This is a genomic window from Rhodocista pekingensis (genome assembly GCF_042665545.1).
Lineage (GTDB): Bacteria > Pseudomonadota > Alphaproteobacteria > Azospirillales > Azospirillaceae > Rhodocista > Rhodocista pekingensis.
In genome coordinates this window covers 1-56057 of record NZ_JBHTCM010000028.1, presented here as the reverse complement: position 1 = coordinate 56057, position 56057 = coordinate 1, and the positions used below count along the sequence as shown (strand labels likewise).

Genomic DNA, 56057 nt, shown 5'->3' with positions numbered 1-56057 from the left:
GGTCGGCCCTGTGGGAGATCGGGGAGAAGGACGCCGACGGCAATGTCGTCCAGGGCGACGTCATGCTGGTGGACGCCCACGACAACTACATCCGCAGCGACGGCATGCTGACGGCCGTCCTGGGCATCGACGATGCCGTGCTGGTGGTGACCGGGGATGCCATCCTGCTGGCGCGACGCGACCGCGTGCAGGACGTCAAGGGCATCGTCGAGCGGCTGAAACAGTCCGGCCGGACGGAGCCCCTGGAGCACCGCAAGGTCCACCGGCCCTGGGGGTCCTACGAGAGCATCACCTCCGGCGAGCGGTTCCAGGTCAAGTGCCTGACCGTCAAGCCGGGTCGCAAGCTGTCCTTGCAGAAGCACTTCCACCGGGCAGAGCATTGGGTCGTCGTCAACGGCACGGCGCTGGTCACCCGTGACGGCGAGGAGATGCTGGTGCGCGAGAACGAGTCCGTCTACCTGCCGCTGGGCTGCGTCCACCGGCTGGAGAACCCCGGCAAGGTGCCGCTCAACCTGATCGAGGTGCAGTCGGGCGCCTATCTGGGCGAGGACGACATCGTGCGTTTCGAGGATACCTACGGGCGGGTGTGACCGCCCGGCGGCGGCGACGGGAGGCGCTTGCCGGGCCGGGCCGATCATGGCAGACGGGGCGGCATGCGCATTCTCTTCGTCCATCAGAACTTCCCCGCCCAGTATCTGCACCTTGCCCCGGCGCTGGCCGCGCGCGGGCACCAGTGCGTCGCGCTCGGGATGCGCGATCCGGTGAAGCTGCCGGGGGTGCAGGCCTTCAGGTACGCGGTCGGGCGCGGCTCCAGCACCGCCATCCATCCCTGGGTCTCCGAGTTCGAGACCAAGGTGATCCGTGGCGAGGGGGTGCTGCGGGCCTGCGAGGCGCTGAAGAAGAACGGCTTCGTGCCGGATGTGATCTGCGTCCATCCGGGATGGGGCGAGGCGCTGTTCCTGCGCGAGGTGTTCCCCACGGCGCGGATCCTGGCCTATCACGAGTTCTATTACGCGGCGGAGGGCCAGGACGTCGGCTTCGACCCGGAATTCCCGATGGTGGGGGGGGACGCGCTGGCACGCCTGCACCTGAAGAACACTCACCTGCTGCTGTCGCTGCACCTTGCCGACGCGATCCTGACCCCGACGGAGTGGCAGGGCAGCACCCTGCCGGCGGAGTTCCGACCGAAGCTGCGCGTCGTCCATGACGGCGTGAACACGGACACCATCCGGCCGGACCCCGGCGTGAGCGTCCGGCTGTCGGACGGGACGGTGCTGACGACGGCCGACCCGGTGGTGACCTTCGTCGCCCGCAATCTGGAGCCGATGCGCGGCTTCCACAGCTTCGCCCGCTGCCTGCCGGCCTTGCAGAAGGCGCGGCCGGACGCGCAGATTCTGGTGATCGGCGGCGACGAGGTCAGCTACGGCGCGAAGCCCCAGGATGGCGTCTCCTACAAGGAGCGCTTCATGCGCGAGGTGGAGGGGCGGATCGATCCGTCCCGCATCCACTTCCTGGGCCGGGTGCCCTACGGCCAGTTCATCGGCCTGCTCCAGCTTTCCTCGGCGCATGTCTATCTGACCTACCCCTTCGTGCTGTCCTGGTCGCTGCTGGAATCCATGGCGGCGGGGGCGCTGGTCGTGGGGTCCGCCACGCCGCCGGTGCAGGAGGTGGTGGAACACGGCCGTAACGGCCTGCTGGTGGACTTCTTCGATCCCGAGGCGATCGCCGCCACCGTGGCCGAGGCGCTCGACCGTCGGGAGGAGCTGCGGCCCCTGCGGGCCGCGGCGCGTGACACGGTGGTCCGCCGCTTCGATCTGAACCGCGTCTGCCTGCCCCGCCACATCGCGCTGGTCGAGGCGCTGGGATCGGGCCAGCCCCTGCCGATCTGGGCGGGGTGAGGGGCGGCCCCCGACACGACGGTGGCGGGCACGGAATCGCTCCGTGCCGTGTTGGGGATGCGGGAGCCATTGCTGACGGAACCGGACCGATGATGCACCGCCTTGCCGCCGCCCTGGCCGTTGCCCTGCTCGCCGGCTCCGTCCTGACCACGGTGCCCGCCCTGGCGCAGACGGAGAAGGAGAAGGCCACCGGGTTCGAAGGCACCTACCGGATCAGCGGCGGCACCGGGAACGGCCGCGACTACCGCGGCGAGGTCAAGGTCGTCCGCACCGGCGCCACCTACACCATCGCCTGGCGCATCGGGGCGGAGCAGCACTTCGGCACCGGCATCGTCAGCGGCGGTCAGCTCAGCGCCGTCTTCGCCTCCGGACCGCACGCGCCGCCGGGGGTGGCGGTCTACCGGCAGACCCCGGACGGCCGCGTCATCGGCGTCTACACGGTCCTGGGGGGCACCAGCACGGCGGTGGAGACCTGGGAGCGCGCGGCCGCAGCGCCCGCGCCCTGACCTTCAGCCGGGCGGTGCGTCCGCGGCCGCCCGCAGGGTTTCCGCGAGCCGGGGGGCGAGCACGGCGAGATCGAACCGGGCCGCCGCCTCCGCCCGGCCGGCCCGGCCCAGGCGCAGGCACTGGGCCGGATCCTTCCGCAGCCGGCGCAGCGCCTCCAGCCATTCCGTCTCCGTTCCCGGCAGCAGCCCGGTTTCCTCCGGGCGGACGATCAGCGCGTTCTCCCCCACGGGGGAGCCGATGGCGGCGCGGCCGGCGGCCATGTACTGGATCAGCTTGTAGCCGGACTTGCCGCGGGTGAAGGGGGTGTCCGCCAGCGGCATGATGCCGGCATGGAGCGTGGCCAGCAACGCCCCCTCGGCCTCGCTGCTCCAGGGATGGAACTCCTCCGGCACGCCGGGCAGCGCGACCGGGGCCGCCCCGATGGTGACCAGGGTCAGTGGCCCTTCCGCCGCCAGCCGGCGCAGCGGCTCCGCCAGCAGGGCCAGATGGGCGGCGGAGGAGGGGGTGCCGATCCAGCCCAGGCGGAACCCGTCCGCCGGCGGCGGACGGTCGGGATAGCGCGCGAGATCGACCGGCGTCGGCAGCCTGACGACACGCCGGGCACCGGCGCGCCGGGCCCAGTCCTCCAGGTTTCCGTTGCCCACCAGCACGGCCGCCGCCGCCCCGGCCAACCGCGCCAGCTTGTCGGCCAGCAGGCGGCGCACGGCCGGGTTCGGGTGGGCCTCGTAGCGTTCGTGCCAGGCATCGTCGAAGTCCAGCACATAGGGCACACCGGACAGGGCCGCGCGCTCCACGGCCAGCGGCAGGAAGGGCAGCGCCTCCTTCTCGATCCACAGCAGGTCGTGCCGGCGCCGTCCCGCCAGCACCGCAAGGCGTCGGGCGTACCGGCCCGCCACCGCCCGCCGGTCCGGACCCAGACCGGCATACTGGCGCTGGAGATAGGCGTCGTCGAAGAAGGGGGCGACCCGGACCGCGATCCCCGCCGCGGCCAGACCGGGCAGGAAGTCGAAGAAGCGCAGGCGGCTGCTGGCGCCGAGCCGGTCGTAGCGGGGAAGGGCGAGGATGCGCATCGGCGGGAGCGGCCGGCGTTGCGGGACGGGATCGGCTGGCCGGCCGGGACCATCCCGGCGGGCGGAGGGAGCATAGGCCGGCCGGCGGCCCCTGGATAGGTCAGGCTTTCAGGCTTGCGGCCACCGGCGGCAGGCCGTACATCTGATGCAGGACTGGCGGCAGGGTGGCATGAAGCCATGCTGGCATGGTGGCCTTCCGGGGCACCCGGCGCCATGCCGCGACGCTGCCGCGACGGCCGGAGGGGAACCATGACGAAGGTGCTTTCGCTCATCAGCACCAAGGGCGGCACGGGCAAGACGACGATCGCCCTCAATCTGGCGGTGGCCTTCCGGGCGGCGCGCAAGGCCGTGGTCGTCCTCGACCTTGATCCGCAGGCGACTGCCACCGCCTGGAGCGACCAGCGCGAGGACGAGGACGAGCTGTCCGTGCTGTCCTGCCAGCATGGCAGGTTGCAGGCGGTGTTGCAGGCGGCGCGCGACAACCGGGCCGACATCGTCATCATCGACACGGCCCCGCATTCCGAGGCGGCGGCTCTGGCCGCGGCCAAGGCGGCGGACCTCATCCTGATGCCGCTGCGGCCGGAGATCTTCGACCTGCGCGCCATGGCGAACACGGTGGAGATGATCGGCGTCGCGAAGAAGCAGCCGATCGCCGTGCTGAACGCCGTACCCGTGCGCGGCCCCAAAGTGCAGGAGGCCCGCTCCGCCCTGGAGGAACTGGGGCTGGAGACGGCGCCGGTCACCATCGGCAACCGCGCCGCCTTCGGCTATGCCGCCATCGCCAGCCAGGGCGTCACGGAGTTCGAGCCGGAGGGCACGGCCGCGACCGAGGTGAAGGCCCTGCGTAAATGGGTGGCGAAGCGGCTGGGCGGTCCGGGCGGGGCCGTCTGACGCCGGCCTGTCAGGAACCGGCGGGGCGGGTCCGGTCGGCGGGATCGCCCGATGGCAGGCTGCCATGCTGGCACGCCGCCATGCGGGCTGCTAGGATCGTCCGGATGAAATCAGGAGGGAGACGGACAGGATGGCGAAGCGTCCAGCACTCGGGGCAGCCCTGAAGGCGGCGGCGGGGTCCAAGGCGGCGACCAAGGCCGTGGAAGCGAAACGGCCCGACCCGGCCGCCCTGGCAACCGCCGCCAATCCGCCGGAGGAGCGGCGGTATGTGCCCCCACCCAGCCGCAACGGCACCGCCCCGGTCACGGTCCATCTCTCGCCGGAGGGACGCAAGCTGCTGCGCCAGCTGGCGCTGGACGAGGACACCTCCGTCCAGGCGCTGATGGTGGAGGCGGTGAACATGCTGCTGGCGCAGCGCGGCAAGCCGGAAATCGCCGCTCCCTGATCTCAGCCCAGCGTGCTCATGATGCTGAAGCAGAGCTGCTCGCCCTGGGCGTGCAGGGTCTTCAGCGCGTCCCTGGGCAGCGGGATGCGTTTGTCGCGGCAGTAGCTGACGATCAGCCGGGCAAGCTGGTAGGCCTCCACGTCCAGTTCGGACGGGGGGCTGCCCGGCGCCTCGCTGCGGATCCGGACCGATGGCGGCGGGCCTTCCATCACCTCGATCCGGGTGATCCTGCGGGCCGGGTCGAAGCCATCGAGCGGCACCGTCTGAAAGACGAGCTTCAGCTCGTCGTTGGAGAAGATGATGTGCCGGATCTCGGTGATCATCGCCAATCCTTCGTCCTGGCCTAGAGGGCGGCCCGTTTGCGCTGCCGGCGCCGGTAGATGGTGCAGGGGTTGATCTCCAGCAGGGCGGCGGCGCGGGTGATGTTGCCGCCGCACAGGCGGATCGCCTCGTCGATGGCGTCCTGTTCCACCTGCCAGAGGGGCCGGATGCGCCGCTCCGGCGCGTCCGGCGGGAAGCTCGCCCCCAGCGACTGCGGCGCGGGAGCCGGAACCGGCGCAGGTTGCGACGGGAGGGGCGCCACCGGCGCCACGGCCGGCCGGCCGGCCTCTGGCGCCGGTGAGGGGGGGACCGGAGCGGGCGGGAAGCCGGGCAGGCCCGGCATGGTCGGCAGCCCTGCCGGCTTCGGTCCACCGCCGAACTGGAAGGCCAGCGGACCGGCCACCGCCGCCCAGCGCGGGTCCGACAGCATGGGCGGCACGATCATGGTCGGCTTGTTCAAGGGCGGGGGCAGCATGAAGGGCTGGATCTCCTCCCCCTCGTTCAGCACCACGACATTGCGCACCACGTTGTGGAGCTGGCGCACATTCCCCGGCCAGGCATAGTCGCGCAGGATGCGTTCGGCCTCCAGGCTGAAACCGCGGAAGCGCTTGCGCTCCTCCTGGTTGAAGCGGATCAGGAACTGGCGGGCGATCAGCAGCACGTCGTCGCCGCGGTCGCGCAACGGCGGCAGCTCGATGGAGATGACCTGGAGACGGTAGAACAGGTCCTCGCGGAAGCGACCGGCCTGCACCTCGGCATAGGGGTCGCGGTTGGTGGCGCAGACGATGCGGACATCGACCGGCTCCAGCTTCTCGCTGCCCACCTTCTTGACCATGCCCGTCTGGAGAAAGCGCAGCAGCTTCGCCTGCAACGCCAGATCCATCTCGCAGATCTCGTCCAGGAACAGGGTGCCGCCGTTGGCCTGAAGCGCGGCGCCGGCATGGTCGGTCGTCGCCCCGGTGAAGGCCCCCTTCACATGGCCGAATATCTCGCTCTCCATCAGGTCCTTCGGAATGGCCGCGCAGTTGATGGCCACGAAGGGACCGCCGGTGCGGGGGCTCCGGCGGTGGATGGATTCGGCGCAGACCTCCTTGCCGGTGCCGCTTTCCCCGGTGATGAAGACGGTCGCCTTGCTGGGCGCCGCGGCGTCGATCATGCGGTAGACGGCCTGCATCTGCGGCGACAGGCCGATGAAGCCGAGATAGCCGAGCGGTTCCCCCGCCGGCACCGCGGTCGGCGTTGCCGCGCCGGGCGGTGGGGGAGGGGGGGCGGGCTGGACGGTCCCGGCCGCACCCTGGATGCGCGGCGGCCCGGCTTCCAGCGCGGCCGTGACGGCGCCACGCAGCTTCTCCGTCCCCACCGGCAGCAGCAGCACGTCCACCGCCCCGGCGCGCATGATCTCCACCGCCGCCTGGACGGAGCCCTGCGCCGTCAGCGCGATGATGCGCGCCGCCCGGTCGCACAGGGCCTTCAGCCCGTCCAGGCCGGGCCGGTCGGTCACCTGAAGGTTCAGCAGCACCAGATCGGCCGGCGCCGCCGCCAGCCGGTCAAGGGCGGCGGCGATGCTGTCGGCCTGATCGAGCGCATGTCCGTCGCGGCGCAGCGCCGTGACGAAGGCCTGGGCCAGCGTCGCGGACGGTTCGACGATCAGGATGCGATAGGGTTCTCGTGCCATCGAAAGGAGTATGGCCGAGGGCATTGCGGAGTGCAATAGCCCTTCAACTTCGCGCATAAAGCAACGCATAAAACAAGACGGCATGCCGTGCGATCATGGCGTTCTGCAACGGCAGCATTCCAGGAGGTTTCCGGGTCTTATTTAAAAACAATGACTTATTTGATATCGGCACGGCAACGCGCGGCTGGCCCCTGGTTTGCAAAGTATCCAGCAAGCAAACGAGGGCCGAACGGCCCAGAACCGATGGAGATGATCATGCAGACCCTCACCCGCGTTGCCTTCGCCGCCATGGTCGCCACCGCCGTCACCGCGTCGGCCGCCGCGGCCGCCCAGTCCGGCAGCACGATCCAGCTCCGCGGCACCGTCGCCGTGAACTGCTCGGTCGCCGTCACGGACCTGAACCAGACGCTGAACATCAGCGGGGGTGAGACGAACAAGCAGGTCGGCACCGTCACCGAGAACTGCAACCGCGGCAACGGCTACAAGATCACCGTGGGCTCTGCCAACGCCGGCAAGCTGGTCTCCGGCGCCGCGGGCACCAGCCCCATCATGTACACGACGATCTATGACGGTCAGTCCGGCAATGCCGGCTCGCTGGAGGTCCTGCGCAGCCAGGCGCAGTTCAACAAGGTCTCGTCGGTCAACGTGACGATCCCGGCCTCGGCCCAGTACATCGCCGGCGACTACGCCGACACGCTGACCATCACCATCGCCGCCCGCTGACGGGCGCACGGTTCGGCCTCCGGGAAAAGCCCGGAGGCGCAGGGCTCCAGGCGGGGCTCATCCGGAGCGAACCCGCCAGGACTGCCGGCCCAGCGCGGCCGGGCCCTTTCATCGGTTCGGGGCAAACGCGCCAACTCGATCGGCGCGGGGGACCACCCTCCCCCGCGCCGTTTTTCGTTCGCCGGCGCGCGATCAAAGACCGCCCGCCCGGATGACGGATGTCGAGGTCAGGCGGCGGTCCGGTCCGGCAGAGGCCGTTGTTCCCTGTGCCGCACCTGGGCGCGCGGGCGTCCTACTTGGCAGAAATGCTGACGGTCAGGACGTCCACATAGTCACCGGCCGGGGCTTCCGGACTGGCCGGAACCTCCACCGCCAGCGTGCCGACCCGTGCCGACCCCGTCGGGGCGCGCACGGCAACGAGGGCGCCGCTGTTGCTGCTCACCTGATCGTAGGACACGGCGTAACTGACGCCGGACGCCGCCCCCTCCTGCCGGAGCTGGCCGCCATTGCGCGAGGTGACGCTGACCGTGTAGCCGGCGGCGGCGTTGCAGCGCTCCTCCACCGTGGCGACGGGTGTCGCCGACTGGCCGCGCACCACCTCCAGCGTAGCGCTGGAGGCGCTCAGCGCGACCGTGCAGACGGCGGGCACCGTGCCGCGCAGGGTGATCTGCCCGCGTTCCGCGGCCCCGGCCGCCGTCGTCAGGAGGGTTGAAGCGACGATCCCCGCCGCGATCAGGCCCGGACCCGGAAGGATGGTTGCGCCCGATCCGGACGGAGCCCTGGAAACGGCCCAGGCCGCTTCCGGCGCCGGTCCGATGCGCTTTGCGAATCGCCCCCGCATCATAACCCTCCGCCACCATCCCGATACCGCCACCCCGGCGGGCTGGCGCGGCCCCTAGCGGGCCGACACCGTCAGGACGAGGTTGTCTCGATAGGTGCCCGCCAGCGCGTTTGACGCCGCCGGCACCGTGACTGTCAGACCGTGCTGCGCGGCATTGCTTCCCCCGAATCCGAGGGTCACCGAGCGTTGCAGCGAAACCGAACGGCCGTCCAGCGTCAGCCCGTAGGGGATCGATCCCCCCCCGTCATGCGACACCAGATAGCCCCGGTTCTCGGACTCCAGCGACACATCGTATCCGGCATTGCCCGACACTTCCAGATCGAAGGTGGTAGCCGCACCATTGGATAGTTCCCCCAGATCCAGCGTGCCGGCGACCCCGGCCAGGGGGCGGGTGATTCCGCCGACGCGGACCGACGCCTGGAACACCTCGCGCACCTTGGCCCGGACCTGCACGGTGCGCGAATCGAGGATGCGCCCGGGCGTGCCATCCTCCCACTCGTAAAGGGTGAAGCGCACCACGTCGCGGTAGGTGTCGGCCGGAACCATCTGTCCGGCGGGAATGATGCTGAAGAACTGGAGTTCGACCGCGTCACGGCCCTTGGTATCCTCGACATAGCCTGACAGCAGGCCGCTGGGCGAACCGTAGGCATCGGCCAGCGGCTGCGACAGGGCGCCGTCGATGTAGAGTCCGTAACTCAGCCGATAACCGTCATCTTCCATCTGGCGGCTGCCGTTCGAGCCGCCATCCACCCCGACGACGAAGGCACAGCCGGGACCGTTCAGGTGCTGCACCTCGAAACGGTGATACTGCGGCAACGGCGTGCCGGCGAAGGGATCGTAGCTGCCGCTCTGCGGCTCGATGCGCGTCAGATCGCGCAGCTTCAGCTTGCAACTGCTGCTCGTCGCTCCGGCCGGGAGGGCCGGCGTCAGGGCGGCGATCAGCAGGGCGGCCAGGGCGGCGTGGATGGGGCGGGGGCGTACCATGATGTCCGATAGAGTAGCGGAGGCGGCGGTGGATTGCACGACCCCGCCGGCATCCCGGGCGGGGAACATCCCCCGGCACGCAACGGCCGTGCCGACCGCTGTGATCGCTGCCACGGTTGCCGGCGGTGGGGCCGGAAACGGGGGTTTGCTGCGCTTGCCAGCGTCGTCCGCCCTGGCCATGGTGGGACCCGCTCGACGGCAAGGATCGACAGCGGGAAGCGACGGCGGGCGGTGAGGACGGGACGGAACATGACAGCGCATCCGGAAGAGAGGGACGGGGCCCGGCGGCCCGGTGAGCGGGTCGAGGCGCAGCTTGCCCGGATCGTGCGCCTGGACGGAAAGCTGAAGGCGTTCGCCCTGACCCTGCCGGAGACGGCGCGCGAGGCGGCATGGCGCCAGGAGCGGGAGCCGGGGACGGGACCGCTGGCCGGCCGCACCCTGGCGGTGAAGGACCTGATCGACCTGCGCGGCGTGCCCACATCCGCCGGCGCCCGGACGCCCGTGGTGGAAGAGGCGACCGCCACGGCCGGGGCGCTGGACCGCCTTCTGCGCGCCGGCATGATCCCCCTCGGCAAGGCGGCCACGGTGGAACTGGCGTTCGGCACCTGGGGCATCAACCGCGCCACCGGGACGCCCCGCAACCCCTGGGACATGACGGTCGCGCGGGTGCCGGGCGGCTCCAGCAGCGGCTCGGCCGTGGCGGTCGCGGCCGGGCTGGCGGACACGGCCCTGGGCAGCGACACCGGCGGCTCCATCCGTATCCCCTGCGCGCTGAACGGGATCAGCGGCATCAAGACGACGGTCGGCCGTGTGAGCCGCGCCGGCGTCGTCCCCCTCAGCCCGACGCTCGACACGGTCGGCCCCATGGCCTGGACCGTGGCGGAGGCGGCCGCCATGCTGGAGGCGATGACGGGCGCCGATCCGGCGGACCCGGCGACACTCGACCGGCCGGGCTTCGGGGCGGCAGGAGCGCTGGCCCAGCCGGTGCGGGGCTGCCGGCTGGCGGTGCTGGGCGATGCCGACCTCGCCAGCGTCGCGGACCCGGTGGGCTCGGCCTATCTGGAGGCGCTGTCCGTGCTGGAGAAGCAGGGCGCGCGGCTGCACGAGGTGCGCCCGGCCGTCGCGCCCGGCGCCTGCGTCGAGCCGACCGGCCGCCTGATCGGGGCGGAGGGCTGGCGGCGCTGGGCGGACCGGGTGGAGCGGTTCGCGCCGGAGATGGACCCGGGCACCCTGGCCCGGTTGCAGGCGGCGGCCTCCTCGACCGATGCGGAGCATGCCCGCCTGCTGGCGGCCCGCGCCGCCGACCAGGGGCGCTTCCATGCCTGGATGCAGGATTTCGACGCGCTGCTGACGCCGACCGTGCCGATCCCGGCGCCGGCCCTGGACACGGCCGACGAGACAACGCTGCCCTTCAGCACCTTCACCCGCATGGCGAACTGGCTGGACCTGCCGGCCGTGGCGCTGCCCTGCGGGCAGAGCGGGGAGGGGCTGCCCGTCTCGCTCCAGGTGCTGGCGCTGCCGTGGGGCGAGGCAGCAGCCGTCGCCGTGGCGCACGCCTTCCAGCAGGCGACGGACTGGCACCGGCGCCGCCCGCCCGGGCTCCCGGAGTAGGGCGTGCCTCAGACGGCCGGGGGGGACCGCGGCCGCAGGCGGCGGCGCACCTCGTCGGCCCGGTCGCTGCCGGCGGCCAGCTCCAGCAGGTGCAGGTGGTAGACCATGTCGCGCCCGCCGGCCGCGGCGGTGCGCTCCAGCCGCGCGATCAGGTCGGCCTCGATCCGGGCAAGCGCGCCGGACAGGCTGTCCAAACCGTCCAGCCGCGACAGGGCCGCCAGCTCCCGCAGCGACCGCTCGATCTCCCCGGCGGCGACGGAGGGCGTGCCGGACTCCAGCAGCGCTGCCAGTTCCGCCTGGAGCGCGCCGGTCGCGGTCCGGCCCAGCAGATGCTCCAGCCGGGCGGCCACGGCAGCGCGGCTGCCGGACAGCTCCGCGCAGGTCAGCAGGTGCCGCACCCGGAAGAAATCGATCCCGGCCAGTGCCTCCGGCGCCGTCGGGCGGTCCAGGAAGGCCAGCGCGTCCGCCGCCAGGACCGGAGCGATCTCCCCCACCACCGTGCCGCTGGCCGCGACCAGGGCGGCGGAGGCTCGGACCTGGGCGGCGAACGCCTTCGGCAGCAGGGACGGGTCCTGCATGCGCCGGGCCACGAGCAGGAGCAGCAGGGTGCCGAGCCCGGTCTCCGCCCGTTCCGCCAGTGTGAACTGCGCCGCCAGCAGGTCCGCCAGCGGGTCGTCGATCCAGAGGATCGGCCCGGCCGGCACGTCCGCGCACCAGCCGGCGATGCGGTCGGCGTGGCGCAGGCAGGTGGACAACGCCGTCACCGCCCGCCGGGCCCCCGCCATGTCCCCGCCCAGCCCGGCGGCGGCCACGGCGCCCAGCGCATCGCGCTCGCGGGCGACATGCGCGGCCAGCACCCGCCGCGCGGCAGGCTCTTCCGCCGCGGACAGGGGCTGCGACCAGTCCAGCGGCCGCCCCCCGTCCAGCCGGAGCCCGGCGCCGGCGAACCGCCGGATCAGGGGTGCCAGCACGGCCCGGGGGATCAGGGGCAGCCGCCCCGATGCCGGCGCGTCCACGAGGAACGGCTCCGCCGGCAGCAGCAGGACCCGCGCCGGCTGGCGCTGCCGCTCCGGGCGGAGCCGGCGCAGCCCGGGCCGCAGATGCTGCCGGATCAGCAGATTCTCCACCGGCACCAGACCGTCGGGGCCGGCCTTCTCCAGCCGGCGCAGCAGGCGCTGGCGGGCCGCCGGGTCCAGATCCTCGAAGAAGCGGATCGGTTCCGACATCGGCCGCCCCTCAGCCGGCCCGCCGCCGGCGCATCAGGTCCAGCGAGACCGTGTCCACTTCTCCGGCCGCGACCGTCCGGGTCAGCCCGGTCAGGCTGGCGCGGCCGCGCTCCAGTGCTGTCCCGCGGTCGCGGGAGCCTGTGGCGAAAACCTGCAACGGCAGGAACGGCACGTTGGGCGCGATCTGGTCGAGCGTGGCGGCGGCGAGCTGGGTGCGCTCGTCCACCGTCTGCCAGTGGTCGATCAGGGAGGTCCAGCCGTCCAGACTCCATTCCACCGTCTGTACCAGCTCGGAGAGGGCGCCTTCCATGTCGTCGGGGCGTTGCAGGAAGGCGTCCACCGCCTGGAGCATCCCCTGGCCCTGGCGCAGCAGCGGGGTCACCAGCCGGTCCGTCTCCCGCCCGGCCATGCGGACGAAGCTCAGCACCTCCTGGCCTTCCGCGGAACCGCCCAGCCGCATCCGGGCGAGGTCGGAGACGAAGGACCGGACGGCATAGAGCGCCGAGGCCAGATGGCCCTGGCTGACCTGGAAGTCCATCAGCGGCGACAGCACCCTGGCCATCCGCTCCAGCAGGGCGACCACCATCCGCTTGTCCTGGCCGAAACGGTGCGCCGCCGCCTCCACCAGCGTGTTCACCCGCAGGTTCGTCTCGCGCTCGCGCAGGTCGTAGGTCTCCACCTCCCAGGGCGGCAGGCTGGGGACCAGCAGGTCGCGCAGCCGCTCCAGGGCGGCGAAGTAGGCGCTGATCTCCTGCGTGCGGTCCATCGCCAGCCGGGCCTGCGCCTCCTGCCGGGCGACGGCCCCGCGCGCGCCCTCCGCATCCAGCGCCAGGGCGGCCCGCCGCAGGGCGGAGGGGCTGAGCGCCCCCTCCGCCACGATCTCCTCCAGCAGCATGCGGTCATACAGTGGCAGGGGGAACAGGCGCGGCAGGTCGATGAGCTGGACGACATAGGTCTCGCGCCCGCCGACGAGACTCGGCAGCAGGGCCTCCAGCCCGTCCTGGCCCCGCCGGACGCGGGTGAATTTCAGCTTGGTGTCCGCGAAGGGAATGACCGCACCGACCTGATGCGCCAACTCCGCCAGGGTCTGAAGGGGCACGCGCTGGCTCTCCCGAGGGGCTGCCACCAGATCGTCCAGTCTAGCGCGACCATACTCCCGCGTTACGGGAAATCGCTGCGACCTCTCCGTCCGGTCAGGGCTGGAGCCGCACCTCGCCAAGGGGAAGGACGCCTTCCGCGTCGGCCGGCACCTCCACCGGCACCGGGCGGGCCTCCACCCCGACCAGCACCAGCTCCCAGCGGCCCGGCTGCACCGACTCCACGCGGAAGCGGCCGCGACGGTTGGCGAAGAACTGGATTTCCCGCCGCTCCGGCCCGCCCACCGGCCGCAGCACGCCCGACACCAGCGAAACCGGCTGCCCGTCCGGCCCCGTCAGGGTGCCGTCCAGCGAGACGGTGGCGTCCGTGCCGACGGGCACGACGGTCCCGGTCCGGTAGCCGGGCTGTACGGCCGGGCGGTCCTCGCCGATGTCGTAGCCCAGCGGCACCTCCGGCACGTCCAGCAGCAGGGGGCGGACCAGATAGGCGGAGATGTTGGGCACCACCGGCGGCCCCAGCCCGTCGGTCCGCGCGAGATAGCTGCCGTTGACGGGATCGACCCCGACCGTCCGCCCGGCCAGCCGCGGGTGCGGCACGACCAGGGCGAAGCTGTTGGAGATCGGCCGGGACAGCGCGACATGCCCGTCCGCATAGGCGAGCGCCGTGGCGAAGTTCATCTGGGTGCGGTTCTCGGTCCCGCCCGTCGTCCGTTCCACCACGTCGTGCCGGACCCCGGCGCTGAAGCGCTGGTGGACATAGCCGGCGCTGCCCTGGAGGCGGTCGCTGCCGGGGGCATCGGTGGCGTCCAGCGCCAGACTGAGCTGGTCCACCGGCTCCAGCGACTGGTAGCGCCAGTCCAGCCGCTTCTCCCGCCGGACCGTGTCGAAGGAGGCGCCGGCCGTGTGCCGCCCCTCGTCCAGGCTGAAGCGCAGGCTGAGATAGGCGCCCGTCTCCCGTTCCCCGTCGGTGTCGCGGTCGTGCGAGAAGGTCAGATCCCAGCTCGCGGTCCGGCCCAGCCGGCGCCGGAGGGTCAGATCCATTGCATAGCCGTCCACCCGCTCCGGCTCCCGGTTCTCCCGCCAGCGGCCGCCCAGCGTCGCCGTCAGGTCGGGCGCCAGCGGCTGGCTGAAACGGAAGGCGGCGTCCAGGGCGATGTCGTTGTCCGGGTCCAGGGTTCCGAAGCTGCCATAGGCGCTGTCGCGCCAGGAGATCTGGGCCGTCGTCGTCCGCTGCTGCCAGAAGCTCTCGCCCGTGCGGTAGTCGCGGTACCCCAGCGTCGCGGCATAGCCGGTCGCGGTCCCGAAGCTGACCGAGGGTTCCACCCCCAGGGTGCCGACCGGGGTGGCGAGCAGCATCTCGGCGCCTGCGACCTGCTGGTGCCGGTCCGCCTGCACCCCCGCCCCCAGGGTAAGGCGGTCCGACAGGCCGACCCGGTGGAAGCCGGAGAAGGTGGGGCGGTCGCGGTCATAGGCGAGGTTGTCGCCCTCGGTGGTGTAGGGATAGCCCACCGTATAACCGAATTCGTGGATCCCGCCGGCCAGGAGCTGGTTGTCGAAGAAGAACGGAAACTCGATCGTCTGCTCCCGGCCGAACTGGTCGGTGATGCGGATCTGGATGTCGTTCGTGCCGGAGGCGCCGGGGAAGTTCGCCAGGTTGTAGGGGCCGGGGGAGAGCCGCAGGGTGCGGGTGGGCCGGCCGTTGACGAAGACCTCCACGAGGGATGGAGTCTCCAGGATGAAATCGCGCTGGCCCGCCGGCTGCACCGAGCGGTAGGGCTGGAGCGAGAAGTTGCGCGCGACCGAGAGGCCGCTGAGCGGCCGTCCGACCTGCTGGCCTGTGACGGGGTAGGTCAGATCGCCGGCCTGTACCCTGACGCCGGAGTCGGGGAAGTCCCGGATCAGCCGGGTCGGCCCGCGCGACCAGCGCCGCTCGCCGTCCTCCCGGTAGTAGGAGTCGGTCTCGACGACCCAGCCCTTCAGGTTCACCGCCCCTTCCAGGGAGACGGTCAGAGGACCGCGGCCCTCGTCCTGGACGCCACCGCCCGGCAGCGACAGGTATCCGACGGCAGCACGCGCGTTGACATAGGCGCTGAGGTCCGCCGGAGGCCGCACGAGATAGCCGCGGGCCGCGTCACTGCGGCCCTGCACGTCGATCCGGACCAGCCGACGGACTTCCGGCGGCACGGTGACCTGCACGGACAGGTCGGCGGCATTGATGGCGACCTCGATCCGCCCCGGCGCGGGCGGGGCGGGAACAGCGAAACCGTCGGGGCCGGCCAGACCGCGCAGTTCGTCCAGCGCCGTGTCCTGGGCCACATCCCGCAGCAGTTCGGCCAGCCGGACAATATCCACCTGCGCCGCTCCGGGATCGCCGGAGAGCCGGGCCGGGACGACGCCCAGCTCCTGCCCGTCGAAACGGACCGGCAGGTCGAGCTGGCGTGGCTTCGCCGCCCGCGCGCGCTGGCCGAAGACCTTGTCGAACAGGACGTCCTTGCCGGTGGCGGCGGGCGGCGGCGACTCCTCCGCTGCCAGGGCGGCGAGGGGCAGCAGCGCGGCGGCGAGGATGGTGGCAGCCCGGAGCCGGTGTCCGGCGGGGCGCCCCGGCCGTCGATGCATCACGGCAGGCTGAGGCTCGCCGTGACGGCGCCGACCGGGAGTTTCTCCGGCCAGGGCAGAAGGAAGCGCCGGGTCGTCCCGGCCAGCATGTTCTCTCCGTTGAGCCCGCCGAGCTGGTCCGGCGTCAGGGTGACGGACGTTCCGCCGCCTTTCAGCGTCAGGGTCGGCTCGTGCAACGGCTTGCGGGTGGTGCCGTCATTGCGCAGCACCAGTTCCAGACGGCGGCCATCCGGGGCTGTGACCGCCTGGGCGGAGACGACCCCGACATCCGCCTTGACCCCCGCCGGCATCACGTAGAGCGAGGCGATGTAGTTGACCAGCAGCCGCACCTGGCCGCCGCGCGGGGGCGGCCGCCCGATGTCGATGGGAAGCTGCTCGGCGATCAGCCGGAAGGCCAGCTCCCTGTCCGGCGTGGCGGGGCCGATCCACTGCACCCGCACCGATTGCGATTCGCCCGGCTGGAGGATGATCTGCTCGGGGAAGATCACCCAGTCGTCTCCGGCATCCGTCAGCACGTCCTGCCCGTCCCTGTCCATGGCGCGGGCCTTGATCGTGATCTCCACCGCGACGGGATCGGCATTGTCGTTCTGGAGCTGGAAGATCTGCGTCGCCCCGCGTCCGGCCGGCTCGAACTCCATCTCGATGGGCACCAGCCGGAAGGCCCCGGCCGGTCGAGGCAGGAGAATGACGCCCACGACGAGGAGGAAGGCGAGCGGCACAAGGAGCCGGAGCAGCAGCGGCATGGAGGAAATCCGACTGGAATACGGGACGATGCCCCACAATACCCCGTTCGGGGAATACGGTCACCCCGTCTGAGGAGGTGCGGGTTCATGTCCCGGAGCAACGTCGTCAGGAGATCGCTTGCCTTCCCGGCCGCGAACGCCCCATCACTCCCCCGGTCTGCGATCTTTCGGCGACGGGCATGATGGGGCGACGAGTGGATGGCTGGAGAGACGGTGTGCGGGTGGCCTTGCTCGTCGGCCTGGGGGCCCTGCCCCTGCTGGGGCCGGCGCTGTGGAACGGTTATCCGCTGTTCTTCTTCGACAGCTTCGAATACGTCCCGCTGCCCTTCACGGGCGAGCTTCCCGTCTACCGGACCGCAGGCTACGGCCTGTTCGCCTGGATCGGCCGGCTGACGGGGAGCCTGTGGCCGATCATCGTCGTGCAGTGCCTGCTGGTCGCCTTCGTTCTGCTGGCCTTTGCCCGCGCGGTCGCCGGTGGCGCGCGGGTCGGGGCTTGCTATGCCGTGCTGCTGGCCACGGCCGCAGTCGGCGGCCTGCCCTGGTATACCGGGCAGGTGATGGCGGACGGACTGACCGGCGCCGTCATCCTCGGCCTCCTGACCCTGCTGCTGTTCCGCGACCGCCTGCCCCGGTCCTGGGCCGTCGTCGTGACGGCGGTCGTGGCCCTGGGCATCGCCAGCCACACCAGCCACATCGGCATCGCCGGGGGACTGCTGCTCCTGGCTCTTGCTACGGTGGCCCTGGGGCACCTGCGGCCGGGCCGGCTGCCCCCTGTCAGAACCGGCCTGCCGGCCATGGCGCTGGCGGCCGGTCTGATGCTGGCGGCGGGGGCGAACTGGACGGTCACCGGCCGTCTGTTCCTCGTTCAGCCCAGCACGGTGCAGACGCTCGCCCTGTTCGTGGAGAACGGCCTTGCCGCCCGCTATCTGGACGAGGTCTGCCCCGGTCGGGAGCCGCCGCCCCATGCCCTCTGCGCCTACCGCGGCGCGCTTCCGCATTCGGCCAACGAGTTCCTCTGGGGCCACAGCCCGTTCCGTGCGCTCGGCGGCTGGGACGGGCTGCGGCCCGAGGCCGAAGCGATCGTCGACGGAGTGCGCTCGCGCTATCCCGGCGCGCTGCTCTGGCAGTCGGTCCGCTTCACGGCCCGGCAGTTCGCCATGATGAAGCTGGGCGACGGGCTGGTGCCCATGCAGTTCCTGATGCGGGACCCGATGGCCGCGCACTACCCGGCCGAGCTGGCGGCGTTCGAAGCGGCCCGGCAACAGCGGGGGGAGATCGGATTCGCGCTCTGGAATCCGGTACTCCAGGGGCTCTGGTGGGGTGGTCTCGGCGGGCTCGTGCTGCTGGCGGCCGGGTTCTGGCGGGCCGGCTGCCGGCGGCAGACGCTTCTCGCCCTGGCCGTGCTCGCCGCTCTTGGGGGGAACGCCTTCATCTGCGGCGCCCTCTCGAACCCGAACCATCGCTACCAGGGACGGCTGGCCTGGATGCCCGTCGCCCTGGTCGGTCTGCTGCTGACGGCAGGCGCAGGGCGCGCGACGACCACCGCGCCGGGCTCAGGACCGCTGTGCGGCGAGGGAGAGAGGCGCCGGGTCGGATGACCGTTCCCGGGCCGGCTCCGGGCCGGCGGGATCGGCCGGGACGGGCGGGGGAGGCTTGGCGGTAGCCTGTTCCGCCTCGCCGAAGCCCGCCGCCTCCGCGACCAGATAGACGGGCCGGCGCTTCACTTCCTCGAAGACGCGGCCGAGATAGTCCCCCAGCACACCCAGACAGATGAGCTGTATCCCGCCGAGGAACAGGGTCGCCACCATCAACGAGGCATAACCGGGAACGTCGACCCCGTAGACCAGGGTGCGGACGGCGATCACCCCGCCATAGGCCATCGCCACCAGGGCCACGAAAAGCCCGATCACAGACCAGATGCGGAGCGGCAGGGTGGAAAAGGAAGCCAGTCCGTCGAAGGCCAGCGCGAGCAGGCGCCAGAAGCTCCAGGTCGAGCGGCCGGCGTGCCGCGCCTCCGGCTCGTAAGGGATGGCAACCTGGCGGAACCCGACCCAGGCCATCATGCCCTTCAGGAAGCGACGGCGCTCCGGCATGGCGATGATCGCGTCCACCACCCGCCGGTCCAGCAGGCGGAAGTCGCCGGCGCCGGGCGGCAGGTCCACCTCCGACAGGGTCCGGTACAGGCGGTAATAGGCGCGGGTCAGGGTGCGCCGCAGCCAGCCGTCGGTATCGCGGCTGGTGCGGCGGGCATAGACCATCTCCGCCCCGTCGCGCCAGTGCGCGACCATGGCCTCGATCAGCTCCGGCGGATGCTGGAGGTCGGAGTCCAGCAGGACCACGGCGGCGCCCGCAGCCCGCTCCAGGCCGGCGGCCATGGCCGCCTCCTTGCCGAAGTTGCGACTGAGCCGGACCGGCTTGATCCGGGGATTGCGCAGCCGGTGGAACAGCAGCGCCTCGAAAGTGCCGTCCCGACTGCCATCGTCGATGCAGATGATCTCGTAATCCATCCGCAGACGGCCCAGCACTCCCTCAAGCCGCTCGAACAGACGGGCGAGGTTGCCCGCCTCGTTGTACATCGGCAGGATGGCGGACAGCAGCGGCCGCTTTCCGGTGGCGGGCGGAGGGCTTACGGTATCAGGGGCGGTCGGCATGGCGCTGGTTCCGCTCGGACGTATCCGGTTGTTGCGGCTGGCTTCAAATAATGAGGGTACGGTGACGGACGCCAGCGTAAAGGGGTACCCCATCCTTTTGTGCGCCGATGATTACGGACTCAGCCCCGGCGTGTCATGTGCCATCCTCCGGCTTGCCCTGGACGGCCGCATTTCGGCGCTGAGCTGCATGACGGTCGGACCCTCCTGGCGGAAGGATGCGGCGGCCCTGGAACCGGCCTATGGCAGGGTCGATGTCGGGCTGCATCTCTGTCTCACGGCCCTGCCCCCCCTGGGGGCGATGCCGGTCCTCGCCCCTGGCGGCCGCCTCCCGGAGCTGGGGTCCCTGATCCGGGCAGCGCTGCTGCGCCGGCTGCCGCTGGGGGAGATCGCGGCGGAGCTGGAGCGGCAGTTCGACGCCTTCATCGCGGCGACCGGACGGCTGCCGGACTTCCTGGACGGACACCAGCATGTCCACCAGCTTCCCGGCATCCGCTGGCTGGTCCTGGACCTGTTCCGCCGTCGTCTCGATCCCGCCCGCCACTATGTCCGCAACTGCTACGAACCGCCGGGCGCCATCCTTCGCCGTGGCGTGGCGCCGGTTCGGGCACTGGTGCTGTCCGCGCTGGCGGCCGGGTTTCCTGCCGAGGCGGCCCGGGCCGGGGTGCCCTGCAACGACGGGTTCCGTGGCGTCCACGCCTTCGATCCCGCGGACGATCCCGCTGTCCGTTTCGACCGTCTGCTGGCCGGAGTCCGGGGCCGGGTCCTGGTCAACTGCCATCCCGGCCTGGTTGATGAAACGTTGCGCGCGGTCGATCCCGTTCATGCTCCACGGGAAGCCGAATACCGTTTCCTGTCCGGAGACGCATTTCCAGGGCTGCTTGCCGCCCGGGGGTTGCGCCTGGGCCGTTTCACCGACCTGCAACGGTCGTCCTCGCTCTGGTGATGATTTGCGGAGCGTCCACGGATGCCCAGACAACATCCGCGTGTGCCTCCCGGACAATGCGCGCGGGGCTTGCAAATTCGACCGGGCCTCTTTAGCTTCCGCACAAACGCGGCCAGCAAGAGCCTCGGGTCACAGGGGTTCCGGCATAACCGGAACCGGGCGGGCGGGAGCCGCACGGACCCTCTTCCCGGTTGACCGGGTGGCAGGATGGTCTCCAGGCAGGAACACCGCGCGTCCTGACCCCTCCAGACGGGCCGGACTTCAATCTGCGCGGACAGGGTCGATGGTTTCCTTCTCACAGCGGGCTACAGGGCCGCGGGTTAGGGCCGCCTGAAATGTCGGCAGCCCGGCGACTGACGGACCCGCTGGAGGCCGGGGCGGCATTGGACGCGGCGGCTCCGGCGCTGATCGAGGACGGGCGGGTCCTCAGCCACCAGGACCTCCTGGTGCAGGTCGATGCGCTGGCCAGCCTGCTGCAACGATGGCTGAGCCCCGGCGACCGGTCGGCGACGGGCCGGATCGGTCCGCGGGTCGGGGTCTGCGCCCTGAACAGCATGCGCCATGTGATTGCCGTCCTCGCCATCTTCCGTGCCGGGGCCGTCTGGGTCCCGATCAACCCGCATCACGGCCCGGAGATCAACCGCACCCTGATCCGACAGGCCGACCTTGACCTGCTCCTGATCGAAGCGGACTGTGCCCCCGCCGTGGGGACAGGCAGCGTCTCCGCCCTCCTGATCGACGAGGGCGGCGAGTTGGACCGGCATCTGAACCGGGCCCTGGGCGACCGGCCCGGCATGGTGCCGGAAGGAGCGGAGGACATCGTCTGCATCCGTTTCGTCGGCATTCCGGAGGGCCGCTTCCGCGGCATACTGCTGCCGGCACGCTGCTTCCTGGGCGTGCAGCTCACCCTGGAGCGCCTCTTCGCTCCCGTTGCTGCCGACCTGTCGCTCCTGGCGGCGCCGCTGTCGGAGGATGCCGTCCATTTCGTGCTGCCTGTGCTCGGAGCGGGGGGCGCCCACCGGCTGCTGCGCCATGCCGGACCGGCGGGAATCCTGGATGCGCTGCGGCAGGAGGTGACGCTGGCCTATCTGCCACCGGCGCTGGTGCCGCTCCTGCTGGGTGAAGGGGATTTCGCCCCGTCGGACTTTCCGGCGTTGCGCCATCTTGCCTGCGGGGCGGGGGGGCTGCCTCCCGGTCTGGCAGCCCGGGCCCGGGAACGGTTCGGGCCCCGCCTCTCCACCCTGTTCGGCCTGCCGGAGGCGCCGCTCACGGTCGCCGCACTGGGAGGCGCGGAAATGGGGGAGACGGGGCCGGGGGCAAGCGTCGGCCCTCCCTGTGAGGGCAGCCGCATCGCCCTTCTGGAGCCCGACGGGGTGCTCCGCCAGGAACCGGGGGCAGTCGGGGAGGTGGTCGTTGCCGGCGATCTGGTGATGGCCGGCTACCTGAACGCGCCGGTCGAGACGGACGCGGCCTTCCATGAGGGATGGCTGCGCACCGGGGAGGTCGGCGCCCTTGATGCCCGCGGTCACCTGATGCTGGGGGAGAGGGCCGTCAGCACCGCCGCCACCACGGACGACGGATGGCCGGCGGACCGGCGCCGCCACACTCTGAATGCCTGACGGGCTGCACCGCCAGGCCCGGGCACCCTATCCGGGAGGTAAGCACGTTTCTTGCGGCGACCTCCGTCGAAACGGTGTACGCTTGTCTTCATCGCTGACCGAAACGGGAGGACCGACATGGAACCCGACCCGAGTATCGAGAGCCTGCAAAGGCAGCATGCAGCGTTGGAAGCCCAGATCATGGCGGAAACCGGGCACGCCTATTACGACAGTGTCGCCGTCCGACAGATGAAGCTTGAAAAGCTTCGCCTCAAAGAGGAACTGGACAGGCTTCGAAGGCACTGATCCTTCTCTTTCCCCATAAGGTCCAGCATCCGGCCATACCGGTCCCAGCCGTTTTCAACGACCGGGACGCGGGCAGGTTTCCTCTGCGCCAGCTCCTGGGCATGGCGGGGAATACAGGCGGGCCGCGGTATGGTCCGGGATGGGCAGGGTGCCCGACCGGGACAGAGGCACGGTCGCCTCCGTCCCGGGGGGTAGTTCTGTGCGGGCCGCAGGTCACCGGATCGGCGGACCGATCCGCGTGACCAGGGTTCCCAGGCCAGCGATTCCTGCGTCGATCCGGTCGCCGGGAAACAGCGGTCCGACGCCGGACGGCGTGCCGGTGAAGATCAGGTCCCCGGGGGCCAGTTCGAACAGGGTGGAAAGCTCGGCGATCACTTCCGTGACCGACCATGTCATGTCGGCGAGGTCCGCCTCCTGCCGCAGCTCGTCGTTGACGGCAAGCCGGATGGTGCCCCGCGTCAGCGGGCCGGCCGAACCCGTCGGATGCAGGAGACCCACAGGGGCCGAGTGGTCGAACGCCTTGGCCGTGTCCCAGGGCTTGCCGGCCTTCCGGGCAGCGGCCTGAAGGTCGCGCCGGGTCAGGTCGATGCCCACGGCCTGGGCGAAGACCAGCGCCCCGGCCTGATCCACGGGGACGTTGCGGCCGCCGCGGCCGAGCGCCACGACCAGTTCGACCTCATGCTGGAGATCGCTGGTGCGGGGCGGATAGGGCACGTCCGCCCCGTCCGCCACCACTGCATCCGCCGGCTTCTGGAAGAAGAAGGGGGGCTCCCGCTCGGGATCGCCGCCCATCTCGCGGGCGTGGGCGGCATAGTTGCGGCCGACGCAGTAGATGCGGCGGACCGGAAACCGCCCCGCGTGGCCCGCGACGGGCAGGGTCGGCCGCGGCCCCTGATCGAACAGGGGCTGTACGGGCAGGGTCTGTGTGGACGTCTGCATGGGCGGCGGCATGGCGGGGCTCCGGGTGCGGGGTCAGCGGAACCGGACGGCGGTGCCGCTGGCGCTGATCGCCAGCATCTTGTCCTTGTCCGAGGCGATGCATAGGGGATCAGGGTGACGCCGATGATGGCGTCGGCCCCCATCCGCTTGGCCTGGTCCACCATGTCGTCGATGGCATGCTCCTTCGCCTCCCGCATGGCCTTCTGGTATCCGCCGGACCGGCCGCCGAAGATGTCGCGGATGCCAGCGAACATGTCGCGCAGGAAGTTGGTGCCCAGCACCGCCTCCCCGCCGACGACGCCAAGGATCTGGTAGCCGTCCTGGCCGGGCACGCTGCTGGTCGTGGAAACGATCATGCTGGTCTCCCTGGATATCGCACGGTTCCGGAGGAACGCCGCCGCCGGCCGATCGGTCCGGATCAGACCGGAGAGGAGCGGCGCTCTTCCCGCCATTCCTCAAGGAAGATGGCATCCACATGGCGGGAGAGCTTGTCCAGCAGCCGGTGCAACTGCGACAGTTCCTCGGACGTGAAGCAGGCTTCGTAGCGCTTGCTGCGGGCGTGGCGGGCCGGGGCGATGCGGTCATGCATGGCGGCGCCCGCATCGGTCAGACGGTTCAGGACACGGCGCCGGTCGGAGGGATCGCGGCTGGTGGTGATCAGGCCCTTGGACTTCAGCTCCGCCACCGCCCGGGTGACCGTCGCCGTATCCATGCCGAACAGGGCGCTCATCTCGGCGTTGGTGATGTTCGGGTAGCTTGCCAGGAGCGCCAGAACCCGCCAGGCCCTCTGGCTCAGACCCTCGAAGATTTCAGGAACACGGGTGGAATCGAAGGCCATCTTCGCGAAGATGGAGCCGAACCGGAACGGCAGGAAATCGGGCACCACCAGGGGGCTTCTGATGCGGGGGTCGGGGCCGTCGCTCCGCCGGAGCACGGGAGGGGATGTGCCACTGGCTGTGGCGACATAAAGCGTCGTGGGAGCACACTTCATTATGGGAATCTTGAGACCGCTGCGGGTCCAGTAATCATAGGCTGCCCGCTTCCGTCCGGAAACCCCGGCCGGTATTGGGAACCCCCGAATCCCTATCCGGTAGACGCGGGTCGGCTTCCCGTTATGCGCGTTTTTCCGGAACCGGATCCTCGGACTTCACCGCGTCATGACGCTCGCCGGGTTCCGCCTCCAACCCATAGGGGCGCACCAGTTCCCATACATGCGGAGGCACCATGTGCTTCATCCGCCGCGGCTGCTCCCGGCGCAGGTGCAGCACCGTTTCCGACGCCTTCATCTCGACCCGCGCGCGGGCGAACTCCAGCCCCTTCGGGCCGACCTTGGGCATCAGCCAGCCGACGATCGGGCGCAGCCAGTCCGGCATCTGCCGCAGCGGCAGGCCGCCGGCGGCCCGCTTCGTGTTCTCGATGAAGCCCTTGACCGGCCCCTGGCGCTTGCCGGCGGTACCGGGTTCGGACAGGCGGACCTCGTCACCCAGCAGCGACAGCAGTTCCTCGCCGCGCTCGTTGCGCACCAGCAGCCATTGCTCGCCCTGGCCGCCCATGTAGCCGACCGTGATGTCGGCCAGGACGTTCGTGTAGTCGACGCAGGTCCGGCAGGTGAGGGGAAAGAAGTCCGTCGGCAGCTTGGAGATCGGCAGCAGCAGGAAGGGGATCTCCTTCACCCGGCCGTCGTCGAAGCGCAGTTCGACGTAGAAGTCGGCACGGAACTCCAGATAGGTGATCGTCTCCGGCCGGTCGGACAGCAGATTGAGAAACTGGTGAAAACGCTCGGTCGTCGTGTTGTCGGAGCAGGGCGTGCCGATGACATAGAGCCGCTCGAACCCCAGTTCCGCCTCCAGCCGGCGCAGCGCATGCACCTGGCAGGGGATGCCGATCACCGCCAGTCGGCGGTAGCCGCGCTCGCGCGCCGGCTCCAGCAGCGCCAGCAGGGGAGCATAGCCCATCCGCATGCCGCGGCAGCGGGCCATGCCCTCCGGCTTCGTCACCAGCACGGGCACCGGCCGCCACTTGTCCTCGGGGTCCGGCGCCATGGTCAGCACGGCGTCCACCGCCCCTGTTTCCAGCAGGCGCTCGGCGAGGCGGGTGGTGATGCCGGTCCACTGCGCGCCCGGCCGCGGGGCCGTCAGGGCGGCGCGGACCATGCGGCGGAACGGGCCGAAATGCAGCTCGTCCGGGCGCGACGGGTCGCGGCTGCGGCCATGCACCTGGGCTTCCATTCCGGCATAGTCGGGCCGGATGAACTGGCAGGCATGGCCACACCGCCCCGGCGTGGTGGTCCGGGAGATGCCGCAGTCGGTGCACAGGGTGCGCGGCACGGCGTCTCCGACCGCCGGTGCCCAGATCGGTCCGTTTCCGTCCATGCTGATGCCCAAGGCGCTGATCCTCCGCGGCCCGCTTCCCCCCGACCGCCGGCCCCCCGCGGCGGGTCCGGCCGGTCGCGGCCGGACCCTAGCGCATCCCGGCCGCCGCTAGTACTCCAAATGGCCGCGGACGCGCGCAGGAAGATCGTCGCGGGGAGGCGAGGGGCCGGCGTCCTGCCTCAGCCGAAGGCCTGGAGCCCCGTCTGCGCCCGGCCCAGGATCAGGGCGTGGACATCGTGTGTGCCCTCGTAGGTGTTGACGGCCTCCAGGTTCAGGACATGGCGGATGACATAGTATTCGTCGGCGATGCCGTTGCCGCCGTGCATGTCGCGGGCGACGCGGGCGATGTCCAGCGCCTTGCCGCAGTTGTTGCGCTTCATCAGGCTGATCGCCTCGGGCGCCCAGGTGCCGGCATCCAGCATGCGGCCCAGCGCCAGCGCGCCCTGGAGCCCCAGCGCGATCTCCGTCTGCATGTCGGCCAGCTTCTTCTGGATGAGCTGGGTCGCGGCCAGCGGCCGGCCGAACATCTGGCGGTCCAGCGTGTACTGCCGCGCCGCGTGCCAGCAGAACTCGGCCGCGCCCATGGCCCCCCAGGCGATGCCGTACCGCGCCTTGTTCAGGCAGCCGAACGGACCCGACAGGCCCTTGGCCCCCGGCAGCAGGTTCTCCTCCGGGACGAACACCTCGTCCATCATGATCATGCCGGTGACGGAGGCGCGCAGGCTGAACTTCCCCTCGATCTTCGGGGCGGACAGGCCGGTCATGCCCTTTTCCAGGACCCAGCCGCGGATATCGCCCGCCTCGTCCTTGGCCCAGACGACGAAGACGTCCGCGATGGGGGAGTTGGTGATCCAGGTCTTCGACCCCGACAGTGTCCAGCCGCCGGCCACCTTGCGCGCGCGGGTCTTCATCGAGCCGGGGTCGGAGCCGGCGTCCGGCTCCGTCAGCCCGAAGCAGCCGACCAGCGTGCCGCTGGCGAGGCCCGGCAGCCAGCGCTGCCGCTGCTCCTCGCTGCCATAGGCGTGGATCGGGTGCATCACGAGGCTGGACTGCACGCTCATGGCCGAGCGGTAGCCCGAATCGACCCGCTCCACCTCGCGCGCCACCAGACCGTAGCAGACATGGTTCAGGCCGGCGCAGCCATAGCCGTCGATGGTGACGCCCAGCAGGCCCAGCTCGCCCATCTCCGCCATGATCTCACGGTGGAAGTGCTCGTGCCGGAAGGCCTCCAGCACGCGCCCCATCAGCCGGTCCTGGCAGTAGGCGCGGGCGCTGTCGCGGACCATCCGCTCCTCTTCGGAAAGCTGGTCGTCCAGGCGCAGCGGGTCCTCCCAGCGGAAGGGGCTCCCCTTGGGGGTCTTCTGCGGCAAACCTGTCTCCGGCGCATCGGCCATGGCGTCGTCTCCCGTGTCTTTCTCCGGGCGGCGTGCGGGCGCAGGGGACGGTCGGACCGCCCCGCGCCGCCGGCCCGGGCGGGGGAGCCTACACCGGAACGCGCGGCGACGGGACTGCGGTCTGTTCGGCCGGGCGACGGGGCGAGGCGTCCGCGGGATGGCCGCCGCCGCGCAGTTCCGCCAGCGCCTGCCGGGTGATCTGGACGGCCCCGGACACCGCCAGCCCGGCCATGACGGCGGCGACCACGATGTCCGGCCAGCCGGTGCCGGTGCCGAACACGCCGGCCGCCGCCAGCACGACCGCGACATTGCCGATGGCGTCGTTGCGCGAGCAGATCCAGACCGAGCGCCGGTTGGAATCGCCGTCCCGCCAGGCATAGAGCAGGGCGGCCACGCCGACATTGGCCGCCAGGGCCAGAAGGCCGACAGCGCCCATGACCTCCGCCCCGGGAACCGTCAGGAGCAACGCATTGTGGAGGGTGTTGCCCGCCACGACCAGGCCGACCGCGCCGAGCGACAGGCCCTTCACCAGGGTGGCCCGGGCCCGGACCGCGAGCGCCGCCCCCAGGACGAACAGGCTGATGGCGTAGTTGGCGGCATCGGAGAGGAAGTCCATTGCGTCCGCCTTCAGGGACACGGAGCCCGCCGCCGCCCCCGCCGCGATCTCCACCCCGAACATGGCCGCGTTGACCAGCAGGGCGGCCCACAGGACCCGGCGGTAGGCGGGATCGGCGGGTGGCTTTTCGGACGAACAGGGGCCGGCGCAGCAGGAAGCGCCCATGATCTTCTCCTCGGTGGCGTACCCGGCTAGGCTGGGGTCCGTAGCCGCTACAGGGTCAAGCCCTTCTCACCGGCGGGGAGCCACATGAACATCGGCCGCCTGGGCAGGATCACGGACACGAATGTCGAGACGATCCGCTACTATGAGCGGATCAGGCTGCTGCCGCCGCCGCCGCGGACCCAGGGCAACTACCGTGACTATGACGACACCCATGTGCGGCGGCTGTCCTTCATCCGGCGGGCACGGGCGCTCGGGTTCCATCTGGATACGATCCGGGCGCTGCTGGACGTGGCGGACCGGCCGGACCAGTCCTGCGCCGGCGTGGACGCGCTGACCCGTCGGCAGATCGCCGAGGTGGAGGCGAAGATCGCCGACCTGACCCGGCTGCGCGACGAGCTGGTCCGGCTCGCCGGCCAGTGCCGCGGCGACCGGATCAGCGACTGCCGCATCATCGAGGCCCTGTCACCGCCGGTCCTGTCACCGCCGGTCCTGTCACCGCCGGTCCTGTCACCGCCGGTCCTGCCGGAACCCGTGCCAGGAATGCCCGCCCGGAACCGGCCGTGATGCAGGGTGGTTCGGCCCTCTCCACCATAATTGATATAAAGAGCAGTCAACCAGCGCCCGAAAACGACAGCTCATATTGAGAAAAAGCAACTTTTGAATTATGTTCAGTGTAGCCATAGGAGAGGGTACCATGTCAGGGATAACCGCTGGCCTGCTACGCTGGGCTGTCTATCGTTCCCTAGACACCCTCACTGGTGCCCGCTACGACCGCTCCGGGGAGCTTGCTGGTGCGCGCCTGGAGCGATGGCGTTTGGATAGCGCCACTGATGATGGGATATTAGCGGAACTCACCCACATCTATGGCTACAACCCCTCCCACCGGGGTCCTGATGAGCCCGTCGTAACGGTCAAGTCCGACTACCTCCCCGAACGGAAAGGCGCCGCTCCCGTCCCGGCCTTATGGGCCAGCCTCGACAATCTGCATCCACAGTTCCGACGCACCAAAAGCGGCGAGTGGGTCTTTACCTCGCCCCATGCCATGGGATTAGCCCTGGTAGATATCATCCGGCTTCTGATGCGTAGCCCGGTGCCGCCGCCAATGCCAGCCAAGACACCGCTGTTGCTTTAGGGACCGCCGATGCAGTCGCTCTATAAGCTTCCGGCTCGCGTTTCCATCAGCTACGCGGACGAACGCGGACGCACCTTAACATTTCAGGGGGAGATTGTCGATCTGGCGCCATCCGGGCGATCACTGAAGATGAAGTTTTCCGGCATAGACGGCGGGGACTTCTTCGTTCGCGCCGATCGTTGCCATGCGATAGCGTGTCGCGAAACCGGAGAAGTTTTCGACGACATAGACGGCTACCTTTATGAGCTTTGGGCGTCAGCGAGGAGCGGCAACGACGGTACCGTGCCCCTTGGAGAGGCGATTGATCTGATCCCGGTCGAGAATGTCGGCCCGCTCACATCACGGGCCCTGGCTATCGAGTTCCGGAGTTGGGATGCGTTCATTTCCTCTCTCTTCTCCCAGGCACCTGACCTGCTGTTGCAACGACTGCTGCGTGTTCCGGGCGTAGGGCCGGCGACAGCAACCGCGCTCTATGAATGGTCCATGATGGATGAAGCCGCGGAGTGGGTTAACGCCTTCAACCGCCGCTTTGCTGTTGCGCCCTATGATGTTGAACAGCGTGCCAGCCTCCCTCTCCACGGTTTGCGAATCGTGTTCACCGGGACCCTCGAAAACATGGGCAGGTCGGAAGCAAAGGCGCGGGCGGAAGCTCTAGGCGCAACCGTCGGCGCATCAGTATCGGACAGCACCCATGTCCTGGTGGTCGGAGAGGGGCCCGGGGCCAAGCTTAAGCAAGCCCAGACTAAGGGAATACAGATCATCGATGAAGCCCGGTATCTGGAGCTGATCGGGGTTCTCAACCCGGCCTGATCGACGGGCGATGCCTGCCAGATTTGAGAGGCCCCCGACGCGGCATGTTGCGCTGAATCAGGCGCGTATTTTCCATAAGATATATTATCAGTCTATTGTCCGCGGTCGGGTGAGGTCAACCTTGATCGGAATCGTAGCCTGACAGCCGACGGCTTCGACCGGCCTTCACTCCAGCGTCCCCCACCTTGCGGAGACGGCCCGGTGGGCCGTCTCCGGTGGGAACCTGTCCGCCCGGACGTGGACAGGTCAGAAGGTGAAGCTGCCCTTGAGCCAGAAGCTCCGGCCGGGTTCGTTGACCCGGGTGGTCTGGACATAGCCGTCGCCGGCCAGGCTCGGCGTGCCGGCCCGGCTCAGGAACTCGGCATAGGTCCGGTCGAACAGGTTGTCGATGCCGGCGGTCAGGGTCACCCCGTCGGCCGGCCGCCAGCCGGCGGACAGGGAGACGACGGCGAAGCCGCCGGAGGGTCCGACATCGATACCGGCGATGTTGCCCCAGCCGATGTCCAGCCGGTCCTGCGAGGCGACCAGCCGGGTCAGCAGGCTGCCCAGGAACGTCCCGTCGTCATAGTCCAGGGCCAGCGTCGCCTCCAGCGGCGGCATCTGGGCCAGGGCCGTGTCCTCCGTGCGGTTCTCGCCGCGCACATAGGCCAGCGTCGCCGCGGCGCGCCAGTCGCCGGTGATGGCGTAGCCCAGTTCCGCCTCCCCTCCCCAGGTCCGGGCGTCGATGTTCTTGCCGGTGCTGGCGGACAGCAGGATGTAGTCGTCGATCCGGTTGGCGAACAGCGAGACGGAGGCCTGCCAGCGGCCGGCGCGGTAGAGGGCGCCGGTGTCGAGCTGCGTCGTCTTCTCCGGGGTGAGCGTGAACTGCCGGGTCCGTTCCCAGTAGTCGGGTGCCCGCTCGGTATGGCCGAGACCGGCATAGAGCGTCCAGGCCTCCCCGGCCGTCTGCTCGAGCCGGGCGAAGCCGGTGTGCAGCCAGTCGGTGTCCGTGGCCGCATCGGCGCGCCCGCGCTGCTCCGCCCGGGTCCGGTTGAGGCGATAGCCGGCCGTCAGACGGCGGTCGGCGTCGAACTGGTAGCCGGCCTCCACGAAGCCGCCCCAGGTCTCGAAGACCAGATCGGCCAGCCGCGGCTTGTCCCTGTAATCGACGCCCGCGGCGTACTCGGCGGCACTCAGGCTGCGGACCCTGTGCCGGTCATGGTTGCCGTCGATGCCGACCGAGACGGTCAGCCCCTCGGCCGGTTTCAGGTCCACCGCGGCGCGCCCGCCATACCCTTCCCGGTCCGGATTGCTGAGCGCGGCCATCATGCCGCCTGTCCAGCGGCGCAGGCTGAACCGGTCCATGACATGGTCGATGTAGTCATAGAAGGCGCTGGCCTCGACCCTGTCCACCAGGGGCGTCAGGCCGTCGCGGACGAAACGCAGGCGGTGGGAGGTGCGGTCGAACTCGGCACCGTCCATCATGCGGTCGGCATAGGCGGCCTCGGCCCGGCTGATCTCGCTGGAGGCCTCCAGCAGGGTGTCGGCGTCGGGCGTCCAGCCGGCGACCAGCGTGCCGCTGTAGCGGTTGTAGCGGGAATGGACGTCGTTGCCCTCCCCGTCCTCGTAATCGTCGCTGTGGGCGCGGGTCCCGATGGCGCGGAGATAGCCCTCCGGCGCCCCGGCGGTGACGTCCAGCATCTGGTCGTTGCGCCCGAAGCTGCCCCCCAGCAGGCTGGCGTCGCCCCTCACCCCGGGCTCCGTGAACCGGTCCGTCGTGCGCTCGATCAGGACGGCGGCGCCGGACAGGCCGCCGCCGTAGCGCACGGACTGCGGCCCCTTCAGCACCGTGATGCTGTCGAAGGACTCGGGAAAGACATAGGCGGTGGGCGGGTCCATCCGCATGTTGCAGCCGCCCAGCAGCGGCGCCCCGTCGATCAGCAGGCCTAGACGCGAGCCGGACTGGCCGCGGAAGACCGGGTCGCCCCCGGTGCCGCCCTTGCGGATCACCGAGAAGCCGGGGATGGACTTCAGATAGCCGGCCCCGTCGTTCGGGGGAACCGGCAGGCGGGGCTGCTTCGGGTCGGTCTCCACCCGGAGCGGGCCGGAGGTTCCGGGCGCAGTGACGACCACCGGGCGCAACACCAGGGTCGTCGCCTCTCCGGCCAGGGCGGCGGGAGCGGATGAGCACAACAGCAGGCACGCGGCGACGCGCGCCGACAGGGTATGGCGGGACATGATCGGGTCCGTTGTACGGGGGCATGACCCCGGGACCGCGCCGGACCGTCGGGCCCGGGCGGGGATCGGGGAATGACAAGACCTCAGGGGTCGGTCAGCCCGCCGGCGGCGCCCGCGCCTGCCAGGCGAAGGCCAGGGCGACCAGAGGCCCGATGCCGGGCCGTTCGTAGCCGCCCTGGATCTCCGGAAGCGACGGCAATCCGGGCGGCACCGCTACGGGCGGAACGGACAGTTCGGCGGCCAGCAGGCCCAGCGGGCAGTGGCGCTTGACGCTGCCGCCGCCCTCCGTCGCGTCGATGTCCAGCGGCAGGCCCGTGCGGGCATCGACCGCCACCAGGGCTGGCCCGTCCACCGTGCAGATGGGCGTCAGGATGCCGACGCTCATGGCGGGGGCGTAGTACGCCCACACGACCATGTTCAGCAGCAGGGCCAGGGCAGCCGAGAACGCGCTGCCCAGCGCCAGCCGGCGCAGCCCTCCTGACGGTCCCTGTCGGCGTCCGGTTCCTCCCATGGGCGGGAGTCTAGGAAGCGCCCGGAGCGGGAGCAACCGGCATCCGCGGGAGCGGACCGGTCCTATCCTGAAGGAGAGCCCGAGGCTCCGAACGGGCCACGCGAAACCTCCGGGGCTGTCGCAGGTTTCCCCTTCGCGGTTGGGATCGCGGGCCCCCGCGGTGGGGACCCGGCCACGCTCAAGGACGCCCGGCCTCTGCCAGGGCGGGAGGAAAGGCCATGTCCATCATCGTCTGGATCATCCTGGGCCTGATCGCCGGCTGGATCGCCAGTAGAATCATGCACGGCAGCGGCTCCGGCTTCGTGATGAACCTCGTGCTGGGAATCGTCGGCGCCTTCGTCGGCGGCATCGTGTTCCGGATGATCGGGGGCGCCGGCGTCACCGGCCTGAACATCTGGAGCATCCTGGTCGCCGTCGTGGGCGCCGTCCTCGTGCTCTGGGTCTACAACGCGGTCGCGGGCCGCCGCCGGGCGACGCCACGCCTCTGACCCGGCAGGCCCCGGACTGTGGCGGCGCGGGGAGGCGTCAGCGCAGGGCGTTGGCGATCAGGTAGGCCGCGAAATCGGCGGTCTTCAACTTGATGTCCGCCCGCTCATCCTCCCCGGCCATCGCGCGGGCGATAACGATGTGGTTGGTGACGTGCGTGGGGGGGACCTTGAACACCCCCACCGTTCCCTTCAGGCGGGGATAGTAGGCCGGATCGACCATCTTGTCCTTGCGGGAGAGGCGTTCGACCGCCTCCTCTTCCGTCAGGTCGCCTGCGTCCTGCTTCTTGACGATGGTCCAGTCCGTCTCCCCCGCCCAGCCGCGGGCGGCGAGCTCGGCCGGAACCTCGTCCGTGATGCCGACCTTGAAGACATGCTTGCTGAGGCCGACATCCGAGGCCCAGTCGCTGAGTTTCGCGCTGCGCGCCACGTAGATCACGCCCATGGCGGCTCCCTCCCCTCTCTCTTGAACGGTCTTCCGCAGATACCGCCGGCCGCGACCGCCCGCAAGAGGCCGAGGCGGGGCCGGGAACGCTGCTGCCGGATGGCGCGGATGCCGGTTCCGCGGGGCCGGCATGGGCAAAAAGCCGTTGGCAGCAGACGGGCGTATGAATAATAACCTCAAAGACGGTGTGATTTACGCCGGTGCCGCCAAGGCTTCCGGCGTCGGAACAAGGGGTTGTGCGGGCGGTGGTCCGGATATGAACGACAAGAAGTATGTGCGGGCCTGCTCCATCACCCGTGCGCTGGACGTCATCGGCGACCATGCGGCCCTGCTGATCCTTGAGTGCGCCTTTCTCGGCGTCCGCAAGTTCGACGCCTTCCAGCGTCGGACCGGCCTGCTCCGGCCGCTGCTCAGCAACCGCCTGAAGCAGCTCGTCGAAAGCGGGCTGCTGACGAAGGTGGCCTATTGCGAGCGGCCGCTGCGCTATGAATACCGGCTGACGGAGAAGGGCCGCGGGCTCTACCCCGCCGCGCTCATGATGGTGCGCTGGGAGCGCCGCTGGGCGCCGCTGCCGCGGCGGACGGAGCTGCGCCTCGTCCATGCGCTGTGCGGCTGCGAGGTCGATCCGGTGCCCGTCTGCACCGCCTGCGACGTGGAGATCGACGCCCGCGAGGTCGAATGGCGGGAGGGACCGGGCGTGGGGCTCGTGCTGCCACACTACGACCGCCGCCGCCGCCAGACCCGGATGCCGGAAGGCGACGCGGCCCTGCTGCTGGACACCGTGCTGCGCGTCGTCGGCGACCGCTGGTCGTCGCTGATCCTGCGCTCGGGGTTCATGGGCCTGACCCGCTATGACGAGATCCGGGAAGAGACGCAGATCGCCACCAACATCCTGGCGGACCGTCTGCGCTGGCTTTGCGCCCATGGCTTCCTGGTGAAGCGGACCTACCAGGAAAGCCCCAGCCGACACGAATACCGGCTGACGGAGAAGGCGCGCGACCTCTATCCGGTTCTCACGATGCTGTTGCAGTGGGGCGACCGCTGGTATGCCTCCCCCGAGGGGCCGCCGATCCTGCTGACGCACCGCCGCTGCGGTGCGCCGTTGGAGCCGGCCGTCGTCTGCTCCGTCTGCAAGGAGCCGCTGCATATCGACCAGGTGCGGTTCGAGATGCTGAACGAGACCGCCCCCCTTCCGGGAACGGCGCAGGCCGCCGCCTTCTGACGGAACGGCGGCCGGCCTCTTTCCGGTCCCCGCGGCCGGTCAGGCGACGCGGGAGCGCAGTCCGGCGACGAAGCTCTCGATCTCCTGTTCCAGCGAGCCGGCGTGACGGACCAGCAGGTCCGCCGCCTGCTCCACCCGCTCCGCCCCGTCCAGGGTGCGGCCGGCACGGCTGGCGACCTCCGACATGCGGTCCTGCACCTCGCCGGTGCCCCGGGCCGCCTGCTCGGTGTTCAGGCTGACCTCGCGGATCGCCGCGGTCTGCTGCTCCACCGCCGTGGCAATGGCGGTGGAACTGCCCTGGACGGCCTGGATGATCCGGCCGATCCGGTCGATGGCGGCGACGGCCGCACCCACCTCGTCCTGCAACGCCTTGATCTGGGCTGCGATCTCGCCGGTGGCGCGGCCCGACTGGGTGGCAAGGTTCTTGACCTCGCCGGCGACGACCGCGAAGCCCTTGCCCGCCTCCCCGGCCCGGGACGCCTCGATCGTGGCATTCAGCGCCAGCAGGTTCGTCTGGGCCGCGATGGCGCCGATCAGGGTGACGACCTCCCCGATCTTGTCGGCGGAGGCCGACAGGGCGGTGATGGCGCCGACGGTGCGCTCCGTCTCCTCGGCCGCTTCGGTGACGACGGTGCGGGAGTTGGCGATCTGGCGGCCGATCTCGTCGGCCGAAGCGCTCAGCTCGGTCGCGGCGGCGGCCACCGTCTGCACGTTGCTGCCCGTCCGGGCCGAGGCGGTCGCCGCGGCCGCGCTCTCCTCGCTGGTGCCGCGCGCCTCCTGCTCCATGCCGGCGGCCGTCTGGTGCAGCACGCCGATCGCCTCGACCATGGCGCCCATCACCCGCTTGACCCGCGTCTCGACCTGGGAGGACAGATCCGTCAGTTCCTGCCGGCGCTCGGCATCGGCCCGAGCCCGCTCGGCCTGGCGCTCCTGCCGCAGCCGTTCCGTCTCGATCAGGTTCCCGCGGAAGATGGCGGCGGTACGGGCGATGTCCCCGACCTCGTCGCGCCGGTCCTGGTACGGGATATCGGTGGTCGTATCGTTCCGGGCCAGGGAGTCCAACGCCTGCTTCAGCCGCAGCAGTGGCCGGGTCAGGTTGCGTGCGACCAGGGTGGACAGGATCAGCATGACCGCGAGGCTGACCAGGGTCGCCTGGATCACCGAAACCTTCACAGCACTCAGAAGCTGGAAGAAGTCGCTCTGTTTCTCCCCCACGAACAGGATGCCGACGACACTGCCATCGGCGCCGCGGATCGGATCGTAGGCGACGAAATAGGGCTCGCCCAGGATATCGGCGGTGCCGTGGTAGCGCTCGCCGCGGACCAGGACGGCGTCATACACCGGCCCCTTCGCCAGGGAGGTACCGACCGCCCGGCTGCCATCGGTCTTCTTCACGTTCGTGGCGACGCGCAGATCGCCCTGGAAGATCGTGGCGACGCCGCCGACCAGGGACTGGACCTCATCCACAACATCATGGTTCCCGTTCAGGCGGATGTCTCCTGCATAGAAGGCACCGTCCCGCACGGCGAAATCCTGGCCGGCATCCCGGAGGGTCTCCCAGGCGACCCTGAGCTTCATCTCCTGGTCTCTGACGGCCCGCTGTCTCTGGTTCTCCGTCATCACGTTCAACGCGGTCACGGTGAGCACGATGGCCAGAAGCGTCATCGACGTGACGACCAGCAGCACGATCCGCCCCGTGATCCTGACCGCCGGCAGCCTGCCAGACCCTGTGGCAGCGGATGCGGAGGTTGTTGACTTCATAGGTATGTCTCTTCCTACGACACGTATGCCTGCTTCCTGGGGGCAGACGATAATCCCATGATCATCCAAAGGATGAATCAAAAAAGCATTAACCTTGTCGGAGAGGAGGGCATCCGGCTCCGCCCGTTCCGATCGGCGCGGATTGTCGTCCCCACCTGTGGTTCCCGCCCCCGTCCCCGGCACGGTTCCGGACCGGTCCGTCTATCGCTTCCCGTCCACGGGGCCCGCACCTGGGCCATGACAGCCGTCACGGGCGCCGGGCCGCGGCCACACAACTTTCAACGGAGGTCGGGACGAAGACCTTCATGAACCGGTCACGCTTCGGTGTTAATGTAGAAAACCGCTTCCCCATGATGGTTAATCAGCGATGCCGGCCATGCCCCTTCCGAGCGTCTCCGGTTCTCCTGGGTTGAACTGGGATCAGGCGGTGGAGGGCATCTGGCACGGGTTCCAGCCCATCGCTCACATGCGCACCGGCCGCTGCCATGGCTACGAGGCCCTGGTGCGCGGTTGGGACGCGCTCGGTTTCGACAGTCCCCAGTCCTTCTTCAACGCCGCGCATGCCGACGGCGCGCTGACCGGGGTGGAGACTCGGTTGATGGACAAGGCCGCGGCCACCTTCAAGCGGCTGGTCGGGACCGCGGCGGCGAAGCTGTTCCTGAACGTCGATCCGCGGCTGGAGGGGGCCGTGCCGCTGGTCACGGCGATCGGGCAGCGCTACGGCGTGCCCATCGTGCATGAGATCTCCGAACTGGACACCACGGCCGTGGGGGAGCGGCTGGAGGCGGCGGTCGAGCAGTACCGGCGGCGCGACATCGGCATCGCCCTGGATGATTTCGGGGTCGGCTTCGGCGGCATGAAGCTGCTCTACGAGGCGCAGCCGGCCTATGTGAAGATCGACCGCTTCTTCATCGCCGGCATCGACCGCGACCTGCGCAAGCGCGCCATCGTGCGCGCGCTCGTCAGCTACGCCCAGACCCAGGGCGTGAAGACCATCGCGGAAGGGGTGGAGACGGCGGCGGAGTTCTATGTCTGCCGCGATGCCGGGTGCGACTTCGCCCAGGGCTTCCTGCTCGGCCGGCCGCAGACCTATTCGGACACCCTGCCCTTCCTGAACGACACCGTGCTCCAGCTCAACCAGCAGGACCGGCGGGCGCCCGCCATGGCGCGGCAGCGCCTGTCGGAACTGCTGGAGCGCATTCCCCCCATCAACATCAACGCGCCCCGGTCCCTGCTGCTGGAGCTGTTCGCCCACCCTTCCACCCCGTCGACCCTGCCGGTGGTGGGCAAGAACGGGGCGCCGCGCGGCCTGATCCGCGAGCGCGACCTGAAGCCCTTCATCTATTCCCGTTACGGCACGGACCTGCTGCGCAACAAGGTGGCCGGCAGCCGGCTGGACGAGTTCGTCGTGCCCTGCGCCGTCTGCGACATCGGCACGCCGATCGACCGCGTCATCGAAGCCTTCTCCGAGGACAGCGACGCCGACGGCGTCATCATCGTCGAGGGGGGCGAGTATGCGGGCTTCCTCTCCAGCCGCTCGCTCCTGAAGCTGGTGAACGAGCGCCGGCTGGCGGCGGCGGCGGACCAGAATCCCCTCACCCGCCTGCCGGGCAACAATGCCATCAGCGAGGTGATCGAAGGCGCGCTCGCCGATCTGGCCCGGCCGCACTGCCTCGCCTACATCGATTTCGACAACTTCAAGCCGTTCAACGACCATTTCGGATTCCGCCAGGGCGACCGGGCGATCCTGATGTTCAGCGACCGGCTGAAGGTGCTGGCGTCCCGGCATGGCGGCTTCGCCGGCCATATCGGCGGCGACGATTTCGTGCTGGTCCTGACGGGGGTGGAGGAAGCCGCGGCACTGGCGGACGTGGAGACGCTGCTGTCGGTGTTCCGCCTGGACGCGGAGAGCCTCTACCCCATGGATCTGCGCCACCAGGGCTGGTTCGAGGGCAAGGACCGCGACGGCCATGCGCGCCGCTTCCCCCTGCTGACCGCCAGTGCCGTCGTGCTGTTCCTGGCGCCCGGCCGGAACGAGGGCATGAGCGTGGACCATATCGTCCGGCTGGTGGCCAGCCACAAGTCGGCCGCCAAGTCGCACCCGTCCCGCATCGTCTGCGCCCGGGTCTGATCCGGCTGCCCTGATCCGCCTGGACGGCGGCGACGCGATTGCCGCTTGACCCAGCGCCCGGGTCTGCGACCCTCGCTCCCCGGAATTGCCGGAAAAACGGGGTAGCGCATGCGGCGGAGCAACGGTGTCATCGCGGTCGGGGTCCTGGGGGCGGCACTGCTGGTTGCGGCAGCACCGCCGGCGCGGGCGGAGACGCTGACGGTGGACCGGCTGGTGGCGAGCCCGTCCCTGTCGGGTCCGCAGCCGGGAGCGGTGCATTTCTCGCCCGACGGGCGCTGGGTCAGCTACCTGAAGCCCAGCGCCGCCGATGCCTCCCGCCGTGACCTCTGGGGCTACGAGCTGGCGACCGGGCGGCAGACCCTGCTGGTCGATGCCGGGGAGTTCGCCGCCGCCGCGGAGTCGGAGGAGGAGCGTGCCCGGCGCGAGCGCCAGCGCATCCGCGAGACGGGCGTCACCGAATATGCCTGGGACGAGGCCGGCAAGGCGATCGTGCTGCCCAAGTCGGGCGACATCTACCTGAAGGAACTGGCGGGACCGATCCGCCGGCTGACCCGGACTCCGGAAGCGGAAACGGACCCGAAGGTCTCCCCCGACGGACGCCGCATCGCCTATGTCCGGGGCGGGAACCTGTACGTCCTTGATCTGGCCGGCGGAGCCGAGACGGCCCTGACGACGGACGGGGCGGACGGCATCCTGAACGGCATGGCGGAGTTCGTCGCGCAGGAGGAGATGGACCGCGACACCGGCTACTGGTGGTCGCCGGACGGCAGCCGCATCGCCTATGCCAAGGTGGACGAGCGCGCCGTGCCCCTGGTCAACCGCTATGACTACGGGGCCGACGGGGTGAAGGTGGTGCCGCAGCGCTATCCCTTCGCCGGCGGTCCGAACGCGGTCGTCCGGCTGTATGTCCAGGCCCTGGCCGGCGGACCGCCGGTCGCCGTCGATCTCGGCCCGTCCGACGACATCTATCTGGCGCGGGTGAACTGGCGGCCCGACGGCGGTCTGGCCGTGCAACGGCTGAGCCGGGACCACAAGCGCCTGGACCTGCTGTTCGCGGACCCGGCGACGGGCGCCTCCCGGGTGGTGCTGTCCGACACCGGGAAGACCTGGGTGGACCTCCATTCCGACCTGCGGTTCCTGCCCGACGGGCGCTTCGTCTGGTCCTCTGCCGCGGACGGCTTCCGCCACCTCTTCCTGCACGGGGCCGACGGGCGCCGGCTGAAGGCCATCACCCGCGGCGACTGGGATGCCGACGCGGTGGTCGGCCTGGATGCGGAGGTCGGGACCGTCCTCTTCACCGGCTTCGCCGACGGTCCGCTGGAGCGGCATGTCTATGCCGCAGCGCTGGACGGGTCGGAAGCCGCGAAGCCCCGCCGGCTCAGCGGGCTCGCGGGCTGGCACGCGGCGGAACTGGCGAAGACCGGCGGGGCGTGGCTGGACACGGCGTCGGCCCCGGACCAGCCGCCGCAGCTCTCCCTGCGCGACCGCCAGGGCCGGCTGATCGGCTGGCTGGAGGAGAACAGGATCGCCGAAGGGCACCCCTACCAGCCCTATGCCGATGCCCACATCGCCCCGACCTTCGGAACCCTGCCGGCGGCCGACGGCTCCCGGCTCTCCTGGATGATGCTGAAGCCCCCGTCGGCGACGCCGCAGACTCCGGCGCCGGCCATCGTCGTCACCTATGGCGGGCCGGGTGTGCCCCAGCTCGCGGCCCGGCGCTGGAGCGGCACGGCCCTGCTGATGCAGGTCATGGCCCAGCAGGGCTATGTGGTCTTCGTCCTGGACAACCGGGGCACGGCCAACCGTGGCAAGGCGTTCGAGGATCAGATCTACAAGGCGTTCGGCACGGTGGAACCGGCCGATCAGGCAGCCGGCGCCGCCTATCTCCGCTCCCTGCCCTTCGTGCGCGGCGACCGCATCGGCATCTACGGCCACAGCTATGGCGGCTACAACACGCTGATGGCCCTGTTGCAGAAGCCGGAGATGTTCGCCGCAGGCGTCGCCGGCGCGCCCGTGACCGACTGGACGCTCTACGACACCTTCTACACCGAGCGGTTCATGGGCCTGCCGTCGGAGGACGGCGGCGCCGCCTATGCCCGCGCCAGCGTGCTGGAACAGGCCGACCGGCTGGAGCGGCCGCTCCTTCTGCTGCACGGCATGGCCGACGACAACGTCTTCCTGGACAACACCGTGCGGCTGGCCGCCCGGCTCCAGAAGGCGCGGAAGCCGTTCGAGATGATGCTCTATCCCGGGGAGCGCCACGGCTTCTTCGACCCCGACATGCGCGCCCATTCCTACAGGACGATGCTCGACTTCTTCGACCGCCACCTGAAGGGCGGCTGAGCCCGGGACGCGGGCGGTGGCGGCCCTACTCCGCCGCCACCGTGGCGCTGCCAGGGACGGATTGACCCAGGTCATTGCGGGCTGGGGGTCGGATCAGCACGGATCGCACCATGATCGACTGTGATATCGCCGTGATCGGCGCCGGGCCCGCGGGGCTCGCCTTCGCCCGCGGGTTGGCCGGCAGCGGCCTCTCCGTCACCCTGGTCGAGCGCAGCCCCGAGGCGGCGCTCGCCGAGCCCGCATTCGACGGGCGCGAGATCGCGCTGACCCACCGGTCCGTGCGGACCTTGCAGGCGCTGGGCGCCTGGGACCGCATCCCGGCGGCGGAGACGGCACCGTTGCGCGAGGCGCTGGTGCTGGACGGGAACGCGCCGGTCGTCCTGACCTTCACGCCGGAGACGCGCGGTGCGCCGCTGGGCACCCTGGTGCCGAACCATCTGATCCGGCGCGCCCTCTGGGAGAGCGTGCAGGCGGCCGGCTGTGCGCAGGTGCTGTCCGGCGTGGCGGTCGCCACGGTTACCGCCGGGGAGGACGGGGCCGGCCTGACGCTGGCCGACGGGCGGACGGTCACGGCGCGGCTGGTGGTCGCCGCCGACACCCGCTTCTCCGAGGCCCGGCGCCAGCTCGGCATCGCGGCCACGATGCAGGATTTCGGCCGCTCCATGCTGGTGGCGCGGGTGGCGCACGAGAAGCCCCATGGCGGCATCGCCACCGAATGGTTCGGACACGGCCAGACCATCGCCATGCTGCCGCTGAACGGCGATGTCTCCTCCCTCGTCCTCACCCTGCCGTCCGCCCGGATCGAGGCGCTGATGAAGGCGGACGAGGCTGCCTTCAACGCCGAGGTCACGCAGCGGACGGAACGGCGCTGGGGGGCGCTGCGTCTGGTCGGTTCGCGGCATGCCTATCCACTCGTCGCCACCTATGCCGACCGCTTCGTGGCCCCGCGCTTCGCCCTGGTGGGCGACGCGGCGGTGGGGATGCACCCGGTCACGGCGCACGGCTTCAATTTCGGCCTGTCCGGCGCGCAGCGCCTGGGCATGGAGATCCGGGCCGGTCTGGCGCGCGGCCGCGATGCCGCCGATCCCGGCGGGCTGCGGCGCTACGAGGTGGCGCACCGGGCGGCGACCTGGCCGCTTTTCACCGCCACCAACGCCATCGCCTCCCTCTATACGGACGACAGCGTGCCCGCCCGCCTGCTGCGCGGTGCGGTGATGCGGCTGGGCTCGGCCCTGGCCCCGGCGCGGCGGCTGGTGACGGCGCAGCTCATGCAGGCCACCACGCCCTGAGGCAACCGCGGCCCGGACCCGCCTGACGGGTCCCCGCGCGCCGTCGGCACACGCCCGTCTCCAATCCCCTCAGCCGCATCTGCGCCGGCCCCGGTCCTTGGCCCGGGCCGGGACGGGCGTGCCCGCAGCCTCCTGGGACCAACGGTCGCGGGCAGGGGAATTGCGAATTCGCAATGCAAATGCGAATCGGTATTACTTACAACGCGCTCCAGCCACGTCCCCTCGCCGCGCACCCGGCGACGAGGGTTGCGGCCAGCCGTGCCCCCGACCCGAGGAACAGGACCCATGCGCCGTCCCCCCGCCCGTCCGACCGGCTTCGCGCCGGTCCGTCTCTCCCTTGTCCTGACCCTCGGCAGCACCTGGCCGGCCATCGCCCTCGCCGCTGAGACGGCGATCGACCTCCCGCCGGTCTATGTGACCACGGCGACGCGCACGGAACACGACATCACCACCGCCCCGGCCCCGGTCCAGCTGATCGACTCCGCGGAGATCCAGGCGGCCGGCGCCACCACCCTGCGCAACATCCTGGACCTGACCCCGGGCGTCCATGTCAGCCCCACCGGCACCACCTTGCAGATCCGCGGCCTCGGCGGGTCGGACACGCTCTATCTGATCGACGGGCGCCGCGTCGAAGGCGAGTTCAGCAACTCCTTCGAGCTGGAGCGCATCGCCGCCTCCATGATCGACCGCATCGAGATCGTGCGCGGCCCCGCCAGCATGCTCTACGGCGCCGACGCCCTCGGCGGCGTGGTCAACATCATCACCAAGCAGCCGACGTCGGGGCTGGAGGGCAGCGTCGATCTCCAGTACGGCGCGAACAACCACGGCGACGGCGAGCGCAGCCTGCTCTCGGCGGATCTCCGCGGCGGCAGCGAGGCGCTCCGCTTCAGCCTCTACGCCAACCGCATGAGCCGCGACCCCTATGCGGAGCGCGAGACGGCGCGGGTGACCGTGCCGCAGTCCGGAACCCAGATCGCGCCGTCCGCCCATCCCAACGCCCGGATCAGGAAGGGGCTGAAGGACAGCTACGACGTGGATGTCGAATACCGCGACAAGGCCGACGTGGACACGATCGGCGGCGCGGTCGAACTGCTTCCGACCCCCGAGCTGAAGCTCAGGCTCGACCTCAACGCCATGCAGGAGGACCGCGAGGGCACCTACATCAGCAGCCGCTACGCGACGACCGTTCTGGCGTCCGGCCGTCCGATCCAGGCCGCGAACATCCCCGCCCGCCAGTATGACGATAATGAGCGGCTGGACACGGCCCTGGGGCTGGACTGGTCACCCTTCAGGACGCTCGACCTGCGCTACCGGCTCCAGTACAGCCGCTATGAGAAGGACCGGGTGGCCTACGCCATCCCCTTTGCCGATCTCGGCTATGCGACCCGGGAGGCTTCGGCCAGCGCCGTCAATCGCTCGACGATGGAGCAGTGGGTCAACGAGCTGACCGGCGTCTGGCGCCCGGCCGAGGGCCACTCCCTGGTCGGCGGCCTGGAGCACCGCGAGAACGACGTGGACTCGACCGCGTACAACGCCGACGGCCGCCGCTTCGATTCCGCCTTCCTCCAGCACGAATGGCAGATCCTGCCGGATCTGAGCGCCGTCTACGGCGTGCGCTATGATGACGATTCTGTCGGCGGCTCGAACGTGTCGGTCCAGGCCGGCGGGGTCTGGACCCTGTCACCCCTGCTGCGGCTGCGGGCGAATTTCGCCCAGGGCTACAAGGCGCCGGACGGCCGCGACCTCTACGTCAACCAGGTGAACCCCCAGGGCGTCCCCATGCTGGGCGCCGAAGTCATTGATCCCGGCCAGGGCAAGACCAGCGCGCACACTGTGGATCCCGAAACCAGCGATACCATCGAACTGGGCCTCGCCGGCGGGACCAGGGTCTGGGACTACGGCCTCACGGTCTTCCACACCGACGTCACCGACCGCATCGAGATGGTGCGCGAGGGCAGCGGGCTGCTGACCTACAACACCTTCCGCAACATCGGCAAAGTCCGCATCCGGGGCATCGAGGCGGAGGGGTCGGTCGGCCTCACGGCGGAGTTGCGCGCCCGCGCTTCCGTGACCCTGCTCGATGCCGAGAACCGCAGCGGCGGGGAGCCCCTTCTCACCACCCCGGAGACCCTGGCGACGGCCTCGCTCGACTATGCGCCCGGCCCGGGCTGGCTGCTGCGGGCCATCGTCCGCCACACCGGGGAGCAGGACTATTCCGGCCGGGCGGGCGTGGAGAAGGCCGACGACTACACCCTGGTGCATCTGAAGGCGAGCTATGCGCCCCCCGCCCTGGAGGGGATCGAGGTCTATGGCGGCATCGACAACCTGTTCGACGGGAAGGTCGATCCCGGCCTGGGGTCTGACCCCGGACCTTACGCCTATCTCGGCGTGCGCTATCACTTCTGACCCGCAGCCGCACCGGAACCGATCCATGTCCGACATGTCCCGCCCGGGTTTCCTGTTGCCGCTCGCCCGGCACGGAAGCCTCCTCGCCCCGGCCCTGGTGCTGCTCGGGATGCTGGTCCTCCCGGCCGGCGCCCGGGGACAGGGGGACACGCGCACGGCGGTAGTCCTGCCCCCCGACGACCGCGAGCATCTGCTGGAGGAGATGCGCGGCTTCCTCGTCTACACGACGGAGACGCTGGAGGCCGCGCTCGACAACGACATGGCCCGGGTGCAGCGGCTTGAGGAACAGATGCGCCCGCCGCTGGCGCGGGCGCGACAGCTCGCCTCCGACGATCCCCTGCCGACGCCGGCGATGGCGGGCCGGGGACCGGCGGTGGGCGGCGGTCCAGGTGTCGGTCCGGGCGGGGGACAGCCCACCCGTTTCGAGCGCATGCGGCGCAACCTGCCGCAGACGTTCCGCCTTCTGATGCTACAGATGCGGGAGGACATGGCCGAGATCGGTCGTGACGCGGTATCCCGCAACGACCCGGCGCACACGCTGCGCCAGCTTCACAAGGTGCAGACCGTCTGCATCGCCTGCCACGATGCCTACCGCCTGGAGCCGGGCGTCCCCGACGCCCGGCGGTGAGCCCGCTCCACCGGACACCGGCCCCGTCAAAAAGTGACGTCGGCCCCGTTTCCTGCCGGACAGCGGTCGGATCCCGGGCGTCAGGTCCGCTTTTCGGCAGCGCGGGCGATGATCCAGTCGCGGATCATGTCGAGCACACCCGGGGCGTAGGCGTGACGGCCTTCCAGCAGGAAACGCAGGGTGGTGGACCAGGGCCAGTCGCTGACCAGTTGCGCGTTGTACGGTCCGGCCTTGAGCAGGCCATGCGTCGCCCCGGGCACGATCACGATCCGGGTCGCGGGCTGGTTTCCGGCAACGGTTTCGCGGTATGTCACGGCATCAGCGGCGGCATCGACGTTCAGGTCCTCCGCACCCCACAGCGCCAGCAGCGGCACGTCAAGCCTGCGCAGATCGTCCGTCGCATCGGCGGTCCGGTTGCGCCGGATGAAGCCCCAGCGATCCAGCCCCATCCCGTCGGGAAGAGTGGCGGGGTCGGCGGCCGCAGGGCCGAAGAGGCGGTCGTCGTCGGCCGCAGAACGCGCGAGCCTGCGGTCGATCCCGGCAGCATCCTCACCGGAAAGCCGGAGCCGCGTCCGTGTGAAATAGACCCCCTGACGTTGCCATGACACGGCCGGGCCGATCAGGACCAGGAAATCCGCATCGCCAGACGACAGCCGGGGCAGCACCCATCCTGCCTGCGAAAAGCCGAGGGCCCCTACCGCCAGCCCCTCCAGCCGACGCCGGAGAGCGCCGAGGGCCGCCTGCACTTCGACCGCCCGGTCGGCCATCGACTGGTCGAGCCAGTTTCCAAGGGAATCGCCGACGCCCGGCTTGTCCCACGCGGCGACGGCGATGCCTGCATCCAGCAGGGCGTTGATCAACGGAGCATATCCTCCGGCCGAGGTCCGGTCCTGCGGACCGTCCCCATGGACCAGGATAACGGCCGCGCGCGGCGGAGCATCAGGAAGCCACACCTGCCCCGCAAGGCTGGCGCCGTTCGCCGTGAACACGAAGGTCTCGGTCGTGTGCCGGTCGAGATCCTGATCCTCAAGGCGCCAGACCAGAAGGAACGCGAGCACCCCGACAAGGGCGATCACACACGTCAGGGCAAGTCGCCGCCGGCTGATCATTTCCAGTCCTCTTCCTCGGCCGGTGCCAATGGAACAAGCCTAAGTCCCGCTTCTCCCGATGACCGGGCACAGGTGCCGCCGCACCTACCGGCGGGCATCCCATTCCTTCCGCAGGATCGCGTACTGCATCGTGTTCTCGAAGACCGGGCTCCCGTTCTCGTCGTTCCGGAACGAGATGAACTCCTTGAACAGCCCCTCCTGCCGCATTCCCAGCCTCTCGCAGAGGCGTCGGGACGGGATGTTGTGGTCCTCGACATAGGCATAGAGACGGCGGGCCCCGACGGTCGTGAACAGGTGAGCGAACAGGGCACGCGCGGCTTCCGTGGCGTATCCGGCTCCGCCGAACGCCGGATTGAAGTTCCAGCCGACCGAGACGGTATCCTCCTCGGTGAAGGTGAACAGATCGCCGATGAGCGTGCCCGGCCCTTTCAGGCAGACGGCGATGGACTCGTCGCTTCCGCTCCGCTTCTCCGCCTCGGCCTCCGCCGCCCGCAGGTCGTCGAGCTTCAGGGACAGGAAGCAGCTTGCCGTAGGCGCGCGCAGATAGGCGAACAGATCGGCGGCATCGTCCTTCCGGAAATTCCGCAGGACAAGCCGGTCGGTCTCAATGGCGTGCATTCGTCTTCCCGGTGATTTTATTGCGAAACACGGTGCAGAAGGTCCTGTAGGTCGATATCCATTTCTGTACCGATCCCGCTCTGCCGACCCCGACAAGCGCACTGCGTTCTGAACACTCCCCGAAGCACCGTCTCCGGGCCGGGCACTGATAGCAGATGAGACGGGCCGTATCGAGCGCATGGACGATGATCCGGCGACGGGCGTTCACTCAGCCCAGAAATCCGCCCGCCACCATTCGGCGTAACGGAGGGGGCCTACAGGTCTCCTGATGCGATCGTGGGCTGAAGGAGAAGCCGGACCAGTGGATTTGGGAAACGTCGTGACATGGTGACGGCGTGGAACGTCTCCACGATGCCCGGCAGTTGATCGCCTTCCACCAGCACGCCTGCCGCGATCTCGTCCTTGACGACAATCGGCGGAAGAACGGCCAGCCCGATATCCTCGCGGGCGAGAAGCCGCATCATCGCCATATCCTCGACTTCCGCCACGATCTGCGGCCGGACACCCAGGCGGTCCGCCAGCGCGTCGAAGCCGATGCGCACGCTGCTGTCCCCCCTCGGCAGGATGATGGGATGGCTTCGCAGTCGCTCCGCGACGCTTGCGGCATGCCCCAACCGATCCGGTGTCCCCACCAGGCTGACCGGACGCTCCGCAAGACGGTGCGTGACGAGAGGGGTCAGAGCATCACCTGGCGGTGCCTGATTCAGCAAGACCACGTCAAGCTTGAGTGCCTCCAGCGCCCGCAACAGTTCGCCCGCGCTGCCCGATCGAAGAATGAGGTCGATGTCCGTCCGGCCAAGGACCGGACGGAGGAATTCCAACTGGAAGTTCCGTGACAGGGTGGCGAGCGAACCAACACGCAGGGCCTGCCGGGCGGCTCCTGTCTGGCGAAGCGTACCCAGCATCTCATCGCCCGTGGCGAAGATGGCGTCGGCATGATCGAGGACGATCTGCCCTGCCTCGGTCAGATGGAGCTGTCGCCCCCGGCGTTCGAACAGTGCATGACCGAGCCGCTCCTCAAGTTTACGGATCTGCACCGACAGGGCTGACTGTGTGAGATTCAACCGTTCTGCGGTGCGGGTGAGATTGCCGTCATGCGCAACCGCCCAGAAGTAGCGCAGGTGGTTGTAGTTCAGGGTCGCCATGATCGTTCTATAATAACGAACGATTTATCGCTGACAATGAATTTTAGTCAGGCTCTGTCGATCGATATGCAAGGCATCCCGACCGCCATTGATGCAGGGGTTTGCCTTGTCGCTTTATCTGCTCCCACTCTCCGCACCGTTCCTGCTGCTCGCCGCCGCCGCCCTGGGATTCGTGCGGAACGGCCGACGCCCGGCCCTGGTGCCGGTCGTCGCGGAAGGTGCTGCGTCCGGCGCGCTGCTGATCGCGTTGGCATCGGTTGTGCTGCTGATCCTGCGCGGCGCCGGCGACAGCGGACTGATCGGCCGGGACGGCATCGGCCTGTCGGCTCGGCTCGATGCGGTCAGCGCGACGATGCTCCTGCTTGTCGCGTTCGTCGGCTGGATCGTCGTGCGGTACGCCCGCACCTATCTCGATGGCGAGGCACGACAGGGCAGGTTCATCGGTTGGCTCTGCGCTGCGCTCGCGGCAGTCCTCCTGCTCGTCCAGTCCGGCAATCTCGTTCAGCTGGTCGCGGCATGGATCGCCACCAGTGTCGCGCTGGATCGCCTGCTGCTGTTCTATCCTGAGCGCGTGGCGGCGCAGCGGGCTGCGCGCAAGAAGCGCCTGTTCTCGACGGTCGGTGCTCTCGCCCTGGTGGGCGCCGCCGTCCTCATCTGCATGAGCTTCGGTACGACCGACATCGCCACGATCAACGCGCTTGCCCGGGCCAGCGCCCCCTCCTGGCCCGCAACCGCCGCCGCCGCCTTGCTCGCGCTCGCCGCGGTCCTGAAATCGGCGCAGTTCCCGACCCATGGCTGGCTCACCGAAGTGATGGAGGCACCGACGCCGGTCTCGGCCCTGCTTCATGCCGGCGTGATCAATGCCGGCGGCTTCCTGCTGATCCGTTTCGCCGACGTGATGCTTCTGGCTCCCGGCGTACTCGCCGTGCTGGCCATGGTCGGCGGGTTCACAGCGTTGTTCGGTGCGCTCGTGATGTTGACGCAGCCTGCGGTCAAGACCTCGCTCGCCTGGTCGACGGTCGCGCAAATGGGGTTCATGATCCTGCAGTGCGGTCTTGCGCTGTTCCCGCTGGCGCTGCTCCACATCGTCGCCCACTCGCTTTACAAGGCGCATGCGTTCCTGGCCTCCGGCGGGGCTGTCGAGCAGGTGGCGGCCATACGCCGCCCCGGACCGGTGGCCGTTGCCGACGGGTCTGCCGTAGGCCGCGCCTTCCTGATCGCGCTCGTGATCTATGCCGGGATCGGTGCGGCGTTCGGGATCGCCTTCGGTTCTGAGCATAAGTCACCCCAGGCGCTCGCGCTCGGCGCCATCCTGATCTTCGGGGTCGCCTATCTGCTGGCCCAGGGGCTCGCGGACGCCGCGCCGCGGCCACTGACGCGCAAGACTGCGATCTACGCCAGCGCCGCCGCGGTCGGGTATTTCGCGCTCCAGACCGCTGCCGAATGGCTGACGGCGGGGCTCCTGCCGACGACGCCGGCACCCGGCCGTCTGGAATGGACCCTGATGGCACTCGCGGTCCTGAGCTTCGGGCTGGTCGCCGTGGCCCAGGCGCTGCTTCCGCTCTGGGCATCGCACCCCGCCGCTGCGGGACTGCGCGTCCATCTCTCCAATGGCCTTTACGCCAACGCCACGATCGACCGCATCCTCGGTGGCTGGTCCGCCCCGAAGGCGTCGTGATCCCATGAGACCAAGGACAACACCGATGCTGATGACGACGACCAAACCGCCGCTGCTGTCTGCTGATGCGATCATCGCGGCGGCTGATCGGGCAGCGCGCTCCATTCCCCCGCTTTGGCCGCTCGCCTCGAGCGTCGCGGTCAATCCCTTCCTGGGCCAGACGGGCGAGCCGCTCGCAACTGCGGCGGCCCGTCTGCGGCGCGCCGCCGGCATCGCACTGACCATGCCGCGGTCCTGGTATGCTGAACGGTTGCGTTCAGGCGACATCGCCGACGAAGATCTGCACGCCGCTTTCATCGCAGCTCCCGCAGGGCTCCGGCCGAAGACGGCAGCGGCCCTGAAGCAGGCGGCGCAGACCGAACGCACCGCACCGCATGCCATCCCGACGGTCGCCGATCTGGCACGCGAGGTCGCCTCGATCGACTGGCCCGGAATCGTCACCGACCGCATCGGTCACTGGGCGTCCGGGTATTTTGACCAGGGCCAGGCGCTCTGGGCCACCGCGCCGGCGCAGCGCGCCTATGCCTCCTGGCGGATCGTCGCGGCCCATGACCTGACGCCGGAAATCGCCGGCCTTGCGGGGTTCGCGCAGAGCGTGGCGGACGCTCCGACGGATGCCGGGGACGCACTGGTCGCAGGGGTTTCCCGGCTTGGGCTCTCCGGTGCTGCGCTGGAGAGCTATTTCCATCGGCTGCTGATGACTCTCGGCGGCTGGGCTCAGGTCGCGCGCTATCGGCTCTGGCAAGCGGAGTTGCGCGGCGGAACCGATGGGTCCGTGATCGACCTGCTTGCCATCCGCTTGACCTGGGAGGCGGCTCTGCTGCGCCAGTACGGGTCCGCGCTCGAGCCACAGTGGCAGGCTGCCATCGCTGCCCACGGGGAGCCGGTCGCCGCGACTCCCGAGGATGTCGTCGACGCCCTTCTCCAGGAGGCTGCTGAACGCGCGGCACAGCGGCGCCTCCACTCCCTTCTTTCAGAAACGCCTTCTGCTCTGGCCGCTCCGGGGCGCCCCAGGCTTCAGATGGCGTTCTGCATCGACGTCCGCTCGGAAGTGTTCCGTCGGGCGCTGGAAAGCCTCGATCCCGGCATCCGGACGCTGGGATTCGCCGGGTTCTTCGGGGTGGGCATCGGCCATCGCCGCTTCGCCTCGGATGTCGTCGAGGCGCGCCTGCCGGTGCTGCTGAGCCCGGGTGTGCTGACGTGTTCGGGAGAGCCGACGCCGTCGACGGAACAGGCCGATCTGGCCGGGCGGGTCAGGGCGCGCGCGAAGCGGGCCTGGGGCCGCTTCAAGCTGGCCGCCATTTCCTCGTTCGCCTTCGTCGAGGCCACCGGCCCGATCTATGTCGCCAAACTCTTGCGCGACGGGCTGGCGCTGACGCGGCACAGCGCGCCAGACGATCCAGCGCCACGGGTGGCCACCACGCTCGACCTCGATACAAGGCTGACCATGGCCGCGAACGTGCTCAAGGCCATGTCGCTCACCGAAGGCTTCGCAAGGCTTGTCCTGCTTGCCGGTCACGGCGCCAGCGTGGTGAACAACCCGCATGCCAGCGCACTGCATTGCGGTGCGTGCGGTGGCTACTCGGGCGAGGTGAACGCGCGGCTGCTCGCCTCGCTGCTCAACGACCGGGACGTCCGCGCCGGTCTGGCCCGGCGCGGCATCGCTGTTCCCGAGGATACCCTGTTCCTCGGCGCGTTGCACGACACGACAACCGACGACGTCACGGTCTATGCCGCCGATCATCCCTCGGCAGCCCATGCCGAAGATCTGGACCGGGCGAAGCGCTGGCTGGCATCAGCCGGCGTCATGACGCGGGGGGAACGGGCGCTGCGCCTGCCGCGTGCAGTGCGCAGCCAGGATATCCCGCAACGCGCACGGGACTGGGCAGAGCTTCGTCCCGAATGGGCACTGGCCGGCTGCCAGGCCTTTGTCGCGGCCCCGCGTTCGCGCACGGTCGGGCGCAATCTCGCGGGCCGCTCCTTTCTCCACGACTATGACTGGCGGCGGGACGAAGGCTTCGGCGTGCTTGAGCTGATCCTGACCGCGCCCGTCGTCGTCGCCAGCTGGATCAGCCTGCAATATTACGGTTCCACCGTCGCGCCTGACGTCTTCGGCGCAGGCAACAAGCTGCTCCACAACGTCACCGGCGGCATCGGGGTGGTCGAGGGCAACGGCGGCCTCCTGCGGGCCGGACTGCCGTGGCAATCGGTTCATGACGGCGAACGGCTGACGCATGAACCGCTTCGGCTTTCCGTGCTGATCGAGGCTCCGCGCGAGGCGATCGCCGACATACTGGACCGTCACCACGATGTCCGCGCACTGTTCGACAATCGCTGGCTGCACCTTTTCGCCCTGGACGACGAAGGCCGCATGGCGTGGCGCTATGTCGGCGGCCTGTGCTGGGAGACCTGCATCAGCGATGCGGACTTGAAGCGTGAACCGCTGCGGGTGCTCGCGTGAGAGGCCGGTCAGCCTGTCCTGCTCCGCACGGGCCGGAAATGATCTACACCAGGACCATGATCGTATTCCGGCCAGAATTCAGAAAAAAATAAGTAATTTCTTTCAGAAGATGCCCACTCAAGGAAAAATCCGTGACTGAAGACGGCAACAGCGACGACCGTCTTCAGTCACGCTATTTACATCATACTCCACCGGGAGAGACAAACCCGGACGATTACTCGCGCATCATTTCCACTCGATTGTCTGAATCCCCCATAAGTGTTTGAAAACTCGATGGTAAGTACCCGGTCTGACGGTCATTCTCCGACTGTGAGGCCGTCAAAATGCTACGCTTTTGATTTCATTGAGAAAACTGCCAGAAAAAATATTTTCGCGGTTCCGGTATCTATCGGTGTCAATCGCCCCTCTGACCCGCTTTTTCCCTGCCCAGCGTAACTCCGGAGACCGCACGAAAGTACCGTCAGTTCTCCATAGCAGGACTCAGTCTTCGGATCGAGTAGCCCGGGAACGGTAAAGGTGGCCAGTGCACGTCCGACGCCCCTAAACATAGAACTTGAATGGCTGTCGCTCTGCTCCCGTAGCGCTGCCCATAGTGAGCACTTCGCCGACCTTGTCCGCGAAACGAATGGTGACCGGCAACCCGTCGCTGAAGTTGCAGGCGTTGTAATTGATTTTCGTGAGACCCAGTATGTCTGCCAGCACCGTCTCGATAGAGGGATAGTCACCGCTCGCGCGGAGCACGGTCACGAACAACGGATTCGGCGTCTCGGGACCGATATAGGTATCGATACGTGGCGCATAACCTGTGGTCCACAGATAAGCGTCTTTGTCTCCGAGCTGGATCGCAGTGCCGCGCAGGCACGGATAATCGCCGTCGCGGAAGAGCTTGGTCTCGCCATGAGTCGATTGGATACGCACGCCTACGATATTGGTGCCGTCGGGCGCGGCTTTGCTAAAGGCCTCCCATTCCGCGTCGTTGAACTTGGTTCGGCCGTGAATGAACAGCTCTTTCGGATAAGTTCCGAAGCGTTGCTTGTAGGTATCCAGAACCGTCTTGATCAGGTTTTCGGCCGCCAGATCGCTGAGGTGAAACTCTCTGTTTTCAGTCTGCCACGGCCCGTTCGCCCCGCGAAAGACGACCCCGTCTCCTTCGCTCAGGAACATCTGCGCCGCACAGCAGGCGTGATTGTCAGCGTGATTGGGAAGGAGCTTAAACACCAAGCCGACGTAGCAGACGCCTGGCCGCATACGGGCGATCTTCCACGGGGGTTCCGCCTGCGTTTTGTAGAACAGGCCTGTGGCCAGATTCCACGCGACGGTGGCGGAATCCTGAGTGCCACGTTTCGGATATCCTGCCTTGTTCACAAACTCTTCCGGCGCAAGTGTTGTCTCGCGAATAAGCTGAGATGTCATGCCCAGCTTCAAAAGCTTCGCTTTGACCTGTCGGTGGAAGTCGGGAATGTCATCAAACACTGCTTCAAGCGTGTCATCAATAACACCGGCCAGTAGCGGAAGGTCGACGCGCCCTTTCTGGCGCCGGGACAATTCCCCCTTGAGAAGCTCGACCTTACGGCGCTGACCCGCAACTGGGCGGCAGGTCTCGAAGACGATTTCCGGCACAACGAAGATCCAAACGTCTGCCGTCCGCTCCTCATTTTTCGCGTGGCGTTCAATAGGGTCGATGAACAGCTTAGTTGTGGTGGCGACCGCCTCGTGATGGTTCTCGATCGCAATCGCAGCACGGATATCCGCAGGATCAATCTCGCATTTGATCATGGCGCCGGGATTGGCGCGGATGCCGAAGGCTTCCTCGAGACCTGGAAAATCAGAAAGATGAAGCCGGAACTCTTTGTCGCGCTGCCCCCGAGGCGGAATTGCGACGGGATTGCTGATTGCATCGAGCCAGCGGCAAAGTAGTTCTAGGCCATGCTTTGTACCTACCGCACCTATCGTAATCTGCGGGCGATCAGGCTTTGACGCGGGCCCGTAAAGGGTAAGGCCGTCCTTCGGATGATCCGAAGCCTGCCCGTGCCCAAATCCCAGCGGTGGTTCCGGAATGTAGAGAACCGGAACGGATTTCTCGGAAAATTCGATCAAGCGTCCTCCTCCTCGAAGTGGCCGCCTAGCGTTGTGGGATCGGCTTCTTCCGCATCCTCGCCCAGTCTGTTGGTCTGGCGCGCGGTCACAGGCGCTGTGAACTGGATCGGCATCGCATCGAGAGTGATGCTGCCGCCCGAGCCGACGGCAAGGTCGACATACGGACTGTCACCAGCCAACAGCTCCATGAAGGCCATCACACGCCCATGCCAAGCCTTGTTCCGCCAAGCTGAACAGATCGAACGCCGAAGGCGAAACTGGGCTTTGGGGTCTGGAATAGCGATCGGCTTGTTGTGCTCGCCGATGTCTGAAAACAGCACACGGCCCTTGAGCCGCATATGGGGATAAGGAAAGAGGCTGGGAATGACACTCACACCGTATTCCCAGATCTTCTTGCGGGCGACACCACGTAGCATTGAGTTGCGGCTCTGACCCTGGCGCCCCCATGAAACGCGCTTCTTGAGACCTAATCTGCTCTCGCCAACATGGAAGGACACTCCGCTCGAGAACGAATGAGCAAGAAGCCCTTGGCGGGCGCAATGCTTCTCCCATGCCTGGCGCAAAAGATTCATCATGATCGACCGGGCATCGCGACTGTCGACCCCCAAGTCCGATGACCCGCTCTCGAGAAAATCGATAACATCGAAGTCACGCTCGGCACGAAACGGCCCAACCTGCTCAAAATGTTCCGTCAGATCCATTGGGCTGGCGAAGGTCAGGAAGCCGTCGCCGAACTCGGCCATGGGGTATTCGAAGGACGCGCCAAGCTTGCGCAACAGCGCCTCATTGGCACGATTACTCGGCACCAGGTGATTGAGCGTGTCCGGCATCCTTAATATCCGGAGCCAATTGGACGTCAGGACCTCAGGAACCGCCTCGATCTCGACCGCACGCCGCCGCAAATGCGCGTACCATTCAGGCTGAATGATGCCGCCGGCAGCCTTCGGCACCTGCTGCCTTTCGAGCGATTTGAGCAAGCTTGCCAGTCCCTTCGACCAGCCGCCCTCGAAATCGACATACTGCAGGCCTCCAATGCCGAAGAGCTTTTGGAAGGTACGAATCTTCAGCGGAATGATGAAGTTGGGATCCTGGAGTTGTTTCGTCAGGTCTTCCGCGATGGCAATCTCCTCGCGAACACCCCTTCTGGCGAGCGTCTCGTCGCTACAGCACAACAGCATTTTGATCGCCCGAGTCTGAAGCGCGGCGGTAAGCTTGCCGCGCCATTCGTCCCCGGCATCGAGATCGAAGATGTCTGCAAAGACCTTGTAGCCGGCGGCTTCGAGCCGCGGCGCGAGCCACAACACGAACTGGTCATCACCAGGCGTCGCCTTGGAAATGAAAATCAGGTCGCGTTCAACAGGCCCGCCCCCGCTCATCTACTCGACCGCCTTGTCGATGAACCCGAGCGTATTGGCGTTTTCCACCAACGTCCGCACCTTTGCCCGGTCGAGTCCCGATGGAACTTCGGCGTCGATCTCTAGCTTCAGCTTCACCGAACTCCCCGGGATCGTCGTGAGCTGCTCGACGATCGCTTCGACAATCTGATGGATTTCGCGCGCTGGTCGTTCTGAAGAGATCATCACGCTGCCGGTGAAGCGAGTTGGCTTCCTCTCGGGAGGCGGAGGCTGGGGCGTACCGCCGTCTGGCTGCGCCCCTGTATCCGGCGACGTCTCGCCTGGGCCTTGCGCACCCCCGCCATTACCAGGCTGCACCGGAGCCGGTCGATGGGCCTCGGCCACAGCTGGCTTAACAATGACACTGTCGCTGTCGATCACGACTGCCGCGTTCGCGGCGCGCTCGATGGCAAGGCCCAGATAGATGTCCGACTTCTCGTCCCATCGTTCGGCATAGGCGAAGGGCCCCGGGATCATCCCGCTAGAGCGGTTTCCGGGCGACAGGAGTCGTTAGGGATTCCCATGGGCCTGATTTTGTGATTC

General features: G+C 69.1%; 48 protein-coding genes and 1 pseudogene (1 of these 49 running past the window's edge). 23 read left to right on the top strand and 26 right to left on the bottom strand.

The window, feature by feature from the left end; translation table 11 throughout:
- The 3 genes from ACFQPS_RS18800 to ACFQPS_RS18790 form a co-directional block, all read left to right on the top strand.
- Positions 1-590, top strand: partial view of a mannose-1-phosphate guanylyltransferase/mannose-6-phosphate isomerase gene (locus ACFQPS_RS18800; RefSeq protein WP_377360758.1) — the final stretch only. The gene continues 892 nt to the left of window position 1, outside the view; only the last 590 of its 1482 coding nucleotides appear in the window; its start codon lies beyond the left edge, outside the window; its stop codon occupies positions 588-590.
- Positions 591-653: 63 nt separating this feature from the next.
- Positions 654-1898, top strand: a complete 1245-nt coding sequence (locus ACFQPS_RS18795) for a glycosyltransferase family 4 protein (protein WP_377360757.1) — start codon at positions 654-656, stop codon at positions 1896-1898.
- Between the two features lie 89 nt (positions 1899-1987).
- Positions 1988-2404: a hypothetical protein gene (locus ACFQPS_RS18790; protein ID WP_377360756.1), complete on the top strand. Its 417-nt coding sequence runs from the start codon at positions 1988-1990 to the stop codon at positions 2402-2404.
- A gap of 3 nt (positions 2405-2407) precedes the next feature.
- On the opposite strand, the gene ACFQPS_RS18785 is transcribed toward ACFQPS_RS18790, so the two are convergent.
- The gene (locus tag ACFQPS_RS18785) at positions 2408-3475 is read right to left on the bottom strand and encodes a glycosyltransferase (RefSeq protein ID WP_377360755.1); all 1068 of its coding nucleotides are present in this window, start codon (positions 3473-3475) and stop codon (positions 2408-2410) included.
- Positions 3476-3724: 249 nt separating this feature from the next.
- On the opposite strand from ACFQPS_RS18785, the gene ACFQPS_RS18780 reads away from it, so the two are divergent.
- Positions 3725-4366 carry an AAA family ATPase gene (locus tag ACFQPS_RS18780; protein WP_377360754.1) on the top strand — a complete coding sequence of 214 codons (642 nt, stop codon included), beginning with the start codon at positions 3725-3727 and terminating at the stop codon, positions 4364-4366.
- Positions 4367-4496: 130 nt separating this feature from the next.
- A complete protein-coding gene (locus ACFQPS_RS18775; protein ID WP_377360753.1) occupies positions 4497-4811 on the top strand; it encodes a ribbon-helix-helix domain-containing protein in 315 nt (104 codons plus the stop codon).
- 2 nt (positions 4812-4813) lie between these two features.
- On the opposite strand, the gene ACFQPS_RS18770 is transcribed toward ACFQPS_RS18775, so the two are convergent.
- Together ACFQPS_RS18770 and ACFQPS_RS18765 are read right to left on the bottom strand one after the other, a co-directional pair.
- Entirely contained in the window at positions 4814-5134 is a 321-nt protein-coding gene (locus ACFQPS_RS18770; RefSeq protein WP_377360752.1) for a hypothetical protein, read from the bottom strand.
- A gap of 20 nt (positions 5135-5154) precedes the next feature.
- A complete protein-coding gene (locus ACFQPS_RS18765) occupies positions 5155-6807 on the bottom strand; it encodes a sigma 54-interacting transcriptional regulator (protein ID WP_377360751.1) in 1653 nt (550 codons plus the stop codon).
- 255 nt (positions 6808-7062) lie between these two features.
- Here ACFQPS_RS18765 and ACFQPS_RS18760 point away from each other — a divergent pair, with 255 nt between their 5' ends.
- A complete protein-coding gene (locus tag ACFQPS_RS18760; protein WP_377360750.1) occupies positions 7063-7530 on the top strand; it encodes a hypothetical protein in 468 nt (155 codons plus the stop codon).
- 292 nt (positions 7531-7822) lie between these two features.
- On the opposite strand, the gene ACFQPS_RS18755 is transcribed toward ACFQPS_RS18760, so the two are convergent.
- Both ACFQPS_RS18755 and ACFQPS_RS18750 read right to left on the bottom strand, forming a co-directional pair.
- Positions 7823-8371 (bottom strand): Csu type fimbrial protein, encoded by a 549-nt coding sequence (locus ACFQPS_RS18755; RefSeq protein ID WP_377360749.1) that lies wholly within the window; start codon positions 8369-8371, stop codon positions 7823-7825.
- Between the two features lie 54 nt (positions 8372-8425).
- Complete coding sequence (locus tag ACFQPS_RS18750) at positions 8426-9355, bottom strand: spore coat protein U domain-containing protein (protein ID WP_377360748.1); 930 nt, start codon at positions 9353-9355, stop codon at positions 8426-8428.
- 249 nt (positions 9356-9604) lie between these two features.
- On the opposite strand from ACFQPS_RS18750, the gene ACFQPS_RS18745 reads away from it, so the two are divergent.
- Complete coding sequence (locus ACFQPS_RS18745; protein WP_377360747.1) at positions 9605-10966, top strand: amidase; 1362 nt, start codon at positions 9605-9607, stop codon at positions 10964-10966.
- An 8-nt stretch (positions 10967-10974) separates the two neighbouring features.
- Here ACFQPS_RS18745 and ACFQPS_RS18740 read toward each other — a convergent pair whose 3' ends face one another.
- The 4 genes from ACFQPS_RS18740 to ACFQPS_RS18725 form a co-directional block, all read right to left on the bottom strand.
- Positions 10975-12192: a hypothetical protein gene (locus ACFQPS_RS18740; RefSeq protein ID WP_377360746.1), complete on the bottom strand. Its 1218-nt coding sequence runs from the start codon at positions 12190-12192 to the stop codon at positions 10975-10977.
- A 10-nt stretch (positions 12193-12202) separates the two neighbouring features.
- Complete coding sequence (locus ACFQPS_RS18735; protein ID WP_377360745.1) at positions 12203-13291, bottom strand: hypothetical protein; 1089 nt, start codon at positions 13289-13291, stop codon at positions 12203-12205.
- 94 nt (positions 13292-13385) lie between these two features.
- On the bottom strand, positions 13386-15905 hold the full coding sequence (locus tag ACFQPS_RS18730; RefSeq protein ID WP_377360744.1) for a fimbria/pilus outer membrane usher protein: 2520 nt from the start codon (positions 15903-15905) through the stop codon (positions 13386-13388).
- Positions 15905-16648, bottom strand: a complete 744-nt coding sequence (locus tag ACFQPS_RS18725) for a fimbrial biogenesis chaperone (RefSeq protein WP_377360743.1) — start codon at positions 16646-16648, stop codon at positions 15905-15907. The genes ACFQPS_RS18730 and ACFQPS_RS18725 overlap by 1 nt, the downstream gene beginning before the upstream one ends.
- Positions 16649-16827: 179 nt before the next feature.
- On the opposite strand from ACFQPS_RS18725, the gene ACFQPS_RS18720 reads away from it, so the two are divergent.
- A complete protein-coding gene (locus ACFQPS_RS18720; protein WP_377360742.1) occupies positions 16828-18246 on the top strand; it encodes a hypothetical protein in 1419 nt (472 codons plus the stop codon).
- On the opposite strand, the gene ACFQPS_RS18715 is transcribed toward ACFQPS_RS18720, so the two are convergent.
- Positions 18202-19299 (bottom strand): glycosyltransferase family 2 protein, encoded by a 1098-nt coding sequence (locus ACFQPS_RS18715; RefSeq protein ID WP_377360741.1) that lies wholly within the window; start codon positions 19297-19299, stop codon positions 18202-18204. The genes ACFQPS_RS18720 and ACFQPS_RS18715 overlap by 45 nt on opposite strands.
- Before the next feature lie 61 nt (positions 19300-19360).
- Between ACFQPS_RS18715 and ACFQPS_RS18710 the strand changes: the two genes are divergently transcribed.
- From ACFQPS_RS18710 to ACFQPS_RS18700, 3 genes are all read left to right on the top strand, one after another.
- Positions 19361-20242 carry a ChbG/HpnK family deacetylase gene (locus ACFQPS_RS18710; protein ID WP_377361074.1) on the top strand — a complete coding sequence of 294 codons (882 nt, stop codon included), beginning with the start codon at positions 19361-19363 and terminating at the stop codon, positions 20240-20242.
- A 335-nt stretch (positions 20243-20577) separates the two neighbouring features.
- Positions 20578-21861: a class I adenylate-forming enzyme family protein gene (locus ACFQPS_RS18705; RefSeq protein ID WP_377360740.1), complete on the top strand. Its 1284-nt coding sequence runs from the start codon at positions 20578-20580 to the stop codon at positions 21859-21861.
- A gap of 117 nt (positions 21862-21978) precedes the next feature.
- Complete coding sequence (locus tag ACFQPS_RS18700; RefSeq protein WP_012565388.1) at positions 21979-22146, top strand: YdcH family protein; 168 nt, start codon at positions 21979-21981, stop codon at positions 22144-22146.
- A gap of 213 nt (positions 22147-22359) precedes the next feature.
- On the opposite strand, the gene ACFQPS_RS18695 is transcribed toward ACFQPS_RS18700, so the two are convergent.
- The 6 genes and pseudogenes from ACFQPS_RS18695 to ACFQPS_RS18670 form a co-directional block, all read right to left on the bottom strand.
- Complete coding sequence (locus tag ACFQPS_RS18695; protein WP_417715225.1) at positions 22360-23097, bottom strand: fumarylacetoacetate hydrolase family protein; 738 nt, start codon at positions 23095-23097, stop codon at positions 22360-22362.
- 158 nt (positions 23098-23255) lie between these two features.
- Positions 23256-23441: pseudogene (locus ACFQPS_RS18690) on the bottom strand (YbjQ family protein); the annotation flags it as partial.
- Between the two features lie 62 nt (positions 23442-23503).
- The gene (locus ACFQPS_RS18685; RefSeq protein ID WP_377360738.1) at positions 23504-23971 is read right to left on the bottom strand and encodes a MarR family winged helix-turn-helix transcriptional regulator; all 468 of its coding nucleotides are present in this window, start codon (positions 23969-23971) and stop codon (positions 23504-23506) included.
- Positions 23972-24197: 226 nt separating this feature from the next.
- Positions 24198-25412, bottom strand: a complete 1215-nt coding sequence (locus ACFQPS_RS18680) for a Coenzyme F420 hydrogenase/dehydrogenase, beta subunit C-terminal domain (RefSeq protein ID WP_377360737.1) — start codon at positions 25410-25412, stop codon at positions 24198-24200.
- Between the two features lie 224 nt (positions 25413-25636).
- Positions 25637-26851, bottom strand: coding sequence for an acyl-CoA dehydrogenase (locus ACFQPS_RS18675; protein ID WP_377360736.1), 1215 nt, complete (start codon positions 26849-26851; stop codon positions 25637-25639).
- A gap of 88 nt (positions 26852-26939) precedes the next feature.
- Positions 26940-27632 carry a cation efflux transmembrane domain-containing protein gene (locus tag ACFQPS_RS18670; RefSeq protein WP_377360735.1) on the bottom strand — a complete coding sequence of 231 codons (693 nt, stop codon included), beginning with the start codon at positions 27630-27632 and terminating at the stop codon, positions 26940-26942.
- Positions 27633-27716: 84 nt separating this feature from the next.
- Between ACFQPS_RS18670 and ACFQPS_RS18665 the strand changes: the two genes are divergently transcribed.
- The 3 genes from ACFQPS_RS18665 (at position 27717) to ACFQPS_RS18655 (ending at position 29574) form a co-directional block, all read left to right on the top strand.
- A complete protein-coding gene (locus ACFQPS_RS18665; RefSeq protein WP_417715224.1) occupies positions 27717-28196 on the top strand; it encodes a MerR family transcriptional regulator in 480 nt (159 codons plus the stop codon).
- A 130-nt stretch (positions 28197-28326) separates the two neighbouring features.
- Positions 28327-28764 carry a hypothetical protein gene (locus ACFQPS_RS18660; protein ID WP_377360734.1) on the top strand — a complete coding sequence of 146 codons (438 nt, stop codon included), beginning with the start codon at positions 28327-28329 and terminating at the stop codon, positions 28762-28764.
- A gap of 9 nt (positions 28765-28773) precedes the next feature.
- Positions 28774-29574: a BRCT domain-containing protein gene (locus ACFQPS_RS18655; RefSeq protein WP_377360733.1), complete on the top strand. Its 801-nt coding sequence runs from the start codon at positions 28774-28776 to the stop codon at positions 29572-29574.
- Positions 29575-29820: 246 nt separating this feature from the next.
- On the opposite strand, the gene ACFQPS_RS18650 is transcribed toward ACFQPS_RS18655, so the two are convergent.
- Positions 29821-31791: a TonB-dependent copper receptor gene (locus ACFQPS_RS18650; RefSeq protein WP_377360732.1), complete on the bottom strand. Its 1971-nt coding sequence runs from the start codon at positions 31789-31791 to the stop codon at positions 29821-29823.
- 94 nt (positions 31792-31885) lie between these two features.
- Complete coding sequence (locus tag ACFQPS_RS18645) at positions 31886-32302, bottom strand: hypothetical protein (RefSeq protein WP_377360731.1); 417 nt, start codon at positions 32300-32302, stop codon at positions 31886-31888.
- Between the two features lie 218 nt (positions 32303-32520).
- Here ACFQPS_RS18645 and ACFQPS_RS18640 point away from each other — a divergent pair, with 218 nt between their 5' ends.
- Positions 32521-32790 (top strand): GlsB/YeaQ/YmgE family stress response membrane protein, encoded by a 270-nt coding sequence (locus ACFQPS_RS18640; RefSeq protein WP_377360730.1) that lies wholly within the window; start codon positions 32521-32523, stop codon positions 32788-32790.
- Between the two features lie 37 nt (positions 32791-32827).
- Here the strand turns inward: ACFQPS_RS18640 and ACFQPS_RS18635 are convergent, their stop codons facing one another.
- Positions 32828-33232, bottom strand: coding sequence for a hypothetical protein (locus ACFQPS_RS18635; protein WP_377360729.1), 405 nt, complete (start codon positions 33230-33232; stop codon positions 32828-32830).
- A gap of 256 nt (positions 33233-33488) precedes the next feature.
- On the opposite strand from ACFQPS_RS18635, the gene ACFQPS_RS18630 reads away from it, so the two are divergent.
- The gene (locus ACFQPS_RS18630; RefSeq protein ID WP_377360728.1) at positions 33489-34454 is read left to right on the top strand and encodes a winged helix-turn-helix transcriptional regulator; all 966 of its coding nucleotides are present in this window, start codon (positions 33489-33491) and stop codon (positions 34452-34454) included.
- A gap of 39 nt (positions 34455-34493) precedes the next feature.
- Here ACFQPS_RS18630 and ACFQPS_RS18625 read toward each other — a convergent pair whose 3' ends face one another.
- Positions 34494-36140, bottom strand: a complete 1647-nt coding sequence (locus tag ACFQPS_RS18625; protein WP_377360727.1) for a methyl-accepting chemotaxis protein — start codon at positions 36138-36140, stop codon at positions 34494-34496.
- A gap of 451 nt (positions 36141-36591) precedes the next feature.
- Here ACFQPS_RS18625 and ACFQPS_RS18620 point away from each other — a divergent pair, with 451 nt between their 5' ends.
- From ACFQPS_RS18620 to ACFQPS_RS18600, 5 genes are all read left to right on the top strand, one after another.
- Entirely contained in the window at positions 36592-38346 is a 1755-nt protein-coding gene (locus ACFQPS_RS18620) for a GGDEF domain-containing protein (protein ID WP_377360726.1), read from the top strand.
- A 108-nt stretch (positions 38347-38454) separates the two neighbouring features.
- Entirely contained in the window at positions 38455-40689 is a 2235-nt protein-coding gene (locus ACFQPS_RS18615) for a S9 family peptidase (protein WP_377360725.1), read from the top strand.
- Positions 40690-40799: 110 nt separating this feature from the next.
- The gene (gene ubiM, locus ACFQPS_RS18610) at positions 40800-41978 is read left to right on the top strand and encodes a 5-demethoxyubiquinol-8 5-hydroxylase UbiM (protein ID WP_377360724.1); all 1179 of its coding nucleotides are present in this window, start codon (positions 40800-40802) and stop codon (positions 41976-41978) included.
- Between the two features lie 285 nt (positions 41979-42263).
- A complete protein-coding gene (locus ACFQPS_RS18605) occupies positions 42264-44384 on the top strand; it encodes a TonB-dependent receptor plug domain-containing protein (protein WP_377360723.1) in 2121 nt (706 codons plus the stop codon).
- 25 nt (positions 44385-44409) lie between these two features.
- Positions 44410-45012: a hypothetical protein gene (locus ACFQPS_RS18600; protein ID WP_377360722.1), complete on the top strand. Its 603-nt coding sequence runs from the start codon at positions 44410-44412 to the stop codon at positions 45010-45012.
- An 80-nt stretch (positions 45013-45092) separates the two neighbouring features.
- Here the strand turns inward: ACFQPS_RS18600 and ACFQPS_RS18595 are convergent, their stop codons facing one another.
- The 3 genes from ACFQPS_RS18595 to ACFQPS_RS18585 all read right to left on the bottom strand — a co-directional run bounded on the left by ACFQPS_RS18595 (position 45093) and on the right by ACFQPS_RS18585 (position 47884).
- Positions 45093-46121, bottom strand: coding sequence for an alpha/beta hydrolase (locus ACFQPS_RS18595; RefSeq protein ID WP_377360721.1), 1029 nt, complete (start codon positions 46119-46121; stop codon positions 45093-45095).
- 84 nt (positions 46122-46205) lie between these two features.
- Positions 46206-46739, bottom strand: a complete 534-nt coding sequence (locus tag ACFQPS_RS18590; protein ID WP_377360720.1) for a GNAT family N-acetyltransferase — start codon at positions 46737-46739, stop codon at positions 46206-46208.
- Positions 46740-46993: 254 nt separating this feature from the next.
- Positions 46994-47884: a LysR family transcriptional regulator gene (locus tag ACFQPS_RS18585; RefSeq protein WP_377360719.1), complete on the bottom strand. Its 891-nt coding sequence runs from the start codon at positions 47882-47884 to the stop codon at positions 46994-46996.
- Between the two features lie 91 nt (positions 47885-47975).
- On the opposite strand from ACFQPS_RS18585, the gene ACFQPS_RS18580 reads away from it, so the two are divergent.
- Positions 47976-49562, top strand: a complete 1587-nt coding sequence (locus tag ACFQPS_RS18580; protein ID WP_377360718.1) for a proton-conducting transporter transmembrane domain-containing protein — start codon at positions 47976-47978, stop codon at positions 49560-49562.
- A gap of 25 nt (positions 49563-49587) precedes the next feature.
- Positions 49588-52023 carry a YbcC family protein gene (locus ACFQPS_RS18575; RefSeq protein ID WP_417715223.1) on the top strand — a complete coding sequence of 812 codons (2436 nt, stop codon included), beginning with the start codon at positions 49588-49590 and terminating at the stop codon, positions 52021-52023.
- A 540-nt stretch (positions 52024-52563) separates the two neighbouring features.
- Here ACFQPS_RS18575 and ACFQPS_RS18570 read toward each other — a convergent pair.
- From ACFQPS_RS18570 to ACFQPS_RS18560, 3 genes are read right to left on the bottom strand one after another with little or no spacing between them, the layout of a single operon-like run.
- Positions 52564-54120: an argonaute/piwi family protein gene (locus tag ACFQPS_RS18570; RefSeq protein ID WP_377360717.1), complete on the bottom strand. Its 1557-nt coding sequence runs from the start codon at positions 54118-54120 to the stop codon at positions 52564-52566.
- Positions 54117-55496, bottom strand: a complete 1380-nt coding sequence (locus ACFQPS_RS18565) for a toll/interleukin-1 receptor domain-containing protein (RefSeq protein ID WP_377360716.1) — start codon at positions 55494-55496, stop codon at positions 54117-54119. Before ACFQPS_RS18565 ends, ACFQPS_RS18570 begins: the two co-directional genes overlap by 4 nt.
- Positions 55497-55991 carry a hypothetical protein gene (locus tag ACFQPS_RS18560; protein ID WP_377360715.1) on the bottom strand — a complete coding sequence of 165 codons (495 nt, stop codon included), beginning with the start codon at positions 55989-55991 and terminating at the stop codon, positions 55497-55499.
- Positions 55992-56057 lie beyond the last annotated feature (66 nt).

What these genes read in the sequence shown, in the direction of transcription:
- ACFQPS_RS18795 (WP_377360757.1), top strand. Translation starts at nt 654, where the DNA reads ATGCGCATTCTCTTCGTCCATCAGAACTTCCCCGCCCAGTATCTGCAC.
- ACFQPS_RS18790 (WP_377360756.1), top strand. Translation starts at nt 1,988, where the DNA reads ATGATGCACCGCCTTGCCGCCGCCCTGGCCGTTGCCCTGCTCGCCGGC.
- ACFQPS_RS18785 (WP_377360755.1), bottom strand. Translation starts at nt 3,475, where the DNA reads ATGCGCATCCTCGCCCTTCCCCGCTACGACCGGCTCGGCGCCAGCAGC.
- ACFQPS_RS18780 (WP_377360754.1), top strand. Translation starts at nt 3,725, where the DNA reads ATGACGAAGGTGCTTTCGCTCATCAGCACCAAGGGCGGCACGGGCAAG.
- ACFQPS_RS18775 (WP_377360753.1), top strand. Translation starts at nt 4,497, where the DNA reads ATGGCGAAGCGTCCAGCACTCGGGGCAGCCCTGAAGGCGGCGGCGGGG.
- ACFQPS_RS18770 (WP_377360752.1), bottom strand. Translation starts at nt 5,134, where the DNA reads ATGATCACCGAGATCCGGCACATCATCTTCTCCAACGACGAGCTGAAG.
- ACFQPS_RS18765 (WP_377360751.1), bottom strand. Translation starts at nt 6,807, where the DNA reads ATGGCACGAGAACCCTATCGCATCCTGATCGTCGAACCGTCCGCGACG.
- ACFQPS_RS18760 (WP_377360750.1), top strand. Translation starts at nt 7,063, where the DNA reads ATGCAGACCCTCACCCGCGTTGCCTTCGCCGCCATGGTCGCCACCGCC.
- ACFQPS_RS18755 (WP_377360749.1), bottom strand. Translation starts at nt 8,371, where the DNA reads ATGCGGGGGCGATTCGCAAAGCGCATCGGACCGGCGCCGGAAGCGGCC.
- ACFQPS_RS18750 (WP_377360748.1), bottom strand. Translation starts at nt 9,355, where the DNA reads ATGGTACGCCCCCGCCCCATCCACGCCGCCCTGGCCGCCCTGCTGATC.
- ACFQPS_RS18745 (WP_377360747.1), top strand. Translation starts at nt 9,605, where the DNA reads ATGACAGCGCATCCGGAAGAGAGGGACGGGGCCCGGCGGCCCGGTGAG.
- ACFQPS_RS18740 (WP_377360746.1), bottom strand. Translation starts at nt 12,192, where the DNA reads ATGTCGGAACCGATCCGCTTCTTCGAGGATCTGGACCCGGCGGCCCGC.
- ACFQPS_RS18730 (WP_377360744.1), bottom strand. Translation starts at nt 15,905, where the DNA reads ATGCATCGACGGCCGGGGCGCCCCGCCGGACACCGGCTCCGGGCTGCC.
- ACFQPS_RS18725 (WP_377360743.1), bottom strand. Translation starts at nt 16,648, where the DNA reads ATGCCGCTGCTGCTCCGGCTCCTTGTGCCGCTCGCCTTCCTCCTCGTC.
- ACFQPS_RS18720 (WP_377360742.1), top strand. Translation starts at nt 16,828, where the DNA reads ATGATGGGGCGACGAGTGGATGGCTGGAGAGACGGTGTGCGGGTGGCC.
- ACFQPS_RS18715 (WP_377360741.1), bottom strand. Translation starts at nt 19,299, where the DNA reads ATGCCGACCGCCCCTGATACCGTAAGCCCTCCGCCCGCCACCGGAAAG.
- ACFQPS_RS18705 (WP_377360740.1), top strand. Translation starts at nt 20,578, where the DNA reads ATGTCGGCAGCCCGGCGACTGACGGACCCGCTGGAGGCCGGGGCGGCA.
- ACFQPS_RS18700 (WP_012565388.1), top strand. Translation starts at nt 21,979, where the DNA reads ATGGAACCCGACCCGAGTATCGAGAGCCTGCAAAGGCAGCATGCAGCG.
- ACFQPS_RS18695 (WP_417715225.1), bottom strand. Translation starts at nt 23,097, where the DNA reads ATGCCGCCGCCCATGCAGACGTCCACACAGACCCTGCCCGTACAGCCC.
- ACFQPS_RS18675 (WP_377360736.1), bottom strand. Translation starts at nt 26,851, where the DNA reads ATGGCCGATGCGCCGGAGACAGGTTTGCCGCAGAAGACCCCCAAGGGG.
- ACFQPS_RS18670 (WP_377360735.1), bottom strand. Translation starts at nt 27,632, where the DNA reads ATGGGCGCTTCCTGCTGCGCCGGCCCCTGTTCGTCCGAAAAGCCACCC.
- ACFQPS_RS18665 (WP_417715224.1), top strand. Translation starts at nt 27,717, where the DNA reads ATGAACATCGGCCGCCTGGGCAGGATCACGGACACGAATGTCGAGACG.
- ACFQPS_RS18660 (WP_377360734.1), top strand. Translation starts at nt 28,327, where the DNA reads ATGTCAGGGATAACCGCTGGCCTGCTACGCTGGGCTGTCTATCGTTCC.
- ACFQPS_RS18655 (WP_377360733.1), top strand. Translation starts at nt 28,774, where the DNA reads ATGCAGTCGCTCTATAAGCTTCCGGCTCGCGTTTCCATCAGCTACGCG.
- ACFQPS_RS18650 (WP_377360732.1), bottom strand. Translation starts at nt 31,791, where the DNA reads ATGTCCCGCCATACCCTGTCGGCGCGCGTCGCCGCGTGCCTGCTGTTG.
- ACFQPS_RS18645 (WP_377360731.1), bottom strand. Translation starts at nt 32,302, where the DNA reads ATGGGAGGAACCGGACGCCGACAGGGACCGTCAGGAGGGCTGCGCCGG.
- ACFQPS_RS18640 (WP_377360730.1), top strand. Translation starts at nt 32,521, where the DNA reads ATGTCCATCATCGTCTGGATCATCCTGGGCCTGATCGCCGGCTGGATC.
- ACFQPS_RS18635 (WP_377360729.1), bottom strand. Translation starts at nt 33,232, where the DNA reads ATGGGCGTGATCTACGTGGCGCGCAGCGCGAAACTCAGCGACTGGGCC.
- ACFQPS_RS18630 (WP_377360728.1), top strand. Translation starts at nt 33,489, where the DNA reads ATGAACGACAAGAAGTATGTGCGGGCCTGCTCCATCACCCGTGCGCTG.
- ACFQPS_RS18620 (WP_377360726.1), top strand. Translation starts at nt 36,592, where the DNA reads ATGCCCCTTCCGAGCGTCTCCGGTTCTCCTGGGTTGAACTGGGATCAG.
- ACFQPS_RS18615 (WP_377360725.1), top strand. Translation starts at nt 38,455, where the DNA reads ATGCGGCGGAGCAACGGTGTCATCGCGGTCGGGGTCCTGGGGGCGGCA.
- ubiM (WP_377360724.1), top strand. Translation starts at nt 40,800, where the DNA reads ATGATCGACTGTGATATCGCCGTGATCGGCGCCGGGCCCGCGGGGCTC.
- ACFQPS_RS18605 (WP_377360723.1), top strand. Translation starts at nt 42,264, where the DNA reads ATGCGCCGTCCCCCCGCCCGTCCGACCGGCTTCGCGCCGGTCCGTCTC.
- ACFQPS_RS18600 (WP_377360722.1), top strand. Translation starts at nt 44,410, where the DNA reads ATGTCCGACATGTCCCGCCCGGGTTTCCTGTTGCCGCTCGCCCGGCAC.
- ACFQPS_RS18595 (WP_377360721.1), bottom strand. Translation starts at nt 46,121, where the DNA reads ATGATCAGCCGGCGGCGACTTGCCCTGACGTGTGTGATCGCCCTTGTC.
- ACFQPS_RS18590 (WP_377360720.1), bottom strand. Translation starts at nt 46,739, where the DNA reads ATGCACGCCATTGAGACCGACCGGCTTGTCCTGCGGAATTTCCGGAAG.
- ACFQPS_RS18585 (WP_377360719.1), bottom strand. Translation starts at nt 47,884, where the DNA reads ATGGCGACCCTGAACTACAACCACCTGCGCTACTTCTGGGCGGTTGCG.
- ACFQPS_RS18580 (WP_377360718.1), top strand. Translation starts at nt 47,976, where the DNA reads ATGCAGGGGTTTGCCTTGTCGCTTTATCTGCTCCCACTCTCCGCACCG.
- ACFQPS_RS18575 (WP_417715223.1), top strand. Translation starts at nt 49,588, where the DNA reads ATGCTGATGACGACGACCAAACCGCCGCTGCTGTCTGCTGATGCGATC.
- ACFQPS_RS18565 (WP_377360716.1), bottom strand. Translation starts at nt 55,496, where the DNA reads ATGAGCGGGGGCGGGCCTGTTGAACGCGACCTGATTTTCATTTCCAAG.
- ACFQPS_RS18560 (WP_377360715.1), bottom strand. Translation starts at nt 55,991, where the DNA reads ATGATCCCGGGGCCCTTCGCCTATGCCGAACGATGGGACGAGAAGTCG.